58 protein-coding genes, 1 tRNA gene and 1 pseudogene (2 of these 60 cut by a window edge) are annotated in these 56445 nt (G+C 57.1%); 42 read left to right on the top strand and 18 right to left on the bottom strand.

Annotation, left to right across the window (positions count from 1 at the left end):
• Positions 1–39, top strand: the 3' end of a protein-coding gene (locus QZ862_RS04300) for a flagellar protein (RefSeq protein ID WP_296018216.1). Its footprint begins 501 nt before the window's first position; 39 of the gene's 540 nt are visible here — the last part of the coding sequence; its start codon lies off the left edge, out of view; its stop codon occupies positions 37–39.
• 144 nt (positions 40–183) lie between these two features.
• Here the strand turns inward: QZ862_RS04300 and QZ862_RS04295 are convergent, their stop codons facing one another.
• On the bottom strand, positions 184–2106 hold the full coding sequence (locus QZ862_RS04295; RefSeq protein ID WP_296097730.1) for a glycosyltransferase family 41 protein: 1923 nt from the start codon (positions 2104–2106) through the stop codon (positions 184–186).
• A 359-nt stretch (positions 2107–2465) separates the two neighbouring features.
• Here QZ862_RS04295 and QZ862_RS04290 point away from each other — a divergent pair, with 359 nt between their 5' ends.
• The 17 genes from QZ862_RS04290 (at position 2466) to fliQ (ending at position 19182) form a co-directional block, all read left to right on the top strand.
• Positions 2466–3335 carry a flagellin gene (locus tag QZ862_RS04290; RefSeq protein WP_296018220.1) on the top strand — a complete coding sequence of 290 codons (870 nt, stop codon included), beginning with the start codon at positions 2466–2468 and terminating at the stop codon, positions 3333–3335.
• Positions 3336–3612: 277 nt separating this feature from the next.
• The gene (locus tag QZ862_RS04285; RefSeq protein WP_296018222.1) at positions 3613–4485 is read left to right on the top strand and encodes a flagellin; all 873 of its coding nucleotides are present in this window, start codon (positions 3613–3615) and stop codon (positions 4483–4485) included.
• Between the two features lie 303 nt (positions 4486–4788).
• Positions 4789–5664, top strand: coding sequence for a flagellin (locus tag QZ862_RS04280; protein WP_296018223.1), 876 nt, complete (start codon positions 4789–4791; stop codon positions 5662–5664).
• A 293-nt stretch (positions 5665–5957) separates the two neighbouring features.
• Complete coding sequence (locus QZ862_RS04275) at positions 5958–6923, top strand: flagellin (RefSeq protein ID WP_296018225.1); 966 nt, start codon at positions 5958–5960, stop codon at positions 6921–6923.
• Positions 6924–7281: 358 nt separating this feature from the next.
• Positions 7282–7926: a hypothetical protein gene (locus QZ862_RS04270; RefSeq protein ID WP_296097728.1), complete on the top strand. Its 645-nt coding sequence runs from the start codon at positions 7282–7284 to the stop codon at positions 7924–7926.
• Complete coding sequence (locus QZ862_RS04265; RefSeq protein WP_296097727.1) at positions 7919–9289, top strand: MotB family protein; 1371 nt, start codon at positions 7919–7921, stop codon at positions 9287–9289. Before QZ862_RS04270 ends, QZ862_RS04265 begins: the two co-directional genes overlap by 8 nt.
• Before the next feature lie 12 nt (positions 9290–9301).
• Entirely contained in the window at positions 9302–10594 is a 1293-nt protein-coding gene (locus QZ862_RS04260) for a chemotaxis protein (RefSeq protein WP_296097725.1), read from the top strand.
• Position 10595: 1 nt separating this feature from the next.
• Entirely contained in the window at positions 10596–12038 is a 1443-nt protein-coding gene (locus QZ862_RS04255; protein WP_296097723.1) for a flagellar hook-length control protein FliK, read from the top strand.
• Positions 11968–12549: a transglycosylase SLT domain-containing protein gene (locus QZ862_RS04250; RefSeq protein WP_296097721.1), complete on the top strand. Its 582-nt coding sequence runs from the start codon at positions 11968–11970 to the stop codon at positions 12547–12549. Before QZ862_RS04255 ends, QZ862_RS04250 begins: the two co-directional genes overlap by 71 nt.
• A 279-nt stretch (positions 12550–12828) precedes the next feature.
• Entirely contained in the window at positions 12829–13500 is a 672-nt protein-coding gene (locus tag QZ862_RS04245; protein WP_296018236.1) for a winged helix-turn-helix domain-containing protein, read from the top strand.
• Between the two features lie 202 nt (positions 13501–13702).
• Positions 13703–14974, top strand: coding sequence for a flagellar hook protein FlgE (locus tag QZ862_RS04240; RefSeq protein WP_296039102.1), 1272 nt, complete (start codon positions 13703–13705; stop codon positions 14972–14974).
• An 18-nt stretch (positions 14975–14992) separates the two neighbouring features.
• Positions 14993–16435 (top strand): flagellar hook-associated protein FlgK, encoded by a 1443-nt coding sequence (gene flgK / locus QZ862_RS04235; protein WP_296018239.1) that lies wholly within the window; start codon positions 14993–14995, stop codon positions 16433–16435.
• 1 nt (position 16436) lies between these two features.
• A complete protein-coding gene (locus QZ862_RS04230; RefSeq protein WP_296018241.1) occupies positions 16437–17450 on the top strand; it encodes a flagellar hook-associated family protein in 1014 nt (337 codons plus the stop codon).
• Positions 17451–17504: 54 nt separating this feature from the next.
• A complete protein-coding gene (gene flaF / locus QZ862_RS04225) occupies positions 17505–17852 on the top strand; it encodes a flagellar biosynthesis regulator FlaF (RefSeq protein WP_296018244.1) in 348 nt (115 codons plus the stop codon).
• Complete coding sequence (flbT, locus tag QZ862_RS04220; protein ID WP_296018246.1) at positions 17849–18295, top strand: flagellar biosynthesis repressor FlbT; 447 nt, start codon at positions 17849–17851, stop codon at positions 18293–18295. Before flaF ends, flbT begins: the two co-directional genes overlap by 4 nt.
• Positions 18289–18708: a flagellar hook assembly protein FlgD gene (gene flgD, locus QZ862_RS04215; RefSeq protein WP_296039099.1), complete on the top strand. Its 420-nt coding sequence runs from the start codon at positions 18289–18291 to the stop codon at positions 18706–18708. Before flbT ends, flgD begins: the two co-directional genes overlap by 7 nt.
• Positions 18709–18915: 207 nt before the next feature.
• Positions 18916–19182 (top strand): flagellar biosynthesis protein FliQ, encoded by a 267-nt coding sequence (gene fliQ, locus QZ862_RS04210; protein ID WP_296018251.1) that lies wholly within the window; start codon positions 18916–18918, stop codon positions 19180–19182.
• Positions 19183–19412: 230 nt separating this feature from the next.
• Here the strand turns inward: fliQ and QZ862_RS04205 are convergent.
• Positions 19413–19487, bottom strand: a tRNA-Thr gene (locus QZ862_RS04205).
• 141 nt (positions 19488–19628) lie between these two features.
• Between QZ862_RS04205 and QZ862_RS04200 the strand changes: the two genes are divergently transcribed.
• From QZ862_RS04200 to yacG, 9 genes are all read left to right on the top strand, one after another.
• Positions 19629–19886: a hypothetical protein gene (locus tag QZ862_RS04200; protein WP_296097718.1), complete on the top strand. Its 258-nt coding sequence runs from the start codon at positions 19629–19631 to the stop codon at positions 19884–19886.
• Between the two features lie 150 nt (positions 19887–20036).
• Complete coding sequence (murA, locus tag QZ862_RS04195) at positions 20037–21329, top strand: UDP-N-acetylglucosamine 1-carboxyvinyltransferase (protein WP_296097716.1); 1293 nt, start codon at positions 20037–20039, stop codon at positions 21327–21329.
• Positions 21330–21506: 177 nt separating this feature from the next.
• Positions 21507–21944 (top strand): DUF2948 family protein, encoded by a 438-nt coding sequence (locus QZ862_RS04190; protein WP_296097714.1) that lies wholly within the window; start codon positions 21507–21509, stop codon positions 21942–21944.
• A 140-nt stretch (positions 21945–22084) separates the two neighbouring features.
• The gene (gene hisD, locus QZ862_RS04185) at positions 22085–23383 is read left to right on the top strand and encodes a histidinol dehydrogenase (protein ID WP_296097712.1); all 1299 of its coding nucleotides are present in this window, start codon (positions 22085–22087) and stop codon (positions 23381–23383) included.
• 3 nt (positions 23384–23386) lie between these two features.
• Positions 23387–23860 carry a UPF0262 family protein gene (locus tag QZ862_RS04180; RefSeq protein ID WP_296018260.1) on the top strand — a complete coding sequence of 158 codons (474 nt, stop codon included), beginning with the start codon at positions 23387–23389 and terminating at the stop codon, positions 23858–23860.
• Between the two features lie 2 nt (positions 23861–23862).
• Positions 23863–24342: a low molecular weight phosphatase family protein gene (locus QZ862_RS04175; protein ID WP_296080770.1), complete on the top strand. Its 480-nt coding sequence runs from the start codon at positions 23863–23865 to the stop codon at positions 24340–24342.
• 107 nt (positions 24343–24449) lie between these two features.
• The gene (infA, locus tag QZ862_RS04170) at positions 24450–24668 is read left to right on the top strand and encodes a translation initiation factor IF-1 (protein ID WP_027673809.1); all 219 of its coding nucleotides are present in this window, start codon (positions 24450–24452) and stop codon (positions 24666–24668) included.
• 30 nt (positions 24669–24698) lie between these two features.
• A complete protein-coding gene (locus QZ862_RS04165; protein ID WP_296080773.1) occupies positions 24699–25322 on the top strand; it encodes a Maf-like protein in 624 nt (207 codons plus the stop codon).
• A gap of 5 nt (positions 25323–25327) precedes the next feature.
• Positions 25328–25540, top strand: coding sequence for a DNA gyrase inhibitor YacG (gene yacG / locus QZ862_RS04160; protein WP_296018266.1), 213 nt, complete (start codon positions 25328–25330; stop codon positions 25538–25540).
• A 46-nt stretch (positions 25541–25586) separates the two neighbouring features.
• Here the strand turns inward: yacG and QZ862_RS04155 are convergent, their stop codons facing one another.
• The gene (locus QZ862_RS04155; protein WP_296097711.1) at positions 25587–27767 is read right to left on the bottom strand and encodes a DUF1217 domain-containing protein; all 2181 of its coding nucleotides are present in this window, start codon (positions 27765–27767) and stop codon (positions 25587–25589) included.
• A 313-nt stretch (positions 27768–28080) separates the two neighbouring features.
• On the opposite strand from QZ862_RS04155, the gene flhA reads away from it, so the two are divergent.
• Genes flhA through QZ862_RS04125 form a run of 6 tightly spaced genes read left to right on the top strand, consistent with a single transcriptional unit; the run spans position 28081 to position 32848 of the window.
• Positions 28081–30171 carry a flagellar biosynthesis protein FlhA gene (flhA, locus tag QZ862_RS04150; RefSeq protein ID WP_296018268.1) on the top strand — a complete coding sequence of 697 codons (2091 nt, stop codon included), beginning with the start codon at positions 28081–28083 and terminating at the stop codon, positions 30169–30171.
• A complete protein-coding gene (gene fliR, locus QZ862_RS04145) occupies positions 30168–30920 on the top strand; it encodes a flagellar biosynthetic protein FliR (protein ID WP_296018269.1) in 753 nt (250 codons plus the stop codon). The genes flhA and fliR overlap by 4 nt, the downstream gene beginning before the upstream one ends.
• Positions 30921–30925: 5 nt before the next feature.
• On the top strand, positions 30926–31333 hold the full coding sequence (locus tag QZ862_RS04140; RefSeq protein WP_296097709.1) for a hypothetical protein: 408 nt from the start codon (positions 30926–30928) through the stop codon (positions 31331–31333).
• A gap of 41 nt (positions 31334–31374) precedes the next feature.
• On the top strand, positions 31375–31929 hold the full coding sequence (locus tag QZ862_RS04135) for a rod-binding protein (RefSeq protein ID WP_296097706.1): 555 nt from the start codon (positions 31375–31377) through the stop codon (positions 31927–31929).
• Positions 31930–31952: 23 nt separating this feature from the next.
• A complete protein-coding gene (locus tag QZ862_RS04130; protein WP_296018273.1) occupies positions 31953–32318 on the top strand; it encodes a hypothetical protein in 366 nt (121 codons plus the stop codon).
• Positions 32315–32848 carry a hypothetical protein gene (locus QZ862_RS04125; protein ID WP_296097705.1) on the top strand — a complete coding sequence of 178 codons (534 nt, stop codon included), beginning with the start codon at positions 32315–32317 and terminating at the stop codon, positions 32846–32848. The genes QZ862_RS04130 and QZ862_RS04125 overlap by 4 nt, the downstream gene beginning before the upstream one ends.
• Before the next feature lie 225 nt (positions 32849–33073).
• Here the strand turns inward: QZ862_RS04125 and fliP are convergent, their stop codons facing one another.
• From fliP to flgB, 10 genes and pseudogenes are all read right to left on the bottom strand, one after another.
• Positions 33074–33811, bottom strand: a complete 738-nt coding sequence (fliP, locus tag QZ862_RS04120) for a flagellar type III secretion system pore protein FliP (protein ID WP_296018275.1) — start codon at positions 33809–33811, stop codon at positions 33074–33076.
• On the bottom strand, positions 33808–34371 hold the full coding sequence (locus QZ862_RS04115; protein WP_296018277.1) for a flagellar basal body-associated FliL family protein: 564 nt from the start codon (positions 34369–34371) through the stop codon (positions 33808–33810). The genes fliP and QZ862_RS04115 overlap by 4 nt, the downstream gene beginning before the upstream one ends.
• Positions 34372–34450: 79 nt before the next feature.
• Entirely contained in the window at positions 34451–35176 is a 726-nt protein-coding gene (gene flgH, locus QZ862_RS04110; protein ID WP_296018278.1) for a flagellar basal body L-ring protein FlgH, read from the bottom strand.
• The gene (locus QZ862_RS04105; protein WP_296018279.1) at positions 35173–35703 is read right to left on the bottom strand and encodes a MotE family protein; all 531 of its coding nucleotides are present in this window, start codon (positions 35701–35703) and stop codon (positions 35173–35175) included. Before QZ862_RS04105 ends, flgH begins: the two co-directional genes overlap by 4 nt.
• Positions 35700–36737, bottom strand: a pseudogene (locus QZ862_RS04100) (flagellar basal body P-ring protein FlgI); the annotation flags it as partial. The pseudogene QZ862_RS04100 and the gene QZ862_RS04105, both read right to left, overlap by 4 nt.
• An 83-nt stretch (positions 36738–36820) precedes the next feature.
• Complete coding sequence (gene flgA, locus QZ862_RS04095; protein WP_296097703.1) at positions 36821–37309, bottom strand: flagellar basal body P-ring formation chaperone FlgA; 489 nt, start codon at positions 37307–37309, stop codon at positions 36821–36823.
• 17 nt (positions 37310–37326) lie between these two features.
• Entirely contained in the window at positions 37327–38115 is a 789-nt protein-coding gene (gene flgG / locus QZ862_RS04090; RefSeq protein WP_296018281.1) for a flagellar basal-body rod protein FlgG, read from the bottom strand.
• A gap of 18 nt (positions 38116–38133) precedes the next feature.
• The gene (locus tag QZ862_RS04085; RefSeq protein WP_296018284.1) at positions 38134–38481 is read right to left on the bottom strand and encodes a flagellar hook-basal body complex protein FliE; all 348 of its coding nucleotides are present in this window, start codon (positions 38479–38481) and stop codon (positions 38134–38136) included.
• Positions 38481–38897, bottom strand: a complete 417-nt coding sequence (flgC, locus tag QZ862_RS04080; RefSeq protein WP_296018286.1) for a flagellar basal body rod protein FlgC — start codon at positions 38895–38897, stop codon at positions 38481–38483. Before flgC ends, QZ862_RS04085 begins: the two co-directional genes overlap by 1 nt.
• 1 nt (position 38898) lies before the next feature.
• Positions 38899–39288 (bottom strand): flagellar basal body rod protein FlgB, encoded by a 390-nt coding sequence (gene flgB / locus QZ862_RS04075; RefSeq protein ID WP_296018288.1) that lies wholly within the window; start codon positions 39286–39288, stop codon positions 38899–38901.
• A 208-nt stretch (positions 39289–39496) separates the two neighbouring features.
• Here flgB and QZ862_RS04070 point away from each other — a divergent pair, with 208 nt between their 5' ends.
• The 3 genes from QZ862_RS04070 (at position 39497) to QZ862_RS04060 (ending at position 43193) form a co-directional block, all read left to right on the top strand.
• Positions 39497–41254: a hypothetical protein gene (locus QZ862_RS04070; RefSeq protein WP_296097701.1), complete on the top strand. Its 1758-nt coding sequence runs from the start codon at positions 39497–39499 to the stop codon at positions 41252–41254.
• 111 nt (positions 41255–41365) lie between these two features.
• Positions 41366–42265: a bifunctional methylenetetrahydrofolate dehydrogenase/methenyltetrahydrofolate cyclohydrolase FolD gene (gene folD, locus QZ862_RS04065; protein ID WP_296097699.1), complete on the top strand. Its 900-nt coding sequence runs from the start codon at positions 41366–41368 to the stop codon at positions 42263–42265.
• Positions 42266–42464: 199 nt separating this feature from the next.
• Positions 42465–43193, top strand: a complete 729-nt coding sequence (locus tag QZ862_RS04060) for a hypothetical protein (RefSeq protein ID WP_296097697.1) — start codon at positions 42465–42467, stop codon at positions 43191–43193.
• A 100-nt stretch (positions 43194–43293) separates the two neighbouring features.
• On the opposite strand, the gene QZ862_RS04055 is transcribed toward QZ862_RS04060, so the two are convergent.
• The gene (locus QZ862_RS04055; RefSeq protein WP_272865798.1) at positions 43294–44322 is read right to left on the bottom strand and encodes a substrate-binding domain-containing protein; all 1029 of its coding nucleotides are present in this window, start codon (positions 44320–44322) and stop codon (positions 43294–43296) included.
• Between the two features lie 274 nt (positions 44323–44596).
• On the opposite strand from QZ862_RS04055, the gene QZ862_RS04050 reads away from it, so the two are divergent.
• The 6 genes from QZ862_RS04050 to QZ862_RS04025 all read left to right on the top strand — a co-directional run bounded on the left by QZ862_RS04050 (position 44597) and on the right by QZ862_RS04025 (position 51768).
• Positions 44597–45958, top strand: coding sequence for an ABC transporter substrate-binding protein (locus QZ862_RS04050; RefSeq protein ID WP_296097695.1), 1362 nt, complete (start codon positions 44597–44599; stop codon positions 45956–45958).
• A gap of 96 nt (positions 45959–46054) precedes the next feature.
• Positions 46055–47068 (top strand): sugar ABC transporter permease, encoded by a 1014-nt coding sequence (locus QZ862_RS04045; protein ID WP_113260147.1) that lies wholly within the window; start codon positions 46055–46057, stop codon positions 47066–47068.
• 1 nt (position 47069) lies between these two features.
• Entirely contained in the window at positions 47070–48230 is a 1161-nt protein-coding gene (locus QZ862_RS04040) for a carbohydrate ABC transporter permease (RefSeq protein ID WP_296039066.1), read from the top strand.
• Between the two features lie 38 nt (positions 48231–48268).
• Positions 48269–49924, top strand: a complete 1656-nt coding sequence (locus tag QZ862_RS04035) for an alpha-glucosidase family protein (protein WP_296097690.1) — start codon at positions 48269–48271, stop codon at positions 49922–49924.
• 21 nt (positions 49925–49945) lie between these two features.
• Positions 49946–51034 (top strand): sn-glycerol-3-phosphate ABC transporter ATP-binding protein UgpC, encoded by a 1089-nt coding sequence (gene ugpC / locus QZ862_RS04030; protein ID WP_296039062.1) that lies wholly within the window; start codon positions 49946–49948, stop codon positions 51032–51034.
• Positions 51035–51411: 377 nt separating this feature from the next.
• On the top strand, positions 51412–51768 hold the full coding sequence (locus QZ862_RS04025) for a hypothetical protein (RefSeq protein ID WP_296039111.1): 357 nt from the start codon (positions 51412–51414) through the stop codon (positions 51766–51768).
• A 64-nt stretch (positions 51769–51832) separates the two neighbouring features.
• Here the strand turns inward: QZ862_RS04025 and QZ862_RS04020 are convergent, their stop codons facing one another.
• From QZ862_RS04020 to zwf, 4 genes are all read right to left on the bottom strand, one after another.
• Positions 51833–53194, bottom strand: a complete 1362-nt coding sequence (locus QZ862_RS04020; protein WP_296097688.1) for a metallophosphoesterase — start codon at positions 53192–53194, stop codon at positions 51833–51835.
• 190 nt (positions 53195–53384) lie between these two features.
• A complete protein-coding gene (gene edd, locus QZ862_RS04015; protein ID WP_296039059.1) occupies positions 53385–55202 on the bottom strand; it encodes a phosphogluconate dehydratase in 1818 nt (605 codons plus the stop codon).
• Positions 55203–55310: 108 nt separating this feature from the next.
• On the bottom strand, positions 55311–56009 hold the full coding sequence (pgl, locus tag QZ862_RS04010; protein ID WP_296097686.1) for a 6-phosphogluconolactonase: 699 nt from the start codon (positions 56007–56009) through the stop codon (positions 55311–55313).
• A 12-nt stretch (positions 56010–56021) separates the two neighbouring features.
• Positions 56022–56445, bottom strand: partial view of a glucose-6-phosphate dehydrogenase gene (gene zwf, locus QZ862_RS04005; RefSeq protein WP_296097684.1) — the 3' end only. Its footprint extends 1052 nt past the window's final position; 424 of the gene's 1476 nt are visible here — the last part of the coding sequence; the start codon falls outside the window, past its right edge; it ends in the stop codon at positions 56022–56024.

Genomic DNA, 56445 nt, shown 5'->3' with positions numbered 1-56445 from the left:
AAGATCGTGACGTCGGCCGGAGAACTCTACTCCGAATAGAGAGCTATAATACCGTCTCCCTACGCGTGGACCGCGTGGCCTGGCGATGAAGATATTGATCGTAAAGCAGAAAGGCCGCCTCTTCCGAAGCGGCCTTTCTGCTTTGAACTTTGCTCCTCATGGGGGAGCCTTCCTGGATGCTTCTTACCGATCGAGGAAGGGAGTTTCGCGTTTTGGCAGTGCCGGCACATCGAAATGATCCGGCTCGTCGCCCTGCTTGGCCCGTTCCACCATCATTTCATAGGCGGTCTCCAGATGACGGCAGAAGCGTTCAGCGTCGAAGAGCGGCGTGACGAAACGGTTGTCCGCGATACGGTCGCGCACCTCCTTCAGCTTGTCCGGGTTCTGCGCGTAGAATACGGCCTGTCTCACATACTCTTCTTCGTCGCTGGCAATGAGTTCGGGCGTGCCGATGGCATTCAGCAGGCTTTCGCTGACCCGCGAGGCGAAATTCGTGCCCTTGACTGTCAGGACAGGCAAGCCGGACCAAAGCTGTTCGGACGTCGTCGTGTGGCCATTGACCGGGAAGGTGTCGAGACCGAGATCCGCTGCCGTAATACGGTTGAGATGGAGTTCGAAATCCAGCTTGCCCATGAGGAACACGCGCTTGGCAGAAATGCCGCTTTCGGTGAACTTCTTCATGATGTTGACCGCACTCACCTGGCTATTATGCAACACCCAGATCACGCTGTTCGGCGTCTTCTTCAGGATATCGCACCACAGTTCGATGACGCGTGGCGTGATCTTGCGGTTGGCGTTGAAAGAGGCGAAGACGAAGGCATCTTCCGGTAGGCCGACATCCGCACGGCTGACCTGCTTTGCCAACGGACGGTTGAGCGGATCATTCGGTTGATAGGTTTCCGGGAGGCGAACGAACTTTTCATGATAGAAGGGCTTGGAGCTTTCCGGCAGCACATAATGGTCGCCGATGGCGTAATCCAGATCGATATTGACGACCGACCCGGGAAAACCGATCCACGCCACCTGAATGGGTGCAGCGCCCATATTGAGGATAGAGGTCCGGTTGCCGGCCGTATGTCCCTTCAGGTCGACCATGATATCGATGTTGCGTGCGCGCATTTCTGCGTGCGCTTCCTCGTTCGTCATATCGCGAATGGTCACGACGTCGCCCCACAGGCTTCGGTCGGCCTCGTTTGTCTTCAGCAATGCCTCGTCGGAGTGGCAAAAGAGCGTGATTTCGAAACGATCGCGGTCATGCAGTTCCAGAACGCGGCGGATCAACTTCATCGTGGCGTGCTTGTCGAAGAAGTCCGACGATAGGTAACCGACGCGGATCTTCTTGCCCCACTCATGTGGCATTGCCCGACGCCTTGCGGTCATATCGGGGCTGAAGTCTGGCGTGTTGGAGCGCGCCAGCTGGTTGATATACTCGTCTCCGCTCCAGTGTAGATTGAAGAAGGTGCCGTCGAGCGAAACGAAAGACGTATCGCCTGCTGCCACGGCCGCATCGATGATCGGCTGATGTTTCTCGATATTGTCGAACCTGCTGTGTTCGCGGCTAAACACCAGATACATCAGGCGCACGGGATTGTTGTGCGGCAATCTCGACAGGAGAACGCGGGCGGTGTCGATATCGCTTGGATCGAAAAGATCCCAAGTGGTGATCGCGATGCGGGCGCCGAGCTTGATATGCTCGATATTCTCGCTCTTCATCAGGATCGTCTTCAACGTCCGGGCAATGCGGTTTTCGCCACGCTCCAGCAGCAGCGATCCTACGATGTAGGCCACGTCCAGATGTTTGTGGAACCGGTGAATGAGCCGGTTGGAAAGGGCCAGAGCCTTGTCTTTCTCGCCGCATTCGTAAAACAGCTTGATGCTCTCGACCAGGTAGGTTTCGGCATCGAGACCGTTTTGCTGGTAGGCAAGTTCGTAGGACGTGGCGGCCTGTTCCTTCAGTCCAAGCTGAAGCAGCGTTTTCGCCAGCAATGCATAGGTGCGGGCATCCCGGTTCGTGTCCATCAGCCGGTTCAACGTCGTCAGCGCTTCTGTGTAGCGTCCCGTCTTGAAATGCTTGGAAGCGGCCGAATAGCTGATTTCGTTTAACATTGGGTCCGTTGCGTCCTCTTGCTCGACATCTCGGAAGGCACCACCCGGGGTGCTGACCGATCTGCGGCGAATAGAAAATTCAACCGACCCTACAGGATGAACCTTGCTCGAAACGGGAAAGCGTGAGTGCTGCCCCGAGATCCGTTTCAAGCCGTTCACACAACGTTAACTGTAGCCCCCGGAACTGGGCATTCAACGGGTCAAATTAAGAAGTTCGAAATGCTTGGGGGCCATTTTCATCGTCACGTGACGGGTTTGGTGTCCTTCAGAAAATGGACCCGAGTGGCATGATGCCGAACCGTTTACGCCGGTGAAATCCGGCATGTCCCTCTCATGTATTTCGTAAAAAAGGGGCAATCATGTCTAGCATCAACTTCAATGCAAACGCTACAGCTGCACTTCAGACCCTGCGTGACGTCAGCAGCAAACTGAACACTACCCAGAACGCCGTTTCCTCTGGCCTCAAGGTCGGATCTGCCAAGGACAACGTTGCCTACTGGTCGATCTCCACCAGCATGAAGTCGGACAACAAGGCGCTCGGCGCCGCGACTGACGCGCTGGGCGTCGGTGCTGCAAAGGTCGATACGGCTTACGCTGCGATGGACAGCGCCATCGACGTCGTCAACGAAATCAAGGCGAAGCTGGTTACGGCGAGCGAAAGCTCTGTCGACAAGGATCAGGTTAACCTTGAAGTCAAGAAGCTGCAGGAACAGCTCTCGGCTATCGGCCAGGCAGCATCCTTCAACGGCGAAAACTGGATGGTCACGGCCACCAAGACGACGGTTGTCGACGGCTTCATCCGCAAGGACGATGGCACCGTCAAGATCAACACGGCGAACTTCGAGGCTGCAAGCTATGCCATGTTCTCGACGATCGCCGGCGGTGTTGGCAGCGGCGGCATCTTGAGCGCCGTGATGACCATTGCACTCACCAGCGCTGCAACGCAGGGCAAAATCGACGGCTTCCTGACGACTGTCGAAACCGCTCTGAAGAGCCTGACCAAGGGCGCTGCTGCTCTCGGTGCATTGTCCACCCGCATCGACCTGCAGCAAAAGTTCGCGGGCAAGATCAGCGATGCCATGGACGCTGGCATCAGCCGCCTGGTAGACGCAAACATGGAAGAAGAGTCTGCTCGTCTGTCTGCACTGCAGACCCAGCAGCAGCTCGCGGTCCAGTCGCTGTCGATTGCCAATTCCAGCTCGCAGAGCATTCTCTCGCTCTTCCGTTAAGCTCAGCCGTAAAGAGAATATTAAAGAGGCCAGGTCGCAAGACTTGGCCTTTTCTTTTTATTAACCCAAGTTAAAAACGTATTAACTGATTAATTTCTATTTTTACCCTATTTTAATTATATATTATTCCGTTGTTAACCCTAACGTTGTTAGATGAATTCATCAGAACGACGGCTGAAGTGTTAATAGGTTCACTCAGCGAGCATGACGCTGTACGTCGTTTACCGGTAAAACCGGAATGTCCCTTTCTTTTATACTTGCCAGAGGGGCAGTTTTAATGACGAGCATTCTGACCAATTCATCCGCGATGTCCGCACTGCAGACGTTGCGCTCGATCAACTCCAACCTGACCGACACTCAGAATCGCGTTTCCTCCGGCATGCGCGTAGAGCAGGCGTCGGACAACGTTGCCTACTGGTCGATCTCCACCAGCATGAAGTCCGACAACAAGGCCCTCGGCGCTGCGACTGACGCACTGGGCGTTGGTGCTGCAAAAGTCGATACGGCATATGCCGCCATGGACAGCGCTATTGACGTCGTCAACGAAATCAAGGCGAAGCTCGTCACATCGAGTGAAACCTCGGTCGACAAGGAACAGATCCAACTTGAAGTCAAAAAGCTTCAGGAACAGCTCTCGGCAATCGGCCAGGCAGCATCCTTCAACGGCGAAAACTGGATGGTGAACACCACCAACACGACAGTTGTCGACGGCTTCATCCGTGAAAGCGACGGTACCGTTAAGATCAATACGGCAAGCTTCAAGGCTGGCAGCTACGCCATGTTCTCCACCATCGACGGCGGCGTTGGCAGTGGCGGTATCCTTGGCGCTGTCATGACCATCGAACTCACCAGCGTAACCACGCAAGGCAAGATCGACACCTTCCTCGACACCGTCGAGACGGCGCTTGGCAAGATGACCAATGGTGCGGCAGCCCTCGGCGCGCTGAAGACACGTATCGACATGCAGGACAAGTTCTCCAGCAAGCTGTCGGATGCCATCGAATCTGGCGTCAGCCGCCTGGTGGATGCGAACATGGAAGAAGAGTCCGCGCGCCTGTCGGCATTGCAGACCCAGCAGCAGTTGGCGATCCAGTCGCTCTCGATTGCGAACTCCAGCTCGCAGAACATCATGTCGCTGTTCAGAGGCTAATCGCTTCCGTTTTAATGAAAAGCCGCGCGTCAGCGCGGCTTTTTTCGTTTTGGTCAAAAACAAAAATATCCATTATTATCAGATAATTAGGGATAGTTAACGTCGATCTCCCACATTAACGTAGCGTTCATTGAAGTAAAAACTTCCCTACATTTAAACGTTTGTTAACCATAAAGCTGTTTTCTGTGCTCATCGAAACAGCGCACCGAACCCACAGTTCGGTAGGCATGAAGCTATCCGACGCGTTTCCCGGCTTGACCGGAATGTCCCTTCTTCCAGAGATTGCCAAAGGGGCCACTTAAGATGACCAGCATTCTGACCAACACCTCCGCTATGTCCGCATTGGAGACGTTGCGCAACATCAATACCACCCTGTCCAACACGCAGGACCGTGTTTCTTCAGGTTACAAGGTCGCGCAGGCCAAGGACAATGTGGCCTATTGGTCGATCTCAACCACGATGAATTCCGACAATAAGGCCCTGAACGCCGCCTCCGACGCACTTGGCGTGGGCGCAGCGAAGGTTGATACGGCTTATGCGGCCATGGAAAGCGCCATTAGCGCGGTCAACGAAATCAAGGCAAAGCTGGTAACAGCCAGTGAAAAGTCGACGGACAAAGGTCAGATCCAGCTCGAAATCGGCAAGCTTCAGGAGCAGCTTTCGGCCATCGCACAAGGTGCCTCCTTCTCCGGCGAAAACTGGATGGTATCGACCAATACGGAGGCCAGCGTCGTCGACGGCTTCATTCGCGAAGCTGACGGAACGGTCAAGGTGACGACGGCGACATTCAACGTCGAAACCTATGCCCTGTTCGCAACGATCGCCAACAATGTCGGCAGCGGCGGCATTCTCAGCGCCGTCATGACCATTCAGTTGACCAGCATCACCACGCAGGGTCAGATCGACACCTTCATGGACACGGTCGAAACCGCGATCAGCAGAATGACCGACTCTGCCGCCGCACTCGGCGCTCTGCAGATCCGCGTCGATCTCCAGGACAAGTATTCCGCCAAGCTGTCGGATGCGATCGAGGCGGGCGTTAGCCGCCTCGTCGATGCTGATATGGAAGAAGAGTCCGCAAAACTCTCCGCCATCCAGACACAGCAACAGTTGGCAATCCAGTCTCTGTCGATCGCCAATTCCAGCTCGCAGAACCTGATGACCCTGTTCCGCCAGTAAAGTCTTTCGCCAGAACAGAACAAAGGCCGCGTTTTCTGGAAAGCGCGGCCTTTGTTATTGAAGCGGCAAGATCGGTCGAAGGCCACGTCTCCAGCTTCGCACAAGTTTCATCATGGCTTGATGGTCTACTGGGCAATCTTTTGATTCGCCTTGGCTTTTTTAACCGTCTTTACACGCAAGCCGTCAGAGGCTCTGCCTGGAATGCCGCAGCCGGTCCGCTATTTGCCTTGTCATGACGACGGGGTCGATCCGCCAGAAATGGCATGTGTTTTACTCGCCTCGAGACTGCTGACATGACGAAAATCATGACCTCTGGCTATGTGCAGAGCGCTCTTCAAACACTGCTTTTCAGCAATGAAAATCTGGACAAGGTTCAGAAGGTCACCAGCAGCGGGTTGAAAATCGGCGAGGCTGCGGACAATGCCGGGTACTGGTCCACCGCCAAGAACCTGAAGTCCGAGGGTAGCGTTTTAAGCAGCGTCGGCGATGCTTTAAGTCTTGGCGCGTCCAAGGTGGATACTGCCTATGAGGCCGTCTCTTCGTCGATTGAAGTTCTCGACAAGATCATGACGCAGTTGATCACCGCCTATGACCCGAGCACCAATCGCGAGATGATCAATGGGTCGATATCGGCACTCAAGAAGAACCTGGCGTCCGTGGCTCAGGCCGCATCGTTTTCGGGCGACAACTGGCTGTACAACACCGCCCCCCAATTGACCGACACCAAGTCTGTTCCCTTCTCTTACAAAAAGGGTCCTGACGGGTCGATCAGTCTGCAATATCTCAGCATCAAGACATCTGAAACGGTGCTCATCGACACGAACGACCCGGCGCGCGGTCTGTTCAGCAGGGTGATCGATGCATCCCCGCTCAACCCCGACGGTACGGCTGCGTCCCGTGACTACTACCTGATGAGCCCCGATGGAACGACGCCGCCGGGTGGCCAGGAAATCGCGATTTCGGCGGACACGACGAAGGAAGAGCTCGACGACATGGTTGCCGTCGTTGGAGAAATTTCCGCTAAATTGAAGGGTCTCGGTAGCTCCTTCGGCACCATGTCCAACCGTATCGACCAGCAGCAGTCCTTCGTGGGCGCACTTGGCGATTCATTGGACAAGAGCGTCAGCCGTCTGGTCGATGCGGATATGGAAGAAGAATCGACCCGGCTGGCAGCCTATAAATCGCAACGCGATTTGGCGGTAGAAGTCGTTTCGATGGCCAATAGCTTCCGAAAGAGCCTTGCCAGTCTGTTTGGTTGACGCTGCCGCTTTGCGCGTCTGGCCGGAAATACCAGCGCGATAGGCTTAAGCCGGACAATTGAGGAAGGGCAGGGCGGTCAGGTTCAGCCAGCCCATCCGACTTGCCGGTCTATGACTGGGCGCGGCCTCGATGTTTTGTCATCTGCAAGCTGGCCCCGCCAACAATATTGTCGCGCTGCGACACGAAGGCCGGAGAGGTTCATCCTCGCACAAGTTTGGCTCTCTACCCTGCAAGATGAAAAGCTGTCCCTGTTCAGGCCCTTGGTCTTTGCATCGCAGCTGCCAACACCTTGCGCTTACGGCGCAAGGCCTTTCGGATTGATAAAGCCGGATGTCATGTCTGGTGCCAGGTGCGTGGATGAGTGCAGCGCTGACTAAATACTTGAAGGACTTCAGCCAGTTTGTGCCGGCAGAGGAGCCGGTTACGCTTGAGCTCGATATGCCGGCGCTAGCCTTTGAAAGCGAGTGGGCTCCTTCGGTCGAGCCGACCGTCGATCTGGAAGAGGAGAAGCGCAAGGCTTTCGAAGAGGGAGAGCAGGCTGCAAGACAACGTCTCGAGGACGAGCATCAGGCAGAGCTTGAGGCTCTGAAGGCGCGCCATGACGAAGAACTGGAAGCCCAGCGCATCCGCTTCGAAGAAGAAATTGCCGGTCACCTCGCGACCTCGGTCGTCACGATGAAGCAGGCCGTGAACCAGCACGTCGAAGATGCCTGCCTCAAGGTCTTGAGCCACTTCGTGGAGGAGGAACTGGCTCGCAAGACCGCGGCGGAGATTTCCGCCCAGATCATGCAGGACATAAAAGACGGGTATGCGGGAACGATAAGGATCAGCGGGCCGGAGCATCTGCTCTCAAGGCTGCGCAAGGACTTGGACGATGTCGACAACCATATCGACTTCGATACGTCCGACGACATCGATATTCAGGTTCAGATGGATAATTCAGTTTTGATGACGAGATTGTCGGAGTTTTTTCAGAGCTTGAGAGGCCTGTCGGATGAGTGAAAGCGAAAATCACCATCACGGCAAGAACGAAATCATTATCGTCAAGCGGCACAAGGGTGGTCATGACGGCGCGCATGGTGGTGCCTGGAAAATCGCCTTTGCCGACTTCATGACGGCGATGATGGCTTTCTTTCTCGTCATGTGGCTCGTCAATGCGTCGAACGAAAAGACGACGGCTTCGGTCGCAAGCTATTTCAACCCGATCAAGCTGACCGATGAGCAGCCTGCTGCGCGCGGATTGAAACAGCCTGCCAAGAAGGAACAAGGCGAGGAAACGAGCGCGAAGTCCGATACGAAATCGGACAAAACGACCGAGGGAAGCGCTGCGGCAAGCGGGGAGGATTCGACCACCACCGCTGGGCAGAATGTCAATTTCTCCGAGGCGGCTTTCTTCGAAAATCCTTACGCCGTCCTGGCCGAAATCGCTCAAGAAGTCGGGCAGCAAGCCAATGTCAGTGCCAAGGGTGAGGGCGGCGCAAGCGAATCCGGCCCCTCCACCGGTGCGTCGGGCGGCGAGGCTTATCGCGACCCCTTCGACCCGGATTTCTGGAGCAAGCAGATGGACACTGCGCAGCAGAACCCGTCCGTGACGATCCAGGATACCAAGCTGCCGGAAAAGGCACAGAAGCCTGATAGTGAGAAATCCGAGCCGCCGAAGCAGGATGTCGCAGGCATCATTGGCGATCCGGACACGCTGGGCTCTCCCGTCGATGCGAAAGCGGTAAAAGCCGTCCAGGCTTCAGAAGATGAACTGGACCCGGAGGCGGAAAAGCCGCAGGACGTGGCGATGGCGATCCCTCGCCCCACCCCTAAACCTGACCAAGGTCAGAAAGCCGATCCGGCTGCTGGCACGCAAGATGCGCAGTCCACGCCTGCCACGCCGGTGAAGGTCTCCCAGGCCGATGAAAAGGCTGCCGATGAACTGCGCAAGGAAATCGCGCAACAGGTTTCCGGCGTCGCGGGCAAGCTTGCGGAGGGCATTGTCGTGACCCCTGCTGAAGGCGGAACGCTGATTACCATTTCGGAGAAGACAAGTTCGGCGATGTTCGGCGTAGGGTCTGCCGTGCCTCAGCGCGACCTTGTGGTGGCCATGGGCAAGATCGGCGAGGTTTTAAGCAAGCAGAAAGGCGCAGTCGTCATTCGCGGACATACCGACGGTCGGGCTTACAATAGCGGCGGTAAAGACAACTGGACATTGTCGATGGATCGCGCCCATGCAGCCTATTACATGCTGGTGCGCGGCGGGCTGGATGAAGGCCGCATCAAACAATTGTCGGGCTTTGCTGACCGTCGTTTGCAAAGCGCAGATGACCCGCTCAACGGCGCCAATCGCCGTATCGAGATATTGCTTGAGGACGGTTGAGGCCAGCGGATGATGAGAGCCACTCATATTGCTGGATTGTTGATGGGCGTCTCCTGGCTTCTTGCGCCGTGCCATGGGCAGGCGCAGAGCGACCTTCCGCCTGCAAAAATTCTCCGTTCGCTGCAATTCGTGCAGGACTCGGTCGTGATGGGAGATCATTCCGCGCGCGACATGCAGAAGTTTCTGCTCGCGACCTTCGATACGACGTTGCGCACATCGAACATGTCGGTGTTCTCGGACGTAAAGAACGCCGACGCGGCTCTGATCTACATCATGAGCGGCGGCAATCCGGCGACGCTGAACTATCTCGTTGCCAAGGATGTGCAGGGATATTTCGATTCCCGCGTGGTCAACGTCCTGCAAAAGTATTTGAGCGGCCGTGGTGGGATGGTGGACAAGATCGTCGCCGACCTGATCCCGGAATATCGGAACAACCGCATGGGTCCCTATCTCATGCTGATCGCTGGAAATATTGCCTTTTCAAAGGACCCGGCGGGCTCACTGCCCTTCTTCGACGATGCTAGACTGAGCGCTCCCGGCACGATCATCGAGGAAGCGGCTTTGCGCCGCTCGATCATGGCGACGCTACAGTTGAAGCAGCCCGAGAAGGGGCTGCTCTATGTCCGGAAATATGCGCTTCGGTTTCTCCATTCGCCCTACGCCTCGCAGTTTGCCGATCTCTTCGTCAGCTTCGCAATCGATAATTACGGTCCGGTGAGCACCGAGGATATCGGCGACATCGCGGAACTGATGGATGCGGAAAGGGCGCAGGAGATTTATCTGCGCATCGCCCGGCAGGCCTCCCTGCAAGGTCGGATGGAACTTGCCAAATTTGCTGCGGACAGAGCCAACGCGCTGACCGATGAGACCGGAGACACGGCGCGTGAACCCCTCTCAAAGCTCTATTCTGGTTTGACCAGCGTATCGGGTCGAGACGTCGTCAATGCTAGCGATTCTCTTGCCACCATTCCGGCAGATGAACTCTCCCCACGCGACCTTGCCTTGCGCGATGCTGCAAAAGCTGTCGCGGAGCAGATTATGCGGCCGCCGGCTTCACCGAGTATTCAAGCTGAGGGCGGCGGTAGCCCGGTGGCAGCCAATGCCGCGCAAGGCAGCAGCGCCGCCGCCGCCGGTGTGGCCTCTGGCACCAGCGTCGGTGACAAGACTGAAGCCGAGCCCGCTGCAAAGGCACCACAAGAGGCTGCCGTGCATACGGATGATAGCGCTCCACTAAAGACTTTTTTCGACAAGAACCGGGCGCGGTTGAACGAAATCGACTCCATGCTGAAGCAAGAAGGAGGATGACATGAATGTCCTGACCAATCTCGTGCCGGCCAATGCCGACACCGTCAAGCTTGCTGACAAACGTGATCGCGGGGGAGCATCCAAACAGAATGGATCCGGCTTCTCCGATGTGCTTGGCGCCGTTGACGAGCGAGCACAACGACCTGCATCCACGGATCAGGCAGAACCGCGCGCGTCTGGTGCGACATCGAGAGAGCCCGCTCCGTCATCGGCCTCCGGCGACACGGGCGCTCAGAGCCAGGCGCGTCAATCCGATGACAAGGCACCCGTGGCCGCTTCAAATGACGGGCAAGGGCAAGCCCCTACCAACGACGAACAAGCGCCGACGGGCAAGCCCGCTATCCTGCTTAATCTTGTCGACCTGCCTAAGACCACTCAAACTATGCCCGGCGCGCCCGCAGAACAGGCTAGCGCCGACGAGACGGCCGGGTCACTCGCGGATCTGGTGACTTTCATCGAAGCAATGACCAAGGCCGTAGGCAAAGCGGAAGCGCCTGTCGAAGACGAGACGACGGATACCGACAGTGAGAAACCGGCAGATGGTGACGAGGCCGATGTAGCGACAGCGCCCGCGGGCAATGGTCCGGATTTGATGTCGCTTCTTGCCGTGGCGGCAGCGCCGACAAGCGAGCCGGTGAACCCCGTCCAGACAGGTCCTCAGTCCAAGTCTTCCGAGGGCGGGGCTCTGCTGCCGGTTGAGCCGTCCATAGAAGGTGAGGATGCCGTACCGGCAACGGTCGTGCGTGTTTCCAAGGCAGACGTGTCAGCAATCGACCTTCACATAGCGTCTCATGAGGATGGCTCGACCAAGATCGATGCGACGCTCGCATCGACCGCAAATCTCGACGTCGTTCAGGTGCTCGACAGCAGGCGCTTTCTTGCGCTCGCGCCCACAGCCAACACAACCAATATCACGGCGGCCATGACATCTGATCCCGACTGGGCAACGGCCATGGCCGGGCAGACAGCGGGCGCGCCACTGGTGACCAGCACCGGCCAGGTGGTTCATACGCTGAAGATCCAGATGAGCCCGGTCGATCTCGGTCACGTGACAGCGGCCTTGAAGCTCGTTGGCGATGAGCTCAGTGTCCATCTGACCGCGCATACGTTGAAGGGGTACGCCGAGCTTCAAAAAGACGGCTCCGCAATTGTCGATGCATTGAAGTCCCAGGGTTTCAGTGTCGAAAACGTGACCGTTTCGCTGGCAACCGGTACGGACCGCCAGGACAATTCCACCAATAACCGCCAGTCCGGCGATCCTGGCCAGCACGGCGCGCAGCAGGGCAGCCATCGCGGCAATGATGAGAGATCGCAGGCGCAGCCTCAATTCTATCGCCAGGGGCGCTCCAATGGTCCCGAGGAGGCCAACGGCAATGATATCACGGTACAGCCTGAAACACCTCCTCGCGCTGCTGGCGCTCGTCCTGGCCACGTCTACCTGTGAGGCATCACAGCCCGTAGCCGCAGTGGAGTGCGAGCGGCAAATTCATGACGCCGCAAGCCAGTACGGTATTCCCGAAGGAATTCTCTATTCCGTCGGCTTGACGGAAACCGGACGCAAGGGGTCGCTCAGCCCCTACGCAATCAATATCGAAGGCAAGGCCTTTTTCCCAGAGAACCGCGGGGAGGCTTACCGCATGGTTGAGGAGGCCCGACAGCGAGGAGCCAAGCTGATTGATGTCGGCTGCATGCAGATCAACGTCTATTTTCACGGAGCGGAGTTCCGGTCTATTGGCGATATGTTCGAGCCTTCAAAGAACGTCGCTTATGCTGCACGCTTTCTCAAGCAGCTGCACGACAGGCATGAGACCTGGACGATGGCGGTAGCAAGGTACCACGCCGGGCCGAACAACGACCCCGCGCAGCAGCGTTATGTCTGCCGCGTGATCAGTAATCTGGTCGCAACGGGTTATGGTCAATGGACCGCGAATGCCCGCAAATTTTGCCAGGGATAAGCAATCACTGATTGTATTAGCTATGCTGAATTCTGCACGTTTTGAAATGCGGCGAGAATTGGTCAAATTTTATGAGTCAATCCCTGCAATTTTTTCCACAAGCTTTTCCCACGAAAAAATATCCCATTTTTTGAAAAGACATACTATATATAGTTCAAATCGGCACAGTATGGTTAATCAACTATTAATTATTACCTGTATTTTCCTATAATTGTGAGAGATTCGCCCGATTCGTACACCCTAGACGTAGGTTGGCTACACTGATTCGGAGGCGGACGAATGATCGTGGTAGTTGATGAGCGCAAGCTCGTTAAAGAAGGATATACGGCCCTGTTTGGCCGAGAGGGAATTCCCTCGACTGGATTTGATCCAGCAGAATTTGGAGAGTGGGTAAACACCGCAGCGGACTCGGACATTGCTGCGATCGAAGCGTTTCTGATTGGGCAGGCCGAGACCTCTCACGAGTTGCCAAGAACGATCCGTGATCGTTCCCAGGCACCTGTGATTGCTGTCAGCGACCAGCATTCGCTGGACGCGACGCTCGCGCTGTTCGATTGTGGCGTTGACGACGTAGTCAGAAAGCCGGTTCATCCGCGCGAAATCCTCGCACGTGCGGCAGCTATTCGCCGCAGGCTCAATGTCATCACCCAGTTTACCGATGTCGGTCCAATCCGGGTTTTTTCCGACGGCCGTGACCCGGAAGTGAGTGGCGAAGTGTTCCCGCTTCCGCGCCGCGAGCGTCGCATTCTGGAATATCTAATCGCCAATCGTGGTCGCCGCGTTTCCAAGGCGCAGATCTTCAACGCCATTTACGGCATCTTCGACGAAGAGGTCGAAGAGAACGTTGTTGAAAGCCACATCAGCAAGCTGCGCAAGAAGCTGCGCAAGAAGCTCGGCTTCGATCCGATCGACTCCAAGCGGTTCCTCGGATACTGCATCGATTGGTCATGAATGTCATCGCGGGTATAAGAGCCCGCGATTTTGTTTTTACATTTCAATAACATCTTTTGCGAAGACCGGTCCTTGCCGGTCTTTTTCGTTTTCAGGCTGCCGCATGTCCGGCGCAACGAAATTTTCCAGGCTGACAAAAACAGACAGCCTCACGCAAGGCCCGCATCCTAACGTCAGCAAGAACAGGAATAGAGGATTCGACATGAGCCTTTTTGGAACGATGAAAACTGCTGTATCCGGCATGGGCGCTCAGGCCAACAAGCTCGGGACGGTCGGTGACAACATCGCGAACGCCAGCACCACTGGCTACAAGAGTGCGTCGACATCCTTTTCGACGCTGGTGCTGGGCTCCGGTGGCGGTAATTACAATTCAGGTGGCGTCATGACCAACGTCAATTACTCCATCTCGCAGAATGGACCACTGCAGTCGACCCAATCAGCGACCGACATCGCCATTCAGGGCGACGGCTTCTTCGTCGTACAGGATACGGCAGGAAACACGTTCCTGACGCGGGCCGGTTCCTTCAAGCCAGACGATGAAGGCTTTCTGGTCAATGATGGTGGCTTCAAGCTGCTCGGCTACAAATACACCGGTACGACGCCGACCACCGTGATCAATAGTTACGACGGGCTGGTCCCGGTCAATATTTCAGCCGATGGCATGACGGCTACGGCCTCTACATCCGGTGCTCTGACCGGCAACCTGACAGATTCCGCGCCGATCGTGGCAGCAGCCAACCTGCCGAGCACGAACTCATCCACTGTCAATGTCGATCAGGTCAGCACCTTGAAGACCTCGGTGACGGGTTACGATCCTCTTGGCAATGCAGTGAAGTACGATTTCTACTTCTCCAAAACCGGAGATGGCGAATGGGAAGTATCTGTCTACGACTCGGCGTTTGCATCGGCCACTGGCGGCTTCCCTTACTCGCAGCCAGCGTTGACCACTGAAACCATGAGCTACGACGATCTCGGCAAGCTGACGAACGATCCCGCAACGATCCTGATCGACGACACGAATAACAGCACTTCGATCACCGTCGATCTTTCCGGCATGTCGCAACTCGGCGCGGAAAAGTCGACGATCTCCAAGGGCTCGGTCAACGGTAACCCGGCCGAGGAAGTTCAGTCCGTTTCCATCAATGCAGACGGAACGGTCTACGCGACCTATGCCAAATCCTCGCCCCGCCCGCTGTTTCAGATCCCGCTGGCCGATGTGGCAAGCCCGAACAATCTGAAGGTACTCTCCGGCAACGTCTTCCAGACTACTGCCGACTCTGGCGTCGTAACGCTTGGATTTGCCGGTCAGACCGGGTTTGGAACGATCGCCTCCAAGCAGTTGGAGCAGTCGAACGTCGATATCGCCAACGAACTGACTGAAATGATCCAGGCTCAGCGCAGCTACACGGCAAATTCCAAGGTCTTCCAGACGGGTTCCGATCTGATGGACGTACTCATCAATCTGGTAAGATAACGTTTAGAGGACGAGTGAATGTCGCTTGGTTCGGCACTGAATACGGCTAAGGCCACTCTGAGCAATACGTCGCTCCAGAGCGCCGTCGTTTCGAATAATATTTCGAATGCAAGCTCTTCGGATTACAATCGCCGGGCGGCAGTCACCAGCACAAGCTTGTCAACCGGTGCCATCACCGTCAAGATCGAGCGAGTTGAAGACACCGCTCTTCTCAAGCAGAACCTTTCTGCCTCTTCCGACGATGCCGGTAAGCAAAAGTTCCTGGATGGAATGAAGTCGCTGAGCGTCGTTCTAGGCGGAGAAGAATATACGGCAGCACCCTCTACCTATCTGGCAGCGCTACAGAACGCCTTGCAGACCTATGCAGCCTCGCCAAGCGACGTGACGCTGGCGTCCGCTGTCGTCAGCGCGTCGACGGACGTTGCCAATGCCCTCAATACGTCGACCAACTCGGTCCAGCAGTTGCGCGCCGATGCCGATAGCGACATTCAAAACACCGTCGCCAAGCTCAATCAACTGCTGTCCGATTTCGAACAGGCAAACGATTCGGTCAAATACGCAACGTCGGTTGGACGCGATCCGAACAACGCGCTCGACAAGCGCGAAGGCCTGCTGAAGGAAATCTCCGGTATCATCGGTATTTCGACGGCTGTCCGTTCGGGCAACGACATTGCGATCTACACGTCCGATGGCACGACGCTGTTTGAGACCACACCTCGAAAAATATCCTTCGAGCCTCGCGCCGCCTATGACGCATCCACCACCGGCTCCTCGATCTTCATCGACGGCGTGGCGGTCAAGCCTGGTTCGGGAAGCAATACCACGGCGAAGGGCAGACTTCCGGCCCTGCTTCAATTGCGTGACGAGGTTTATCCGAGCTATCAGTCGCAACTGGATGAAATCGCCCGTGGACTGATGAAGACCTTTGCCGAAGATGACGGCGCGGGCAATCCTGTCGCCGGTCTCTTCACTACCCGCGACGCATCGACAGTGGATTTCGAGACGCCCCAGGTTATCCCGGGCCTCGCCGGATTGATCTCCGTGGCTCCCAATGCGGTCGCAGCGCCGACAAAACTGCGCGACGGCAGCATTGCCGGAACGAGCCCGAACACGGCAGGATCGAGCGGTTATTCGGATCTTCTCTACAAATACACCGCGGGTCTCAACACGCAGATGGATTTCGATCCAGCTGTCGGCCTCTCCACCAATACGACGCTTCTCAGCTTTGCGACGGACTCTGTCGGCTTCATCGAGGAATATCGCAGCAACGCCACGTCGGCAGCCGATAACACCTCCGTCATGCTGACCAAATCGAAGGAAGCCTATTCCAACGCAACCGGCGTCAATCTCGATGAGGAGCTTATTCAGCTTCTCGATATCGAGCAGTCCTACAAGGCAGCCGCAAAGCTCATGTCGACGGTAGACGATCTTCTGAAGACACTGTTGGAGGCAGCGAACTAATATGAAAACAACGGCGATCTCCTCACAAACCGTCAGCACGGCCATGCAATTGACGGTGACCAACGCTCAGGCCGAAATCAGCAAGCTGCAGAAGGAAGCCGTTACCGGCACCTATTCTGATGCCGGCGTGGTACTTGGGACGCGCACCTCGACGAGTCTCGATTACACCCGCGAAAGCAAGCGGCTTCAGTCGATCGTCGATTCGAACTCGGTCGCACAGCAGCGCATGGATGCATCGCAACTTGCGATGAAGAACATGTCGGATTCGGCACAGACCCTGCTCAATTCGGTTATCGCGCTCAGCGGCAACACGGACTCCAGCAGCCTTGGAGTGGCGGCGACGACTGCGAACTCGGTGCTGGAGAATTTCACCAGCTATGCGAACACCGCCGTCAACGGGGAGTACCTGTTCTCGGGCATCAATACCGACGCGCAGACGTTGAACGATAGCTTCATCGCCGATATCGGCAGCGATCTGAAAACGGCGTTCGACACTCGCTTTCCGGATCCGTCTGCGGCCTCGCCAACCGATGTCGCGAGCTTCTTGCAGGACTATCAGGACAATTTCGACTGGTCGTCCTGGACCAATGCGTCCGATACCACGATGAGCAGCCGCATTAGCACTTCGGAAACCGTATCGACATCCACCAGCGCCAACGCTGACGGTTTCAAGAACCTGGTGCTCGCCAGTGTGATATCCTCTCAGCTGGTCAATCATGGTTTGGGCGCGAGCGCGCTGTCAGTGGTGAATGAAACCACGACCAAGCTTGCAGGCGCCGCCATTGCCAACATCGATACTCAGCGTGCCAAGATCGGCTTGTCTCAGGAGCGAGTGGAAAAGGCGAACACCTATATGAGTGCGCAAAAGACCATCATCGACACTCAGCTTTCCGATCTTGTGGGCATCGACACCTATGAAGCATCGACGCGGCTCACCACGCTTTTGAACCAGGTCGAGACGTCTTACAAAATCACTTCGAAAATTCAGGGGCTTAGCCTCGTGAACTTCATTTAACAGGAACTATTCCGCCGATGACGGGCGGCGCATTGGGCCATGAAGGAAAAATAAATGTTCCAGTTTTCATATGCGGAGATCATGGAGGATGACCCCCATATTGCCCGCGACCGGGAAAGACAGGTCCTTGAGCGATCTATCGAACTCTTGGAGATTGCCAAGCAGCAGGACAGATATGGCAAGGACGGCATTGAGGCCATTTTCTACACAAGGCGGGTTTGGACACGTTTCATTGACGATCTCCGGCAACCCGAGAATGAACTGCCGGTCGAACTGAAAGCCAACCTTATTTCCATCGCCATGTGGATTCTCAAGGAATGCGAGCAGATACGCAAGCGTAACTCTACGAACTACCAGGGCATTATCGACGTCACCACCATCATCAAGGATGGACTAAAATGAAAAGTACACTGCGGATTTCCTTGAAGTCTGGGGAAAAAATCTTCATTAACGGCGCCGTACTTCGGGTCGATAGAAAAGTGTCCCTGGAATTCCTCAACGATGTGACGTTTCTTCTTGAAAACCATGTCCTTCAACTTGAGGATACGACCACACCTCTGCGGCAGCTGTACTTCATCGTGCAGATGATGCTGATCAATCCGGAAGGCAAGGAGCAGTCGCTGACACTCTTCCGCAAGTCGATCACCATGCTGCTCGCCACCTTCAAGAACGAAGAAATTCGTTCCGAATTGAAACGGATCGATGCCACGGTTTCGTCCGGCCGTCCTTTTGACGCGCTGAAGACCATTCGCGGTCTCTACGCCAAGGAAGAAAGCATTCTCAACAGCCATGAGATCACGCCTGCGGCGGTGAGCGAACTGCGAAGGGAAATCGCGCCATGGTAGACCCAGTCACCAGTTCTGCATCGACAGCGACCACTGCAACATCCGCATCGAAGACGGATGCCAAGAAGGCGACGCTCGATTACGACAACTTCCTGAAGCTTCTCATCACCCAGATGAAGAACCAGGACCCTACCGATCCTATGGATCCGAGCCAGCAGGTTGCGCAGCTTGCGACCTTCTCGCAGGTAGAGCAGTCCATCAAGATGAATACCAATCTGGAGAGCCTGATTTCAGCCTCGTCTCTCTCAAACGCCTCATCCTACATCGGCAAGACGATCACCAGCGCCGATGGCAAAACGAGCGGCATCGTTAAGTCTGTAGAAGTCACGTCCGAAGGGCTAACGGCCAACACGACGACGGGCGCGACGATTGCGATCGGACAAGGCATCAAAATCTCCCAGACGGCAGCTTAACGCCTTCCGTCGAATCACATAGTATCTCTAATGGCAGCTTTCGGCAGCCATTAGAGCGAAACGTGTCCGTTAGGACCCGTAAAGCACGCTTTAATTTTTGAATTGATGCATCGTGCTGCGCGGAGTCAAACCCGATCTTGGCCCGAGGCTCACACCCATATAATTCAAGCTCGGCATGATTTGGCGGAGCGGAATGAGCGGACCGAGATGAACGAGGCAGACGCTCTCGATATTATGCAAAATGCGATCTGGACGGTGCTGATCGCATCGGGGCCTGCGGTCCTTGCTGCCATGGCGGTCGGTATCATCATCGCTTTTATCCAGGCGCTGACGCAGATTCAGGAAATGACGTTGACGTTCGTTCCTAAGATCATCGCGGTCATGGTCGCCATCGGCTTCACAGCGCCCTTCGTCGGCGCGCAAATCGCACTCTTCACCAATCTCGTCTTTTCCCGCGTTCAGTCCGGCTTCTGATCTGGGGCGTGTTGCGATCCTTCGGGTCCGCCCATGGCCACCTGTCTGTTCTATCGGATGTCGTGTCCAAACCGCACGTGCCGGATAGGGCACGCGTCAAATATGTTACCCACCATGATACCGTTGTTTTCCAATGACGATCACGGGATCGGTGCGACCATCATCGATGGACGCGAGGTTCAACTGCGACCAAAGCTGATGAAAACAATGCAAATTTACATGAGAATGAATGGTGCTGCGAAAGAGGATTGAACTCTCGACCTCTCCCTTACCAAGGGAGTGCTCTACCACTGAGCTACCGCAGCATCTGTCGCCGAAGCGCCGCCTCGACATCAAGTGGGCGCCTATTGCCATAGGTTTTTGACGAGCGCAAGCGTCAAAGTGCGACTTCACCATACCTTTCTGAAAAAAGACAGGGCCACTGTTGAAAGGCGGGAAATTCGTTTATGACACCGCCTATGGATGAAGATCAGGACGAAACCCCGCAACAGCCGCTTCTATCCGGGCAGAGCGGACCGGGCGAGAAGGCGAAACAGCGAGAAGCGGAGCGCAAGGCACGCGCGGCAAAAAAGCTGCGTGAAAATCTTGCGCGGCGCAAACAGCAGCTGCGTGCGCGTCGCGCCGGCAATGAAGACGACACGATCGGTCTTCCTGCCGTAAAAACGAACGAATCGTCCGGACAAGAACAAGCCGGGGACAATTGAACCGGACAGGGATTTCATCTTCCGCTTGAACTCGCTCGTGAGGTCGGCGGCACCATGTATTTTCAGCTGAGCTGCCGAAATGGCAGGCCGGCGCCAACACATGCCTTACCGGCATTTAGGAAAGGCGAGCGCATCGCTCGTAAGGGACGAATGGATCGTATCAGAATCACAGGCGGGAACGAGCTGAACGGCATCATCCCGATTTCCGGAGCAAAGAATGCTGCATTGCCATTGATGATCGCATCGCTGCTGACCAGCGATACGCTGACATTGGAAAATGTGCCGCATCTGGCTGACGTCGAGCAGCTGATCCGCATTCTCGGCAACCACGGCGTCGATATTTCCGTCAATGGCCGCCGCGAAAGCCAGGGCGAGAGCTATTCCCGCACGGTGCATTTTACCTGCCGCACGATCGTCGATACGACCGCTCCTTACGAACTTGTCTCCAAGATGCGCGCCAGCTTCTGGGTGATCGGCCCACTTCTCGCCCGCGAAGGCAGGGCACGAGTCTCGCTGCCAGGCGGTTGCGCTATCGGCACGCGCCCTGTGGATCTCTTCATCGAAGGCTTGGAAGCGCTCGGCGCCATAATGGAAATCGACGGCGGTTACATCAATGCGACCGCACCCGCTGGCGGTTTGATCGGTGCCACCTACACCTTCCCCAAGGTTTCTGTCGGTGCGACCCATGTTATGCTCATGGCTGCGACGCTCGCACGTGGCACGACGGTCATTCATAACGCAGCCCGCGAACCCGAGGTCGTCGACCTTGCCCAGTGCCTCTCGGCCATGGGTGCAAAAATAGAAGGTGCAGGCACGTCGACCATCACCATCGAAGGCGTGACCTCACTCTCCGGTGCGCGCCACCGCGTTCTTCCCGACCGCATCGAAACCGGCACCTACGCCATGGCAGTCGCCATGACAGGTGGCGACGTCGTGCTTGAAGGCACGCGCGCTTCGCTGCTCGACAACGCCATCGAGACGCTTCGGCTTGCCGGTGCCACGATCACGGAAACGCAGACCGGCCTTCGCGTGGTGCGCAACGGCAACGGCATTCGTCCGGTCGATGTCGTGACCGAACCATTCCCCGGCTTCCCGACGGATTTGCAGGCGCAGTTCATGGCCCTGATGACCAGGGCCGACGGCGTATCACACATCACCGAAACGATTTTCGAAAATCGCTTCATGCACGTGCAGGAACTGGCCCGCCTCGGCGCCAAGATTTCGCTCTCGGGGCAGATGGCGCGCATTGAAGGCGTGTCGCGTCTGCGCGGCGCACCGGTGATGGCGACCGACCTGCGCGCATCCGTTTCGCTGGTCATTGCCGGACTTGTTGCCGAAGGCGAAACCATGGTGTCGCGCGTCTATCACCTGGACCGCGGTTTCGAGCGTCTCGAAGAAAAACTGAACCGCTGCGGCGCGAAAGTCGAGCGCGTTAGCGACTGATCCTTCATCGCCGATCCTTAACGAGGGGCCGTGTGCGTTGAAGAACCGGCCCCGACTGCCTATCTCAAGATCAACCACTTGAACGATGACGCAAACGACCCGTGTGGTGCGCGTCGTACTTCGCATATGTTGAACGCGAGAGCGCGGACCTGTCCGCGAGATGAGGACCAAGAAACGATGAGCGGCCTTAAACTCATGGCGCTGGATGGCGAGGATCTCGCCATTATTTCCACTCACATGCAGGACAGTGTCTTCAAGTTGAAGGACGTGTCTTTCGATCCCCGTCCCGGCCAGCTCGTTCTGTCAGCCAACCGTTTCGTTTGGGAGCATGGCGGCAAAAAGAACCATCCGCCGGAGCGGTGCCGGTCTGCGCTGGTTCTGAAGCGTGTTGCGTCAGTCCGCTCCAGCGGCATCAACCGCAACGACAAGGAACAGGTCCATTCGCTTCTTGCCATCCGTTTCATCCAGAAGGGCGATGGACCCGACGGCACAATTGAGCTCACGCTCTCCGGAGGCGGGGCTATCGCGCTCGATGTGGAATGTATCGAGGCGCAGTTGACCGATCTGAGCGGTGCCTGGGAAACCGAGTCTAGACCCGTCCATCCGGCGGACTAATTAGAAGCGGTGAGGCGGGCGGGGAATTGCCTTGCCCGCATGTTTCGATTTATGCCACATACCCATGTGCCGTCTGCTTTCGAGGCGGCTGATAGTTGCGCCTCGCCGGCTCCGGGAGGCTTCAAAAAGGGTGAAGTGAAGTGGCAATCTGGCTGGAGCAATCGTCTTCTGATTTCGAACGGGATTTCGCTGCGTTCCTGACGACGAAACGTGAGGTTTCGGAGGATGTGAACGCTGTCGTGCGAGACATTATCGACGATATTCGCAAGCGCGGCGACGAGGCTCTGGCGCATTACTCTTTGAAGTTCGATGGGCTGGATTTTTCAAAAGCCGCCATGCGTGTCACGGAAGCGGAAATCGATGCGGCGGTGAGCGCGGTCGATTCTGAGGTTCTGGATGCGCTCAAGCTTGCGGCGCAGCGGATCGAGAAACATCACGCACGGCAGATGCCGAAAGACGATATCTATGAAGACGATATCGGCGTCGGCCTCGGCTCCAGATGGACCGCCATCGAAGCCGTTGGTCTGTACGTTCCAGGGGGCACTGCAAGCTATCCAAGCTCTGTGCTGATGAATGCGGTGCCGGCGAAGGTCGCGGGCGTCGAGCGTATCGTCATGGTCGTTCCGGCAAACGCCGGAAAGATCAATCTGGCTGTGCTCGCAGCGGCGCGTATCGCCGGTGTCGAGGAGATCTACCGCATAGGCGGTGCGCAGGCTATCGCAGCCCTGGCCTACGGCACTGAGACCATCGCCCCCGTTGCCAAAATCGTTGGACCGGGCAATGCTTATGTCGCGGCCGCCAAACGCCAAGTGTTCGGCACGGTGGGCATCGACATGATTGCAGGCCCGTCTGAAGTGCTGGTGATTGCCGACAGGCATAATGACCCGGACTGGCTGGCGGCCGATCTTCTGGCGCAGGCCGAACATGATCCGGGTGCGCAATCCATTCTCATCACCGATGATGCAGACCTAGGCCGCGCTGTCGAAAAAGCTGTAGAGAGACAGCTGAAACAGCTCTCGCGTTCTGAAACTGCGACCGCAAGCTGGCGCGACTTCGGTGCGATCATTCTGGTCGATGATCTCTCCAAATCTGTTCCGCTGGCCAACCGTATCGCGGCCGAGCATCTCGAGCTGGCGGTGGATGACCCGGAGACACTGATGGCGGGCGTTCGCAACGCGGGTGCGATCTTCGTTGGTCGTCATACGCCCGAGGTCATCGGCGATTATGTCGGCGGATCGAACCACGTTCTGCCGACGGCGCGGTCGGCCCGTTTCTCCTCCGGACTTTCTGTTCTGGATTTCGTCAAGCGCACCTCCATCCTGCGGCTTGGACCCGATCAGTTGCGCCAGCTCGCACCTGCTGCCATCACGCTTGCCAATTCGGAAGGGTTGGACGCGCATGCGCGGTCGGTCTCCATTCGTCTAAATCCGGAAGGGTAGGAGATGGCGGCAGGCGACTTCAGACTCTGCGACGTCGTGCTGGACGAAAGCATCGGCCGGTCGACGCCTGACGTGGAACACGAACGCGCCGTTGCCATCTTCGATCTAATTGAGGAAAACTCCTTCGAGCCCCTCGGTCATGAGGGCGGACCTTATCGGCTCAATATTTCGCTGGTGGAAGCAAAGCTCGTCTTCTCCATCACGACGCAGGAACAGCAAGATGTGGCCACACACATTCTGTCGCTGACACCCTTCCGTCGGATCATCAAAGACTACTTTCTGATCTGCGAAAGCTATTACGAGGCGATCCGCTCATCCACGCCAAGCCAGATCGAGGCGATCGACATGGGACGGCGCGGCATTCACAATGATGGATCGCAGACCCTGATGGACCGTTTGGCGGGAAAGATAAAGGTGGATTTCGATACTGCCCGTCGTCTCTTTACCCTCGTCTGTGTTCTTTATTGGCGGGGTTAGGCATGGATGGTTCGGGCGCTCCAGACTTGAAAGAAAAGGCCCCACGCGCCATATTGTTTATGTGTGGGATGAATTCCATCCGCTCTCCCATGGCGGAAGTCCTTGCCAAACAGCTCGTTGCGCCCGGAATTTATATCCAGTCCGCTGGAGTGAGGGCTGGCGAACGTGACCCCTTCGTCGATGCGGTTCTCGATGAATCCGGACTGACGCTCGGCAAGCACAAGCCACGCACGATGGATGAGATCGAAGATGACTTCTTCGATTTGATCATAACCCTGACACCCGAGGCCCATCACGCCGCACTCGAATTGACGCGCTACAATGCGCTCGATGTCGTCTATTGGCCGACGATGGATCCGACGGTAGAGACGGGCTCTAGAGAACAGAGGCTGGAAGCCTATCGCGAGGTTCGCGATCACCTGAAAAAGCTCATTTCGGAGCGTCTGCCGCAACGCGCGCAGCCATTTTCGGAAACGCTTTGAAGCAGACGACAATTTAGGTTCACAAATGTGCGGCGATTGTGTAGTTTCCGCGCAATTTTCCCGGGCAGTTTTCGCCCGGCATCATCAACAGGAAGAAACAAACCTATATGACAAAAGAAGAAGTCCTTGAATTCCCGGGCGTCGTGACCGAACTCCTGCCCAATGCGACGTTCCGTGTGAAGCTGGAAAACGAGCATGAGATCATCGCTCACACGGCAGGACGCATGCGCAAGAACCGTATTCGCGTTCTCGCTGGCGACAAGGTTCTGGTCGAAATGACACCTTACGACCTGACAAAAGGCCGCATCACCTACCGTTTCAAGTAATCGCCCGACAGATCGGACGGCTGGCAGAGCATGACAGACCCAAAACATAAGCTGATTCTGGCTTCCGGATCGCCACGCCGTCTTGAGCTTCTTCATCAGGTTGGTATTGAGCCTTCGCGGCTGATGCCGATGGACATCGACGAAACCCCAGCGCGTCTCGAACATCCCCGCACGCTCTGCAGGCGCTTGTCGCTGCAGAAGGCGCAGGCCGCTTACAAGGCGGTCAAAGGCGAGCTGGCCTGGCGGGATGCCTATATTCTGGGATCGGACACGGTCGTCGCCGTTGGACGCAGGATTGTCGGCAAGGCGGAATATATCGAAGACGCCTCGGCAGCCTTGCACCTTCTCTCCGGCAGAAGCCATTGGGTCTATACCGGAATCTGCCTGATCACGCCCAGTGGCAGGGTTCGCCAGAAGGTGGCCGAAACCAAGGTCCGTTTCAAGCGTTTGTCGCAGTCCGAAATTGAAAACTATATCGCGTCGGGCCAGTGGCGCGGCAAGGCCGGAGCCTATGGGATACAGGGTATTGCTGGCTGTTTCGTTCAGAAACTCACCGGCTCCTACACCAATGTGGTTGGCCTGCCGCTCTACGAAACGGCCTCACTTCTGGCCGGTGAAGGCTTCGAGGTGACGTCTGGCTGGCAGGAAGGCTGAAAGCCATGTCCCAATCCAAAGTCACGCCGCTGAGAAAGGCGCAGCCTTGCCCTGAATGCGGAAAGCCCTCATCGCGGGAAGATTATCCCTTCTGCTCGGATCGCTGCCGCTCTCTCGATCTCGCGCGCTGGCTGAATGGCGCCTACGCCATTCCTGTTGCCGATGATGAAGAGCATGCTGAAAATCGCCGCCGTAGCGATTCCGATAGCGAGTATTGATCCGGGCTTCTGCTCGGAAACAGAACTCCCCTGAAATTACGCAGCTTTAACCCGATCTCAACTGGGCAACGGCAAGCAGCGTATCCGCACTGATTGTCGCCGATCGTCCCATAAGGGTCAGGGCCGGGGATTGGGTGCTGCTGTTTTGCGTGTCATAAAGCGCGGTGAAGCGCTTTACCAGCTTGTCGACATATTCAGGGTCGCTCAGCTTATTCACGTCGATATATTTTTTAACGAGGTCGGCCTGCTTGGCAACATCCATGTTGGCGATGGAGGAGGGCAGGTTATAGGTCGTCTTGAAGAACGCGAAGAGTGCTGTGTCGCCGATAATACCGTAGGGGCTGGAAACCTCTGGCGCCTTGCGCTTGAAGTAGAGCGCGAGGCGAACGCCGTCATTCTGTTGGCCCTGCTGAACTTCCAATGTCTGTTGAAGATACTGGTTGGTCGTTTCCAGAATGGCGCCGCGCTGCTGAACGCCTTTCATCGTGCTTTCGTCCAGTTTCCCCTTGTCGCTGAAGTTGAAGGAGGCAACGATTTCCGCGAATTTGTTGCTGCTCTGCGTGTTGACGAAGCTCTTCGGATCGGAGAGATCCGACTTGAACATCCTGCGAAGATCTGCGGTCGAAACCTCCTTCGGATCAAGCCCATTGGCTTCCAAGACGAACTTGGTCAGGCGCGTGTCTTTGAGCAAATCGTCTGCTGTTTTGATGCTGGCAATAGTCGAGGTGTAATAGGCAATCTCTTTATCGGCGGCCTTTGAGGCAGTCTCTTTGGCAGCATCACTCAAGCCTCTGAGCTTGAGCGCTTTGTAGTCGGTGGTCACCTGGGTGACCATTCGCTCGGACTGGGCCGTCAGCGGCGCTTCCGCCTCGCCGGTGGAGGTGAAGTTGAAAGCCTTGACCAGTTCCACATATCGGTCGTCACCCAGCCGGTTGACGTAGCTTTTCCGGTCGTTGACGTCGCTTGAGAGAATTTTCTTGAGCTCGGACTTCGACACTTCATCCGGATTGATGCCAAACGCCCTCAGTGCAACATCCCAGATTTCGGTCACTGCATTGTTGTTCTTGTCGTCATCCTTCGCATTGGAAACGAAGAAATCATCGACTTTCGTGACTTTCGCGATGCGGTTCTCGTAGTTGGTCACCGCGTCGGCGATCTTCTTGTCCGAGTCCTTGGTGAACGCCTTCACATATTGCGTCGCCAGGCTGCTCGCCTGCGCCGCTGTCTGGGGAGTGCTGCCAGCGGCAAGAGAACCGTCGCTTTGAAACTCGAAGGCAGAGAGCAACTTGGTGTTGCCATAGGTGGTGGCAAAGTTCTGGCTGTACATCAGGCTTGCAACGCTGCTCGCCATAATGGCAGGGTTAAGGTCGAAGGCCGTCTTGACGTAAGCGACGAGACGGCTGTCCTTGACCAGATCCTGCGCACTTTGGACCTGGGAAATATGCTTGTCCCAGTACCGTTGGTTGGCTTCCAGCAAGGTCTTGGAAGGATAGGTCGACATGCTGGCGACGTAGTCGAGCTTTAGATCTTCCGTCTGATCGCTTGTCTGCGCCTGGCCGTTTATGGTTCCGTCGGCATTGAAGTTGAACAGACCCGTGAGCTTCTTCCAGGCGGGGTTCGACGCCGTGTTGGCAACGCTTTGGGGATCGTTAAGATCGCTCGTCAAGACCTGTTTCAGATACGCCTTCGATGTGTAGGTTGAATCAAGCCCGACGGCGTCAAGCACATAGGCGCGCAGCCGCGTATTGTTGACAAGATCGTCAACGCTCGTCACCGTACCGATGCGCGAGGCGAAATAGGCCGACTCTGTCTTGATGTTCGTTTCTTCGGCAGTGAAAGAAGCCTTGTAAGCTTCGGTCGTGCTATCCGCCTGCGCCGTGTTTTGCGCTACCTTGGTTTCGCCCTTGAAGTTGAAGGCCTGGGCAAACTGAAGATAGCGCTTGTCGGTCAGCGTATTGGCAAAACTCTTGCTGTCGCTGAGATCGCTTTCCAGCACTTTGCGCATGAAAGCCTTGCCATAGGTCATCTCCTCGAGACCGTATGCCTTCATCGCATAGGAATAGAGCCGGTAGTCGCCAAGCAGATCGTCGACGGTCTTTACCTTGCCGATATTGGCTTCGTAATATTCGGTGTCACGCTTGACGGACGCCTGACTCTCCACCTTGGACAGAGATGCCTTCATGTCCCGGTTAATGGTGAGATAGCTGTTATATGTCGACACAACCATGACAAGCCTTAGTTCGTTGAAGACCGTTCATGGTCTACGGATACGCGGTCATGGCGCAAATACTACACGCCACCATATTACAAGATGACGGTTGACCAAAGCTAAAAATTCTTTTTTCGCCCGTAAAACCCGGAAAATGCGGGCTTTTTGATCTCTTCTGGCCACTGTTCCTTTATGATGCCTGCCTCCACTCTCGCGCAAGCTTGAGGCGCTATTGCTCGGTCGTTGATCTGCGTCCAACAGGTTGGCAAGCCTTTTCATGATGGGAAGGTTTTGGATCGCCTGCCGGTTCTCATGATGAGATGGAGTTAGAATGGCTACCCCGCCCAGCGTAATGCCACTTCCGAAAGTCGCCCCGCGCGGACGCGACATTGGGTTTGCAGCGGGCATCGTTGCCATCTTGTGCATTCTGTTCCTGCCGATCCCACCCTTCATGATCGATATGGGACTGGCATTCTCCATCGCCTTTTCCGTTCTGATCCTGATGGTGTCACTGTGGATTCACCGTCCGCTTGATTTCTCCTCATTCCCGACGATCCTGCTGATCGCCACCATGATCCGCCTGGCGCTCAACATCGCGACGACGCGTGTGATCCTGTCGCATGGTCACCAGGGCCACGACGCTGCAGGTGGCGTGATTGCAGGCTTTTCGAGCCTGGTCATGTCCGGTGACTTCGTCATCGGTCTGATTGTCTTCCTTATCCTGATCGTGGTGAACTTCATCGTCATCACCAAGGGTGCCACGCGTATCGCAGAAGTCGGCGCCCGCTTCACCCTGGACGCCATTCCCGGCAAGCAGATGTCGATCGATGCGGATTTGTCGGCAGGTATCATCAACGAGAAGGAAGCACAGCTTCGCCGTCGTGAGCTGGAAGAGGAAAGCTCCTTCTACGGTGCGATGGACGGTGCGTCGAAATTCGTTCGCGGCGACGCCATCGCCGGTCTGCTCATCACCATGATCAACGTCTGTGGCGGCATCATCATCGGCGTCTTCCGCCACGGTATGCCGGTTGGCGAAGCGGCTGACGTCTTCGTCAAGCTTTCCGTTGGTGACGGTATCGTCACGCAGGTGCCTGCTCTGATCGTTTCGCTGGCGGCTGGCCTTATCGTCACCCGTGGCGGCACCCTCGGCTCCACCGATACAGCCGTCATCAACCAGCTGAGCGGTTATCCGAAGGCACTGTCCGTTGCCTCCGGACTGATGTTCATTCTCTCTCTTGTGCCGGGTCTTCCCTTCCTGCCCTTCGTTTCCCTCGGTGCAGGCCTCGCGCTTGGCGCGTGGTTCATTCCTCGCCAGATGCAGCGCGATAAGGACGTCGCTCAGGCCGAAGAAGACCAGAAGGTGGCCGACGCCAACCAGGCTGAAAGCGAAACGGTCAAGAGCGTCTTGCGCACCACGGAGATCGAGCTTGCACTTGGCAAGCAGGTGTCACCGCGACTTCTTGGCGCGCATCAGGAACTCGGTTTCCGCGTGGGCAAGATGCGCAAGAAGTTCGCTGCGCAGTACGGTTTCGTCGTGCCGGAAATCAAGGTCACCGACGATATCGCCATTCCCGACAAATCCTACCAGATCCGCATCCATGGAACGACGGTCGCAGCCAATACGCTGCGCGTCGGTGAAGTGCTCGTCATTACCGGCAAGGGCCGGCGTCCTTCGGTTCCTGGAGACGATGTCAGAGAACCCGCTTTCGGCATGCCAGCCGTCTCGGTTCTGGAGCATTTCGTCGACGATCTGAGACGCGAAGGCTTCCACCCGATCGACAATATTTCTGCTCTGTTGACGCATGTCAGCGAGGTCATCCGCAACAACCTTCCGATGCTGCTGTCCTACAAGGACGTCAAGGTGCTGATCGACCGGCTCGATCCGGAATACAAGAAGCTGGCCGACGAGATCTGCTCATCTCACATGTCCTATTCAGGCCTGCAGGCCATTCTGAAACTTCTTTTGGCCGAGCGGGTGTCCATCCGCAACCTGCATCTCATTCTCGAAGCCGTCGCCGAACTGGCACCGCACCTGCGCAAGACCGAACAGATCGTCGAGCACGTGCGCATCCGCATGGCCCAGCAGATCTGCGGCGACTTGTCCGACAATGGCGTCCTGCGGGTCTTGCGTCTTGGTACGAAGTGGGACGTGATCTTCCAGCAGGCGCTCAAACGCGATCCGAAGGGCGATGTCGTCGAGTTCGATATCGATCCGCGCCAGGTCGAAGAGTTCAGCAACGAGGCGACGAAAGTAATCCGTGAATATATGGATGTCGGACTGCCATTCGTGCTTGTCACACTGCCTGAAACACGCGCATATGTGAGAATGATTACGGAACGACTCTTCAGCACCTTGCCCGTGTTGTCGCATGTCGAACTGGCGAAGGGCACGGAAATCAAGATACTCGGCTCTATTTCATGATTTCGGATCCACAAGGAACCATCATGGCGCTGTTCCTGGCCTTTTGCCGGATCGGCGCCTGTCTTATGGCGATGCCTGGATTTTCTTCAGCCCGGCTTCCTGTACAGATCAGATTGTTCCTTGCCTTGACCCTGTCGCTCGCGCTCCTGCCATTGCTGTGGGATGTGATCTATCCAGTGACGCAGGGCAATATCGTCGCCTTCTTCAAGGCAATGGTCTTTGAAACACTCGTTGGAGCGATGTTCGGACTGATTGCCCACCTCTATCTCCTTGGCATGCAGTTTGCCGCAACCGTCATGGGTACGGCAATAGCGTTTACCGGTCCACCGGCGCAGGACGTGCTGGAGGATACCTCGGAAAGCCAGCTTGCCAGCATGCTGACTTTCGGCGTCTTGCTGCTGCTGTTCATTCTCGATTTTCACCACGTGATCTTCAAGGCGCTGGTGGAGTCCTATACCTCTATCCCGCTTGGCGGACCCGTGACGGCGCAGCGCATGTTGATTAGCCTCACCGATACGCTCGCGGCCTCCATGAACGTTGCTATCCGGGTTGCGAGCCCCTTCATCCTGTACGGCTTCCTGTTCAACGTGGCGATTGGTCTGATCAACAAGCTAGCGCCACAGATACCGGTCTACTTCATCTCCACGCCCTATGTTCTGGCAGGCGGCTTGCTGCTTCTCTACTTCGGTATCGCCGCGGTGGTGAACCAGTTCGTCAACGGTTTCTTCCTCGTTTTTGCGAATATGTGAGTGACATGGCGGATCTATCGAAATCGAAGAAGCTCGACAGATTGGTAAAGGTTCAGGGGCACCTGAAGAAGATGGTCGAGAACGAATTGGCCATCACCACCCGCGAGCGGACCGAGCTTGCCGAACGGATCGAGGAGCTCACCGGCTATCTGATTACCTATGATCCGCTTCATCAGGATATGCTCAAACATTATGTGATGCGGCACAGTCGTCTGATGGCCCGCGATGTCCGTCTGGAGGCCATTCAGCAGGTTCAGGAAAACCAGCTGCTGAAGGAAACCAAGAAAGGCGAGAAGCTGGAGGACAAACGCGACAGCGCCCGCGAAGATGAGGCGAGGGAGCGTGACGACAACAGCATCTACGAACTTGTCGATCTGCAGATCAGCCTGAAGTCCAGCCTCCAGCAAGGTTAGGCGTTTATCGTCATCCGATCAAAACGTGAAAGGATGACGACGTGGCGATTTCTCCTCCAAGCGATCTTGTGCTTGATGTGGTCAATGCGGCCGACCCTATGCAGGTCTCCGCTGCGCGCGAAAAGCTGCGGGCGGTTAGTGCGACGAAGGAAGCTTTGGTGCTGACGGCAAGCAATGCCGGTTTTGCATCCGCCATCAATAGCTTCGAAACGCCTGAAAGCAAGGCGGGCCTCTCTCGGGTTCATGCGTCGAGCGATCATGAGAAAATCCCCGAAACCTACCGGAAGTTCGAAGCAAGCGTACTCAACACCTTCATCCAGAACATGATGCCGTCCGAAACCGAGGAAGTCTACGGCAAGGGCGTGGCCGGCGACTTCTGGAAAGGCATGATGTCCGAGCAGATGGCAGACGCCATGTCCAAGAAGGGCGGCATCGGCATTGCCGAACAAGTCTACTCGCAGGCGCTCCAGCGCCAGCGCAACGCAGCCCCCGTGTCGGCCGGCAATGAGGACGACAAGAAGATCGCGATGAGCATGGTCACTGAGTTTCAGCGCCGCATCTTCTCTGACACCGACACCAAGAAAACCCAAAGCTGAGCAAGGCGGAGAGCTGAAGCAAGATGGAAATTGTCAATAACGACTACAGAATTCAGGCTGTTCTTGGCCGTCTCGAAACGGTCATCGACAACGAGAATGCCCGGATCGGTAAAGAGCCTGATTTCGATTTCAAACTGTCTAATGCCCATAAGAGCCGCTGCCTGTATGAATTGACCATGCTGATCCGCGATGTCGACGGGCCAAAGATCGCCGACGCTCATCGACAGCAAATCCTGGACATCAAGGCCAAGCTTGCCATCAATACACGTCGGGTCGAGGCCAGCCTCAAGGCTGTCAAGGCAGTCGTCGATCTGCTCAAGGACGCCCAGAAAAAGGCCGAGGATGACGGCACCTACTCGCTGCAACAATTCGCTCGTGAGGCGCAATGATTAAGCTGATTGCCACGGGGGTCTGGGTTCTTATCCTGACCCTTGGCGGGGTCTTTGCTGCTGCCAAGTTCGGCCAACCGCCGGCTGAGGATCATAAGGCCGATGCGCCGCCGCCTCCGCAGTATGTTCAGGGCGATCTGCTGACGCTGCCGGTGGTCAACGGCGGCAAAGTGTCCGGTTATTTTCTGGTGCGCTCCACGCTACTGGTCGATTCCGTCATGATGAAACAGATCAACGTTCCGATGCCGGCTTACATGACGGACGAGTTCTACGGCCTTCTTATCGGCGACAAGGTCCTCGACGTGAAGGATGCGGGCAAGTTCGATGTGGCAGCCTTCAAAACGAAGATCAAGGATGGCATCAACGCGCGGATGGAAAAGCCGCTCGTTCAGGACGTGCTGATCCAGCAGATGGACTTCATCTCCAAGGAAATCATCGATTCCAAGGACCCGACGCGCAAGCCGCAGAAGATCGTGATCAATACCGATCCAGAGCCGCCGAAACCGGCAGTGGCCAGCCCATCACACTGACCGCATCACCCCGCAAAGACACGGGGGGAATGTCCGGACCGACGATTCCAGTTGCAAGTTTCCCACGCGGCAACATCGGTCCGGATGTCGGAATTACTTCAAGAAGCGACCATGCCAGGATGCTCTGTCGCGGGAAGCGTCGTTTTCGCAGTCTATCACGCGAAAGGCCGTCAAAATGTCGGCAAGCTCGGCGCTACGCGCCTGTTCCACTGGGGCGAAAAAGCTTCAGTAAAACGATCTTACCAGTGAGCCGACGAGCAGATTCCAGCCATCGATCAGCACGAAGAACAGGATTTTGAACGGCAGCGAGATGGATGTTGGCGGCAGCATCATCATGCCCATGGCCATGGTGATGGTCGCGACCACCATGTCGATGACGAGGAACGGCAAGATCACCAGAAAGCCGATTTCAAAGCCGCGCCGGATCTCGGACAGCATGAAGGCCGGGACGAGAATGCGGTATTGCGGCTGCGTGCCATTCATCGTTTCCTGGCCGCGCTCGCTTGCCAAATCGACGAAAAGAGCCAGATCTTTCGGTCGCGTGTTGGCCAGCATGAAGGTGCGGAAAGGTTCTGCCGCCCTCTCGATCGCCTGCGCTTCGGTGATCTGGTTCTGCATCATCGGCTGGATTCCATCGTTCCACGAGCGCTCGAAGGTCGGCGCCATGACGTAGAAGGTCATGAACATCGCCATGCTCGTCAGGATCATGTTGGATGGCGTCGTTCCAAGCCCCATGCCCGAGCGCAGAATGGAAAAGGCGATGATGAACCGGGGGAAGCTTGTGACCATGATCAGGATGCCGGGCGCGATCGAAAGGATCGTCAGCAATCCGAAGGTACGAATGATCCATGCCGCAGCAGAGCCGTCGACAGGCAGATTTAACAAATCAGCCGGTGACTGCTGCGCAAAAGCAATCCCTGGGACCAGGGCGAAAGCAATCAGGCAGATGAGGGTGCGAATCATTCTATCACGAAGGTTTTGAATAAAACCTTGGATACGCGCCCTTTCGATCTGAGGTCAACAATCTCTGTCAGGTCATCCCTAAGATATTGGAAGCCGCGTGGGCCCTGAATTTGCTGGAGGGGCACTGTTCTGACATAGGCCATGAGTTCCTGGTGCAGTTCCTGCACCAGTGCGGGATCGGACGGGCCGTTGAATTGCAGGGCAAGTTCGAGCCTCACCCAGTTCTCCGCCGGATATCCCAGGTTGGTAATGATGGGATCGAGGTTTACCAGGCTTGGACCTGCCGCTGCGCCATGTCCCTCACCCTTGGGTGCTTCTCCATGCGCCTCTGCCTTCGGTGCCTCATGCCCGCCGGCTGCGGCAGTCTCTGCGGGCGCCTCAGGCGCGGGTGCCGGGACCGCAGTTGCCGTCGAGGCAGGTGGAGCCGGCACGAAAAGCATCTTGCCGACGAACCAGCCGCCGCCCAGCCCGAGAAGAGACAGAACCGCGACCGCGCCAATAACCGGAATAGGCGAGCTTTTCTTGGGTGCCGGTCCTTCAAGTGCCAACTGGTCGGTCATGGGTCTGTTGCCTGTCTATGATTTGCAGCTGGCCGAGCCGCGCCCTAACTGCCCTGTAGTACGAGATTTCGCGCGATCGTCAGATCGGCGAGAAGAGGTCGACGACCTGCTGTCCGACCGGCGGCTGCTGAACTTCCATCAGCCTGCCGCGGCCGCCGTAGGAGATGCGTGCTTCGGCGATCTTTTCGTAGGACACGGTGTTTTCCGAATTGACGTCCTGCGGTCTGACGATGCCTGCGACGTTGAGGATGCGGATCTCGTGATTGACGCGCACTTCCTGCGAACCGCTTATTAACAGGTTGCCGTTTTCCAGAATGCCTGTCACGACCGCCGCCACGAGAAGCGTCAGCTTTTCTGCGCGGTTTATCGAGCCCTTGCCGTTGGCTTCGCTGTCGTTGTCGAAGCTTAGAGACGAGTCCGCTTGTGGCTTCCAGCCGAGGATCTCCGCGTCTGCCTTCCAGCCGGTTTTTCTATTATTCTTCCGGCTGCGGTCAGTCTGGTTATCGAATGACGCCTTGTCGTTGATCTGAATGTTGACGGTCAGGATGTCGCCGATATTGAGCGCTCGCGAGTCCTTGAAGAGCGCCGCCTTGCTGTCGCTCCAAAGAGAATAGCCGCTGGCCGCATGCAGCGGCTGTTTCGGATAAGCCGACAATTGCGGGGCCTGACTGAACTGCAGGCCGCTACCAATCGGGCTCATGGCCGGCGCATTGCCGATTTCTCTCAGTGTCTGGTTCTTCGTGACGCTCTCGCATCCGGTCAGGATGCTCGCGGCTGAAAGGGCGAGGATGAGCGCTTTTTTCATGACGGATCTCTTGATGTGTTTTTATCGGTCGCACTGGCCATGATCGAAGCGACAGTCGCCGCTTTCTTCGCGTCCATTTCGCTGAGGATCAGCCCGGACTGGCGTGCCGGCAGTTTCATGATGATGGCAGCGGCAATACCGGGGTTCAGTTCTTGCAGCTGAGGTGCAGCTGCATCCGGCTTCATCGTCTTGTAGACATTGACGAGATTGGCCTCTGCCTGCTGGAGGAAATCGTTGCGGCGCTTCAGCCAATCTTCATACTCGGCCTTGCGTGCCTCAAGGGTGGCAACGCGCGCATCGATATCCTGCTGGAGCTTCTCAAGATCCTGCTTTTGCATCAGATAACGCTGGTCGCGCGCCTGATCGATAATGTTGGTGCAGTATTGCTGAATTTCCTGCCCGCTGGTTTCGCCCGTGGTGACACGCACCTGCTCCTGGGCTCGTGCCGAAGGCAGCGCGCCTGCAACAACGAAAAGGGCGAGAAGAACGCGCTTCGGCGTGAATATTTTGGAGGCGGTAACCGTCATTGCAATACCAACTCTGCCTGAAGCGCGCCTGCGGACTTAATGCCTTGAAGAATGGCGATGATGCCGTCCGGCTTGACGCCCATATTGTTCAAACCGGCCACCAGCGACCGAAGGCTCGGACCTTCGAGAATGGCGACGGGGCCGCCGCTTTTGTCGGCCTGGATATCCGTCTGCGGCTGCACGGCTGTCTGACCGCGTGAGAAGGGGGCGGGTTGAATAACCTGTGGTGATTCAGTCACTTGGACCGTCAGCGTACCGTAGCTCACCGCCACCTTCGAAACGCGAACGTCCGCGCCGATGATGATGGTTCCCGTGCGCTCGTTGATGACGACCTTGGCCGGCGTATCGGTCTCGACTGCGAGGTTTTCGATGCTTGCCATCAGACGAGTCAGATCCGCCGTTCGTGGCTTCTGGATATAGACGACCTGTGAATCGCGCGCTTCTGCGATCGGCTCGCCGAAGGATGTACGGGCATAGGAGTTGATGGTGTCGGCAACGCGGATGGACGTCGAAAAATCCGGGTTCCTTAATTGCAGTACGAGATTGACGGAATCCTTGAATTGCGACGGCAGCTCGCGTTCGATAATCGCGCCACTTGGGACGCGACCTGCGGTCGTGACGCCCTGTGTGAGCTGCGCTGCCTGCCCTTCGGCGTTGAAACCGGACACGATCACTGAGCCTTGCGCGACAGCGTAGATCTGGCCGTCGGCACCGGACATGGAGGTCATGATCAGAGTGCCGCCACGCAGGGACGAAGCATCGCCAAGAGAACTGACGCTGACATCCAGCCTGCTGCCGGGGCTGGCAAAGGGCGGCAGATTGGCCGTGACCATGACAGCTGCGACATTCTTGGAGGTGGTCTGGTTGCCCTGCATCGAAATGCCGAGATTTTGCAGCATGGCGCGCATGGACTGTTCGGTGAAGGGCGAGGAACGCATGCTGTCGCCGGACCCCTGAAGGCCGACGACAAGACCATAGCCGATCAACTGGTTTTCACGCCCGGCCTGCAAGGATGCGATATCCTTCACCCGCGCCACCGTCTGGGCTACGCCCTCGGATGCAGCCGCAAGGAAAGTCATGGTCGCAATTGCCGCGACGAGAAAACCTTGACGAAAACTCATTGCTGGAGGACCTCCACGGTTCCGTCGCGCATTGCCGTGCCGTTGATCGTCACGCCGGTGTCCTTGTTTCGGACACGCACCACATCGCCCGCCATTGCATCTTCGATGGCAACGCCGGATGCTGACAGGTTCATGCCGTTCTTGCTGTAGGTGATGCGGACCGTTGCGCCTCGTTCCACTGCATAAGGATCGCGCAGGTCGCCGATAGGAATGGTGCGTCCCGCGACAAGCGTCCTCTTGGACACTTTTCCGACGACGTCCTTGACCGATTCCGAGTAGCCCGGCGCGATGTTGGGATTGGTGACGGGAACCTCCGTCACCAGGCCGTGGGTAATGACTTCGCCAGAAAAAATCGTGGCTGTGGGGACGACAGCGAATTTCTGCTGCGACATTGCAAGCCCCGGTGCGGACATCGACACAGCCAATGCCATCACGAAAACTGCTATGCGACCTTGAACAGGCATGATTTTCGGGCGGAACTTCATGTTACCCTACCTTCTCGTTACTTCAGGTTCTGGCTGACGATCTGAGCCATCTGATCGGCGGTGGTGATCACCTTTGAGTTCATTTCGTAAGCGCGCTGGGCGGAAATCATGTCAGTGATTTCCTTGACGGAATCGACGTTGGAGCCTTCGAGGTAGTTCTGCTTCACGTAGCCGAAGCCGACCGACTGAGGGGTGGCATCGACAGCTGCGCCTGAGGCGTCCGTCTGCGCAAAGAGGTTGTCGCCAAGCGGGCGCAGGCCCGCTTCGTTGGCGAAGTTGCTCATGCTCAGCTGGCCGACTTCGGTCATCTGTGTGGCCGTGCCGATACGAACCGAAACGATGCCGTCCGCACTGATCTTGGTTTCGGTCGCGTCCGTCGGAATGGTGATCGCCGGCAATACCGGATATCCGTCCGTCGTTACCAGACGTCCGGTGGAGTCCATGTTGAAGGCGCCAGCACGGGTGTAGAGCGTGGCATTGTCGGGACCCTGCACGCGGAACCAGCCCTTGCCGATGATAGCGACGTCGAGGTCGTTACCGGTTTGGGAAACAGGGCCCTGGATGTGAAGCTTGCGGACAGCCGATGTCTGGACGCCGAGACCGATATTGGCGCCTTCCGGCACCATCGCCTGGTTTGCGCGGTTCATCACGCCCTGCGCACGTTCCGTTTGGTACAGCAGGTCGGTAAATTCGGCACGGCCGCGCTTGAAGCCGGTGGTGTTGATGTTCGCGATGTTGTTCGCGATGACCTCAAGGTTCGTCTGCTGGGCATCCATGCCCGTCGCTGCGATTGCTAAAGCTCTCATTTCTTAGGTCCTCACGGGTCAAATCTGCATTTTAACGACATCGAGATAGGCCGAAACGAGCCTGTCTCGCAGTGCTACGGCCGTCTTGAGGGTCTGGTCAGCCTGCATCACGGCATCGACGACCTCGCGCGTGCTGGCCTTGCCCTGTAGGCCGGCAAAAGACATAGCTTCGCTGGTCTTCAACGAGTCCATCGCGTCCTGTGCGACACCGCCCAACACGCTGGCGAAAGTCGGGCCGACAGTCGCGGTAGCGGCTGTGGACACGGCTGCGCCAGCAAAGGAGGTCAGTCCGCTCGCCACACCCTTGAGGCTGTCCATGGCGGAGTTGCTGGTCAGCGATTTCACGTTGTTGATGGAGTCGATCATCACGTAGCCTTCAATAGGTCTATGGTTGAGGTAATCAGATCGCGGGCCTGCTTGATGACCTGGAGATTGGCTTCATAGCCGCGGTTTGCTTCGCGAAGATCGGCCATTTCGATCAGCATGTTGACGTTCGGCAGCTTCACCATGCCCTTGTTGTCCGCAGCCGGGCTGTCCGGGTCGTATTCCTCGGTGAAGTTGGATTTGTCGAAGCCGAGCTTCTTGACCTGAACGAGATTGGTTCCGGTTGTGCGATCCAGTTCATTGGCGAACGTGATCGTCTTGCGGCGATAGGGGTCGGCACCTGGCGTGTCGCCCGTCGTTCGCGAGTTGGCAATGTTTTCAGAAACGATGCGTAGGCGCGTGGCCTGCACGTCCATGCCGCTTCCTGCAATTTTCAACGACGAGGATAAAGAGTCCATCTTACTTGCCCACCGCAGTCATCATCATGGTGTGGAAGGAGCGCACGAGCTGGGTGTTCAGCTCGAACTGCCGCTTGATCTCGCCCGTCTTGGCCATTTCCGTCGACAGCGAAACGGTATTTCCCGATTCCTGGACGCCGATTTCACTGGCGAGCGGCGCGTCCTTCAGGCCGATCTTGCCTGCACCCGTAACAGCCAGCTCCATATGGGCGGGGTTGGTGCGGGCCATCTGCATTCCGACCGACTTCAGTTCGGATTCGAAAGGCGCGACTTCCTTTGCGCGATACTGCGGCGTGTTGGCATTGGCAATGTTGGTAGCGACGACTTCCTGACGGATTGAAAGCCACTCGGCTTGCCGGGAAGCCAGCGCAAACAGCTGAATCGGCTGCATGACAATTCTCCGTGTTTAACCTGCCATTGGTCTAGAGACACAATCTTGCGCGGGACTTACGGAGGACGACGATGCTATCGGCGGGAAGCGGCATCGTCTGGTTTTAGCCGATCATTAACCATTTGTTTGCCATGGCCGTTTAGGTTTCGTTGATAGTTCCGTCAGATGAACGGTCCCACAGCCCTGCGGGTTTGCGATGGTTTTGCACTTGAAAAGACGTGTCGGTTCGGCCTCCGGGCAGCCAGAGGCAGGCAGGTGGCGCCGTGCCGCCCTTTCGTCGTGCTTCGTTCTGACCCTGGCTGCCACAGGCGCCGTCTTGCCATCGCTACTTGTTCCCGCTTCACCCGCAGCATATGTCTCTCATGCTGTGGTGAAGATCTCCGCTCCTGGCGCAGATACGGTCGATACCGACCGCCTTGCCGCCTCCGTGCAGCAGAGCATTCTATCCCCGCTTTCGCTCACACTCGCCATTTCGGACTTGAAGCTAAAGCCGGGCGATGTGATGGGTGTTGCCGAAGAGGGGAGGATCGCGATGCTTGCGAAGCTTCTTCTGGGGGATGTGCAGCAGCAAATTCCAGTGAACGCCATTGAAGAGGCGTTGCGCAGTTCGGTGAAAATCACCGCGTCTTCGAAGAGCAGTATTGACATCGACGCCATGGCTGCAACGCCCCAGGCTGCAAGGCGTATTGTCGATTACCTCGCAGGCCAGGTGGCCAAGACCACCGGCGGCGAACAGGCGAGCCCGGAATTGCAGGCGGTTGAAAAGGCGCGTGCCGCACTCGATACCGCCGAAGGCGCGTTGACGGGGTTTCAGATGCGCAACGGCAACGACATCGTTTCCCGTATTCAGAACCTGCAGCAGTCGCTTCACGAAGCCGATGCGACGATCGCGGCTCTTGGGCAGAAGGAGCATGATCTCGCGCAGGCCGTCACGAAAGTTTCGTCTATGAAGACGGACGATGTGCTGACAAAGGCGCTGCCGCCACTTGCTCCTTTCGATGCCCTCGCTTCGGTAAGGGACAACTACACGACGGCGAAACTTGCGCTTGACGACGTCAATGTCGATCACGGTCCTAAGCACCCCCGCACCATTGCAGCGCAAGGCGCAGTCGATGCCGCTCGGTCTGCCGCGATGCCCGCATTGCGCCGGGCTCTGGAAAGCGTCAAAGGCGAATTGAAGGAGGTTTCTGCCAGCCTCAACGCTCAGACGCGCCAGAAAACCGCTATTGAGGATGATTTGCGCGCCATGGGTGCCGCACCCGCTGAACTCGCAAAGCTGGAGAAGGCTTTGGACAGCGCCAGGCGCGATTATCTGGTTGCCAGCCAGAAGGCCGGTCCGTTTGCTGCCCCCGCCACCTCCTCCGTAATTGCTAAACCGGCGTCGCCCGGCGTACTCCGGGATCAGAGCTCCGGCATCATGAACGGCGTCATGGCCGCTGGCGGCGCGCTGTCGGGCATGCTGCTGGCACTTTTCCTGATGAGCTTCCGTCGCTCGGAGGCAGAAGCGCAGCATGAGATCGCCACGCAGGAGGTCGTTTCCAACACCGTTATCATCGACGACGCCTCGGCAAACGCCGAAACTGCTCGCGATCAGCACTTCCAGATCGAACCCGATATTTTCCATGATATCGTCGCAGATGACATCGAGCTTCACTCTGACGACCGGGCCTATGATCTTGAGCCGGACGAAGAGCCCGATGACGGCCTCCACGACAAGCCAGCCAACGATATTCCGCTCGATGAGCGTGTACGCCAGGTTCTTATGGCCAACCGCGTTCGGATGGAGAAAAAAGTGGAGCAGGGCGATGGATCCTGGCTGCCGCCTTTGCTCGCCGCAGCCTTGGAAGGCAAGGCTGAGCATATAGGGGCCGAGACGGAAGAGGTGCGTGCCCTGCGGCGGGAAATCGCCGCGCTGAGGCAAAGAGTGAACGGCTTTGCCGAAGACGACATGCGGCGTCGCGCCTGATCCACTGATTTCTCCTTGCAATCTATAGCGTCGCGCAGCATTAGGGTTTCGCTCTAGGCAGGGTTCGCGGGCGAGCCGATTCCCGCCGTGATGTTCTCAGGAGGCAGTCATATGGTTGTTGTGATCGACGGCAAGGCCAAAGCGGCATCGGTGACGGATGCTGTGAAAGACGCGGCGGAGCGGCTGGAGCGTGAAACCGGCAAGAAGCCCGGTCTGGCTGTGGTTATCGTCGGTGACGACCCTGCAAGCCACGCCTACGTGAACTCCAAGAGCAAGATGGCAAAGCAGTGCGGCTTCAACTCTCTTCAGCACACGCTGCCGGAAGAAACGACACAGCAGGAGCTTGCTACCCTGGTCGCAACGCTGAATGCGGACGCATCGATACACGGCATTCTCGTTCAGTTACCGCTTCCAAAGCACCTCGATTCCGATCCGATCATCCAGTCGATCCTGCCGGAAAAGGATGTCGATGGTCTGAGCGTCTTGAATGCCGGAAAGCTCGCTGTCGGCGATCTGAAGACAGGCCTGCTCTCCTGCACCCCGGCCGGTGCCATGCTTCTGGTTCGCAGCATCCATGGCGATGATCTGTCCGGCCTGAACGCCGTGGTGATCGGTCGTTCCAACCTGTTCGGCAAGCCGATGGGTCAATTGCTGCTCAACGCCAACGCAACGGTGACGATGGCGCATTCGCGCACTAAGGATCTGGCCTCCGTCTGCAAGTCCGCCGACATTCTTGTTGCCGCCGTCGGTCGCGCGCAAATGGTGAAGGCCGATTGGGTCAAGCCCGGCGCGACCGTCATCGATGTCGGCATCAACCGCATTCCCGCACCCGAAAAGGGCGAGGGCAAGTCGAGGCTCGTCGGCGATGTGGCGTTCGAAGAGGCAAGTGCGGTCGCCGCGGCCATCACGCCTGTCCCCGGCGGCGTTGGTCCGATGACGATTGCCATGCTGATGGCCAACACGGTGATTGCTGCGCACAGAGCGCTCGGCAAAGACGCGCCGACGTTCTGAGTTCAAAACCGAAAATATAAAAACATTCGGACACAAGACCGGATAGGTTTGTGCTGAATGCTGTTCTGCAAGAATGGTTTTAGCTCCGAAGAATGGCGGCAGATTTTGCTTGCCATGCTCCATCAGTCGTTTGTGTTTGTCACCGACGCGGCGTAACCTGAAGATCGGCCACGCATGCCGTTTCTATAAGGACGCCGAAATGATTTCAGAAACCTTCGCAATCATCCGCAAGAATTTCCTATTTTACTTCGTTACAGTTTCTCTCATCATTGCTGCAATTATTCTGGATGATCATTTTTCTCACACATCGAGTCAGACCACGGGTTTCATCTGGATTTTGCTTTCACGATGGACGCAGGTATCCATGCTATACAATCGAAGATTTAAAGATCAGGGTCGACAATATTATTCACTGTCAAAAGATCTTGGTTTCTTCGGTAAAAATATTCTCATTATTCTATTGGCCACCGTCTCAGCCATCGCGACGGCGGTCTACTTCGGAAGCAATCAGGGCAATTTTACCGGTTTGGTGTTGATTTACGGTATTCTGTTTTCGTTGATCGTGTCTTCTGTTCTCTACGCTTTGATCGGCACGTGGCTACCTGCTGGGCTTTACGGATCTGCAACTCGCTTTGGTGACGCGCTTAGACGTGGATCTCGCACTTTCGCAAAGACCTTCGCCAGAATTTTCATCGCGATGGCGATTCCGGCCGCAATCTCTTTTATCGTCACCGCATTGATGTTCGCTCGCGGTGATTCCGGGAGCATCTTCGTCGCTGGAGTGATTAATTTCCCCTCTTTGGTAATTGCTATCTGCCTAAGCACGTTGGAGGCCGTGAGCGTCACTTACGTATCGGTTGTGCTAACGCGGGAATATATGCGCGCGGAGGGTTTGTCAGTGATGCCGACACTCGAGGCTGCGACGTAAAGTTGGGCTCGCCGGCCATAGGGGCTTGGGTTTTAACTGAGGCGGTCAGCTGCAGTTTGCATCAAATTACTGAGGCCACTAAGACAGCCGGGGGGTAGATCTAACGAGGAGCGGGCCCGGTCGAGGCGCGCACCACCAGTTCCGCTTTCCACAACTCGTGAAACGGCTCGTTTTGCCCGGTCTTGATCTGGGCGATCAGCCGTTCGGCGACGCGCATGCCTGCTGCTCTAAGAGAGGACCGTGTTGTGGTCAGCGGCACGGAAAAGTTGACCGGCTTCAAGAGTGGCAGCACGTCGTCATGGGCGATGAGGGAAATATCCCGCCCGGGGCGCAGGCCCCGCTGGTTCAGCGAGCGGATGGCGCCGAGCGCAAGTGCGGTGGAGGCACAGAGAACGGCGGTCGGCTGCTGCGGCTGGTCGAGCAGCCGCTCCATCATCAGGAACCCGGCCTCGTCGGTCATCACGCTGTGGCTGACCTTGTCAGGATCGAGTGAATGGCCCTGAGCGGCCAATGCCGCTTCCACACCGCGGTAGCGACGGAAGGTAAAGTCGTAACCCTCCGGCCCATTGATCAGCGCGATATTTTCATGGCCGAGTTGGAGCAGCAGCGATGCGGCGTCATGAAAGGCGCCCTCATTGTCGACGTCGAGAAAGGGATAGTCCGGCTCGATTCCCCAGGAGCGGCCGTGCACCATGAAGGGGATCGACAGGCTCTTCATCATCGCGATGCGACGATCGTTCTTTTTCATATAGGCGAGATAGATGCCGTCCACCGTGCCATTGGCGGCGAGATCCTGCAACGCTTCGTCCTCGTCACGCGGATCGGTCGGCATGATAACGAGGTGAAACCCGTTTCTCGCCGAGACCTCCCCAAGCCCGTTGAGGAACTCCCCGAAGTGAACGTCGGATTGATGTTCTGCACCCGTGGGCATCACGAGACCGATGGAGCCGACCTTGCCGGTCGCCAGCCGCTGCGCTGCCGCGTTGGGTCGATAACCGTTCTGGCGCGCTGCCTCGATGATCTTCCGGCGCGTTTCGGCATTGACTTCGGGATAACCGTTCAGGGCGCGGCTGATCGTCGTCTGAGAGATGCCAAGCAACTGCGATAGTTGTTTCAGATTCATGCCCAGCCTCCCTCTGCTGCTCAAGCCCGCGGACTCTGGAAAGGGACAGCTCCTCCACCGTCTCCAAACCGCTTTGAAGGCTAGCAAGTGTTGAAGCGCTAGACAATTCAAAAAACTCTGCTGCAGCGCAAATACAGTCTTCCGCGCAGCAAAAGAGGACCAAATTTGGGATGATCATCAACCCTCTTGACTCTGAGCAATTCTCAATGAGATGAATAGGCAGCCAAAGCGCTTTGAAAAGATACGCCGAAGCCGATTAATGTGATGGGAGGTAGATCACATGAAAAAATTATTTTTGACGACCGTTGCCGTAGCCACGCTTCTGTCGGGCGCATCCTTTGCTGCCGATCTCAAATTCAAGCCGGGTGAAGACAGCAAGTTCAACTGGAAGAGCTACGAAGCCTTCAAGGCCGCCAATTCCAGCCTGAAGGGCGAAACGCTGACCATCTTCGGACCGTGGCGCGGCGAAGACGAAGCCCTGTTCCAGTCCGTGCTGGCCTATTTCGCCGATGCGACCGGCGTCAATGTCCGTTATTCGTCTTCGGAAAATTACGAGCAGCAGATCGTCATCGACACGCAGGCCGGCTCGCCGCCAAACGTCGCGATCCTGCCGCAGCCTGGCCTTCTGGCTGACCTCGCCGCCAAGGGACTTCTCACTCCGCTCGGTGACGAGACGGCAAATTGGGTGAAGGAAAATTACGGCGCGGGCCAGTCCTGGGTCGATCTTGGCATGTACAAGAACAAGGACGGCAACAAGGCCTATTTCGCCTTCCCGTTCAAGGCCGACGTCAAGTCGCTGGTCTGGTACGTTCCTGAGAACTTCGAGGAAGCCGGTTACAAGGTGCCGGAGACCATGGAAGATCTCGTCAAGCTCAGCGACCAGATCGTCGCCGATGGCGGCACGCCATGGTGCATCGGTCTCGGCTCTGGTGGCGCGACCGGCTGGCCGGCAACCGATTGGGTGGAAGACTTCATGCTGCGCACGCAGCCGCTCGATGTCTACCAGAAGTGGACGACGAATGAGGTGAAGTTCAACGATCCGCGCGTCGTTGCCGCCATCGAGGAATTCGGCAAGTTCGCCAAGAACGACAAGTATGTTTCGGGCGGTGTTGCCGCTGTTGCCTCTACCGACTTCCGTGACAGCCCGAAGGGCCTCTTCGACATTCCACCGAAGTGCTACCTGCACCGTCAGGCTTCCTTCATCCCATCCTTCTTCCCAGAGGGAACGAAGGTCGGAACGGATGTTGACTTTTTCTACATGCCGACCTTCGCCTCCAAGGCCGATCTCGGCAAGCCGGTTCTCGGTGCTGGAACGCTCTTTACCATCACCAAGGACTCCAAGGCTGCGCGTGCTCTCGTAGAGTTCCTCAAGACGCCGATCGCCCATGAAGTCTGGATGGCGCAGTCTGGCTTCCTCACACCATTCAAGGGTGTGAACACGGATGCCTATGCCAATGATCAGGTTAAGCGTCAGGGCGAAATTCTGACGACGGCCACTACCTTTGGCTTCGATGGTTCCGACCTCATGCCTGGCAAGATCGGCGCTGGCGCGTTCTGGACCGGTATGGTCGATTTCGTCGGCGGCAAGTCTGCCGAGCAGGTCGCCAACGATATCCAGAAGGCCTGGGACGGCTTGAAGTAATCCTCAGATCCAGCCCGGCAGTCATCGCTGCCGGGCTGTCATCGATAGAACGGCGCGGGAAACGCGCCGAATATAAGTAAGATCGGGGAGGGAATGATGATCACGCAAATCGTATCCGCGCTGGGTGTCGTTATCGTCGGCGTCTTTGCCTGCGCCGCCTATTACTGGCTGTCGGACAAGGCGTTGCAATTTATCTTTCCGGTGCGGGACGGCGATGTCATTCACGCGTCGCGCAATCTCAACCGGCGCGCGGCCGTTCGTCCCTGGCTCTTTGTCGGGCCGGCCCTGCTGCTGCTTGCCGTCTATCTTGTCTACCCGGTCGTTGCGACCTTCATCCTGTCTTTCTACGATCGGACAGGAGCCAATTACGTCGGTCTCGCCAATTACGTCTGGGCCTTCTACGACGCCGGTTTCCGCCAGTCGATCTTCAACAACATTCTCTGGCTTGCCGTGGTCCCCGCCGCCTGCACCTTCCTCGGTCTCGTTATCGCTGTGATGACTGACCGGATCTGGTGGGGTAACATTGCAAAGTCCATCGTCTTCATGCCGATGGCGATTTCCTTCGTCGGCGCCTCCGTCATCTGGAAATTCATATATGAGTATCGCGGCGAGGGGCAAACGCAGATCGGCCTGCTGAACGCGCTCGTCGAGTTCTTCGGCGGCAATCCGCAGGTGTGGATTTCCATGCCCTTCTGGAACAACTTCTTCCTGATGGTCATCCTGATCTGGATCCAGACCGGCTTCGCCATGGTCATCCTGTCGGCGGCCCTTCGCGGAATCCCTGAAGAAACCATCGAAGCCGCCGTCATCGACGGTGCCAATGGCTGGCAGATTTTCTGGAAGATCATGGTGCCGCAGATATGGGGAACCATCGCTGTTGTTTGGACCACCATCACCATCCTCGTCCTCAAGGTTTTCGATATTGTTCTGACGATGACCAATGGCCAGTGGAACACCATGGTTCTTGCCAATCTCATGTTCGACTGGATGTTCCGCGGCGGTGGAGATAGCGGGCGAAGTGCCGTTATCGCGCTTGTCATCATGGCAGCCGTCACGCCGATCATGATCTGGAACATCCGCCAGGCGAACCGCGAGATGGAGGGCCGCTGATATGACCATCGCAACCCGTCTGCGCCGCATCGGCCTGCCCCGTCTTATCGTCCATGCCAGCGTCCTCTTCATCGTTTTGCTCTGGCTCTTGCCGACGCTCGGCATTCTGGTCAGCTCGCTGCGCGACAAGGATCAGATCGTCGTCTCCGGCTGGTGGACGGCCTTCTCCAGTTCCAATCAAACGCAAGCGTTGCGTCTTGCTGATCCATCCACACAGACCCAGCAGGGAGACCGCTTCGTCATTGCCGGAAACGTCTTCGGTGAAGGCAAGAGCGGCCATGTCTCCGCCTTCGGCGTGCGTGTTCAGGAACCGGCAGCCTTCAAGGCCGGTACGTCTGCCGATCTCGGTGATGGCGAGACGCTCCAGCTCAACGAGGACGGTAGCTATCAATATAGCAAAAATGCCAGCTTCGAAGGATCGCGCGCAAAACGCGTCTATGTCGTCGTTTCCACGCCGCCGATCTTCACGCTCGACAATTATCGCACCGTGCTCCTCTCCGAAGGGATCGGTCAGTCCTTCGTCAACTCTCTGACAGTCGCCATTCCCGCAACCATCATTCCGATATTGATTGCGGCGTTCGCGGCCTACGCGCTCTCTTGGATGCGCTTCAGTGGCCGCTCGTTGATGATTGCGCTTGTGGTTGGTTTGATCGTCGTGCCGTTGCAGATGTCGCTCATTCCGCTGCTCCAGCTCTATAACTGGATCGGCAACGTCTTTGGCGTGCCGTCCAAGACCTATGCCGGCATCTGGTTGGCACACACAGCCTTTGGTCTGCCGCTCGCCATCTATCTGCTGCGCAATTATATCTCCGGTCTGCCGAAGGAAATCATCGAGAGCGCTCGCGTCGATGGCGCCAGCGATTTCGAAATTTTCGTCAAGATCGTCTTGCCGCTGTCCTTCCCGGCGCTCGCCTCCTTTGCCATCTTCCAGTTTCTCTGGACCTGGAACGACCTGCTCGTCGCCATGGTGTTCCTCGGCACACAGAAGGATGAACTGGTGCTGACTGGTGCGTTGAACGCGCTGCTCGGCTCGCGTGGCGGCAACTGGGAAATTCTTACCGCGTCGGCCTTCGTCACCATTATCGTGCCGCTCTGCGTCTTCTTTGCGCTCCAACGTTACCTTGTGCGCGGCCTCTTGGCTGGCTCCGTCAAGGGAGGCTGATCGAACCCATGAATGCTTTCAATCAACAGGACAATGCCATGACCGCGACCGTTTCTTCCGCTCTCACTCCCGACAAGGATTGGTGGCGCGGCGCTGTGATCTACCAGATTTATCCGCGCTCCTATCAGGACTCCAACGGCGATGGCATCGGAGACCTGAAGGGCATCACCTCCAGACTGGAACACATTGCCAATCTCGGCGCGGATGCCATCTGGATCTCGCCCTTCTTCACTTCGCCCATGCGGGACTTCGGCTACGACGTCTCGAACTACGTCGATGTTGATCCGATGTTTGGCACGTTGGCGGATTTCGATGGCCTGATTACTGAGGCACATCGCCTTGGTATCCGCGTGATGATCGATCTGGTTCTGTCTCACACCTCCGACCAGCATCCCTGGTTCGTGGAAAGCCGGTCCAGCCGCAGCAATCCGCGGGCGGATTGGTATGTTTGGAGCGATGGCAAGCCGGACGGCACGCCGCCCAACAACTGGCTGTCGATCTTCGGTGGTTCCGGTTGGCAGTGGGACCCGACCCGCATGCAATATTACATGCACAATTTCCTGACCTCGCAGCCGGACCTCAATCTGCATAATCCGGAAGTTCAGGAAGAGCTGTTGAACATCACCCGCTTCTGGCTGAAGCGCGGCGTCGATGGCTTCCGCCTCGATACGATCAACTTCTACTTCCACGACAAGGAACTGCGCGACAACCCTGCACTTGCGCCAGAACGCCGCAATGCTTCGACCGCGCCTGCCGTGAACCCTTATAATTTCCAGGAACATATCTACGACAAGAACCGCCCGGAAAACCTGGAATTCCTCAAGCGCTTCCGCGCCGTTCTGGACGAGTTCCAGGATATCGCCGCTGTCGGCGAAGTCGGTGACAGCCAGCGCGGTCTTGAAATCGTCGGCGAATACACGTCGGGCGATGACAAGATGCAGATGTGCTACGCGTTCGAATTCCTGGCACCGGATGCGCTAACCCCGGCCCGCGTTGCAGAAGTCCAGGCAGCCTTTGCCAAGGCGGCTCCTGAAGGCTGGGCCTGCTGGGCTTTCTCCAACCACGATGTCGTGCGCCATGTGACCCGCTGGGGTGATGCGGTCGAGGACAAGGATGCTTTCGCCAAGGTGCTGTCGGCTCTGCTGATGACGCAACGCGGCTCTGTCTGCATCTATGAGGGAGAAGAGCTTGGCCTTACGGAAGCCGACATCGCCTTCGAAGATCTGCAGGATCCCTACGGCATTCAGTTCTGGCCGGAATTCAAGGGCCGCGATGGCTGCCGCACGCCAATGGTCTGGGATGCCGGCCACGCGCAGGCAGGCTTCTCCACCTCCGACAAGACATGGCTTCCTATCCCGACGGAACACAAGATGCGCGCAGTCAGCGCGCAGCAGGGCAACGAAGGCTCTGTTCTGGAGCACTATCGCCGCTTCCTGGCGTTCCGCAAGCAGCACCCTGCCTTTGCAAAGGGCAAGATCGAATTCCAGGACGCGGATGCGACTGTCTCGAGCTATACCCGCACGCTTGGCAACGAAACCGTGCTTTGCCTCTTCAACCTCTCCGCAGTCGCAGCAACGGCAAACCTACCGGACGGTGAGTGGGATGTCTTGGAAGGCCACGGCTTTTCGGCTGAACGGAATGGGACGACCGTAGAACTTCCGGCATGGGGCGCGTTTTTCGCCCGGCACGCGTAACAGGATAGGGAGGAGCACCGCATGACTGGACTTATTCTCAAGGGCATCCGTAAATCCTATGGTGAGGTCAAGGTCCTGCATGGGATCGACCTCGATATCAAGCAGGGCGAGTTCATTGTCTTCGTCGGTCCGTCCGGCTGCGGCAAGTCCACGCTTTTGCGCATGATCGCCGGTCTGGAGGAAATCACTGGCGGCGAAATGTATATCGACGGCCAGTTGGTGAATGAGATCCCGCCGTCACGGCGCGGCATCGCCATGGTGTTCCAGTCCTACGCGCTCTATCCGCACATGACGGTCTACGACAACATGGCCTTCGGCATGAAGATCGCAAAGGAAAGCAAGCAGGAGATTGATCGCCGTGTTCGCGCTGCCGCCGAAATCTTGCAGTTGACGCAATATCTGGAGCGTCTTCCGAAAGCACTCTCCGGTGGCCAGCGTCAACGTGTTGCCATCGGTCGCGCTATCTGCCGTAACCCCAAAGTCTTTCTCTTCGACGAGCCGCTCTCGAACCTCGATGCCGCACTTCGCGTTGCGACCCGCATCGAGATCGCCAAGCTCAGCGAAAAGATGGCCGACACCACCATGATTTACGTGACTCACGATCAGGTGGAAGCCATGACGCTGGCAGATCGGATCGTGGTGTTGAACGGCGGTCGCGTGGAGCAGGTGGGTGAACCGCTGGAGCTTTACGAAAACCCCGCCAACCTCTTCGTCGCGCGCTTCATCGGCTCGCCGGCCATGAATATCATTGCCGCTACAGTAGAAAGTGCCGGTGAGACGACCATGCTCAAACTTGCCGACGGCAAGCCGCTTGCCGTTCACATCCCGACCACGCAAAGCGAACAGGGCAAGGCGGCATCCTTCGGCGTGCGTCCCGAAGACCTGTCAATTGCGACCGGCGACGACTATCTCTTCGAGGGCAAGGTTTCCATCGTAGAAGCTCTGGGTGAAGTGACACTGCTCTACCTGGAGGCCCCGTCAGGTGAGGAGCCGATCATCGTCAAAATTCCTGGCATAGCGCCTGTGAAGAAAGGCGAAACATTGCGCTTCTCTGCGCCGTCCGAAAAGCTACATCTTTTCGATGCACTCGGTAAAACATATCGGCGATAGTTCGCCGATATCTGCCCTACTGGTTTCAAAGACGTTTCTGCGCCAAGAAGCGGAAGTCGCTTTAGGTGTATATCTCGTTTGCAGAGGGCTGACTTGCAAACGATACGCTCCAATATGAAACCTATTTCGGCATCGTCCATTTTGCTTGCTCTTCTGGAGAAGCCTACGTCGGGAAACGAGGCTTTTCCAGTCGCAAGGCGGTTTGAAATAGTGACCTTTACGAGGGAGGTCTGGCTGTCACCCCGTCGTCGTCATTTGAGAGAAAATTAAACTCTTCTGTTTTAGGATTCTTCGGCAAAGACTTGGAAAGGAACGTCGCGTTGAACGTGCGGGCAAATCTCGGTAAGCCGACCTACTTGAGCAAGGAAGAATCTTTCATGTACGACCGGGAAGGTCGGTTCAAGATGGAAGATACGATGAACGCGGCGCGCATCGAATATACCGAGAAAGCCGTCATGAACATGGCGTCCCGCCGTTGCGACGTCGTCAGGATTTCCCGGTCCGAAGCCGTTCTCGCATTTATCACGCAGTGTAGCTTGCCTGCTGAGTTTTATCTGGACATCCCAGACGCCCGCATCAACAAGATCGGCTGCGTGTTGATGAAGACAAATGCCAACAACACTGTGCAGGTTCGCTTCCTTCGCCTTCTCAATCAGAAGGAAATGGATCGCATCTTCGTCTTCAGCACCCATCCCGCCCATCGTGACCGGACGTTGGATCTGCGATCCTTTTGATCTGTGGCCTGCCAGAGACTTTCCGGCAAACGAAACTCGGATCCTGCGTGAGATCTTGCCTTCCTTACGCGAGCCCTTCAAGCATCGTTTGTTTGAGTTTCACATTCTCGACCTCGCTGAAAACAAGATCGTCACGACCGAAATAGGACTTCTGGTTGATGGCTGACCAATCGTTGCAGACGAGCTTGTAACGCTCTTTCGTTGCGGGCTTATCCGGCATCGCGTAAAGATAGTCGCCGGTGCGTTTGGCGAGTGGAATATCGCCATCCTGGTTGCAACGGCTCAGAATCCGGTCCAGCACTTCGCCATCGACCTCCGTCACCAGCAAATTGCCCTCGAAGCGCAGGCACGCGTTGAAATCGTAGCGGCGAATGTCGCCTTTTGGCAGGCCAGCACCGAAGGAGGTGTGGCCCACGAATCCTACATCCGCTCTCGCCTTTGCGGCAATAAGCTCGGCCACGCGACGCCCTGCCTCATCCACAGTCATCGCTTCTACCGTTTTGGCCACAACCTCCCGTTCTTCTGGTGTCAGATGTTGAGCAAGCGTTTTTTCGATTTGCGCGCCAAGGGCAGGGGAGGCCGCTGCGTTGCGATCGACCGCTATGGTCTCGATGGCTGCAGCTTGGCCGGGCGCTTCGATGGTTGCAACTGCCATTGAGGTGCACCACGATCCGATGTGAATGTAGCGCGTGGCACCGACCTCATGCAGGAAGTTCAGGTGGTCATGGCCGCCCACGACCAGCGTGCCATCTGGCAGCACAGGCAGGATGTCACGGTCCGCCACCACACCGGCATGACTCATGACGATGTTGATGGCATCCGGCCTGACGATCTCGGGAAGGTTGGCCTTTGCCCATTCCACTGGCTGGGGAATGGTCAGCGCCTCGCGCGTCGCCTTTGGATAGGTGTTGATGGCGTTGGTGGCGAGCCCGGCCACAACGACCTTTTGTCCACCAATCTCGAATGTCTTGCTCGCCGGCGCGTAAGGAGCACCGCTCCGCTTGTCTATGATGTTGGAAAGGACGGTAACTCCCAGCCCTTCAGCGCGGCTGACGAAATGGGCGAGGTCGGTATCGATATCCGGCTCGTGGTTGCCGATATTCACAACGGTCGGGGCGAGTTTCGCGAGGGCTGCGAGGAAGCTCCACTCGATCTCACCTTGCGACCGCATCGCCACCGTATTACCGCTTTCGAACAGATCGCCATTCAGGAGAATGATGTGCGGGCTTTTGTCCCCGGAAATGCGCGTCTCGATGGCTGCCAGAAGCTGGCCCATGCGCTCATAGGCGGAGTGCAGGTCGGAGATGACGATGGCACGCAGCGGAGCCTTCTGATCGGCGGAGGCCGGCAAACGCATGAGCGGCAGCATGGCAGTTCCGGCCATGAGCTTCAGCGCATTACGGCGCGTGCGTGAGAAAAACGTCATACTGCCCCCATCAATTCAGGCTGCGGCACCGCCCCCGCGGCTGGCTGCACACGCCCTATAGGGCGACTATCACAGACGCATGACAGCAGAGGCGCGAGCCTTCACGTCAATAGGGAAGAACTGGAGAGGGGATGTCAAGGCGTGGCGCCAGAGCATGGCGGATGCTCTGGCTGGTGGATGACTGGGCAGATCAGTGAAAGACGCTCGCGCCCTGATCTGCCGGACCGGCGTTGCGGCGGAAGGGAGCAAAAAGCTCACGGCCCATGCCCCACTCATTGGCAGAGAGATCGGCCTGTGCTGGCTCGCGCTTGGAAAGCTCTGCCGCCGAAACCAGAACCTCCAATGTGCCCGATACGGCATCGAGACGAATAATGTCTCCATCGCGGATGAGCGAGATCGGCCCGCCATCGCATGCTTCCGGTGTGACGTGAATGGCGGCGGGCACCTTGCCAGATGCTCCCGACATGCGTCCATCTGTGACGAGCGCCACCTTGAAGCCGCGATCCTGAAGCACACCGAGCGGCGGGGTCAGCCGGTGCAATTCCGGCATTCCGTTGGCCTTCGGTCCCTGGAAACGCACGACGGCGATGAAGTCGCGGTTCAGCTTGCCGTCCTTGAAGGCGTCCTGCAACTCCTGCTGATCGTGAAAGACGATGGCAGGAGCTTCGATAATATGACGCTCCGGCTTGACGGCGGAAATCTTGATGACGGACTTACCCAGATTGCCGGTCAGCATCTTCAAACCGCCCGTCGGCTGGAAGGGTGTTTCGATACGCGAAAGAACTTTCGGATCGTGGCTCTCTTCCGGCGACGCTTCACGCTGAATGCTGCCGTTTTCGCCAAGCTTGGCATCGATCGTATAGGCTTCAAGCCCGTGACCGAAAACCGTGCGCACATCATCATGCACGAAGCCCTGCTTCAGCAGTTGCTTGATCAGGAAGCCCATGCCGCCAGCGGCATGGAAATGGTTCACATCCGCAAGACCGTTCGGATAGACCCGCGCCAGAAGCGGCACGATGTCGGAGAGGTCGGAGATATCCTGCCAGGTCAGAACGATGCCCGCGGCCCGCGCCATGGCGATCAGGTGCATGGTGTGGTTGGTGGAGCCGCCTGTTGCATGCAGGCCGACCACGCCGTTCACGACCGAGCGCTCATCGATCATCTCCCCCGCAGGCGTGAATTCGTTGCCCTGCGCGGTAATCGCCAGCGCCCGCTTCACGGCTTCCTTAGTCAACGCGTCTCGCAGCGGCGTATTCGGATTGATGAAGGAGGAGCCGGGCATATGGAAACCCATGATCTCCATCAGCATCTGGTTGGAATTTGCGGTGCCGTAGAAGGTGCAGGTGCCGGGGCCGTGATAGGACTTGGACTCGGCCTCCAGCAGTTCGGCGCGACCGACCTTGCCTTCCGCATAGAGTTGGCGAATGCGCGACTTCTCGTCATTCGGAAGGCCGGTCGTCATCGGGCCGGCCGGAATGAAGACGGCTGGCAGATGGCCAAACGTCAGTGCTGCGATCACCAGGCCTGGCACGATCTTGTCGCAGACGCCGAGATAGACGGCGGCATCGAACATGTTGTGCGACAGGCCGATGCCGGCTGCCATGGCGATGGCGTCACGGGAAAACAGCGAGAGCTCCATGCCGGGCTGGCCCTGCGTGACCCCGTCACACATGGCGGGGACTGCACCCGCCACCTGCGCAATGCCGCCTGCGTCCTTGGCCGCATCACGGATGATCTGTGGGAAAACCTCGTAAGGCTGATGGGCCGAAAGCATGTCGTTATAGGCGGTGACGATGCCGAGATTGGGAACCCGGTCGCCGGCAAGAATGTCCTTGTCGGCGGGGGAACAGACGGCAAAGCCATGAGCGAGGTTACCGCAGGAAAGGGTGGAGCGATGAACGCCCTTGGAGACCTGGAGACGAAGCCGCTCGAGATAGATCTCGCGATAAGGTTTCGAACGTTCAACGATACGGTCGGTAATTGCCTGAACGCGTGAGTCGGCAGCCATGGGCTTCATCCTGTCCTTCTGTGGAGCGTCGGCCACAGGTTTGGGAGAGCGGGCCGACGATCTTGTTTCATTGAAATACTGGCAGCGACGCCGCACGAATGCGGATCGTTACGGCGCCCAGTAGATGTTGAGTGTCGAATCCGCCCTGTTCAGCACGGATCGTATCGGCATCTCGTCCTCATCCAGATCGGACTTGGCCTTCGCAAGCGTTTCCTTTTTCGCCGCACCTTCAATGTGCAGAACGAGGAAACGCGCATCGTGGAGAGCCGAGAGGTTGAAGGTCAGTCTTTCCTCACCGGCGTTTTCCGCAGCCATGGTCAGGACGGTGCGAGGCTCGTCGAGATCGAGCGCTTCTTCCAGATTGTCACCGCCGGGAAAGAAGGACGCGGTGTGTCCATCGTTGCCCATGCCCAGGATCACGATATCGAAAGGATCGCAAATGTCTGCGGTCTTCGCTGTCGCCAGGGTTGCTGCGTCTTCAGGTGAAGCGGCAGACTGATAGAGTGGAACGAAATAGGCGGCCTTGGCTTCGTTTTGAAGAAGGTTGTCTGCGACCAGCTTGTGGTTCGAGCGATCATTGTCGGCAGGCACGAAACGCTCATCCACCAACGTGATGCTGACGCGGGGCCATTCCAGCTGTTGCTTTGACAGCGTCTGGAAGAAGAGCTTCGGTGTAGAGCCGCCCGAAACTGCCATGCTGGCAGTCCCGCGCTCGTCGATCGCGGCCTTCAGCTGAGAAACGACATCGCTGGCGAGTTTTTCCGCCAGTTCAGTCCCGTTGGTGAAGACGTGCATGTTCGGTTCCATCCGCGTTTCCACTCAATCGGCCTCATGCCAGGTACGTCCGTCGCGCTCGATCAGCGCAATCGCGCCGCTCGGTCCCCAGGTGCCCGACGTATAACCCTGGACGCCCTGATTGACGGCTTCCCAGCTTTTCAGGATCGGATCGACCCAGTTCCACGCCGCTTCCACTTCGTCGCGGCGCATGAAGAGCGTCTGGTTCGAGCGGATAGTATCCATCAACAGACGCTCATAGGCATCCGGGTTACGCACGTTGAAGGCTTGCGCAAAGCTCATATCGAGCGACACCTGGCGAAGGCGCATACCGCCCGGACCCGGGTCCTTGATGAGCAGGGACTGTTTAACGCCTTCGTCCGGCTGCAGGCGGATCACCAGCGTGTTGGCTTCGATCTTGCCAGCGGCGTCGTCGAAGATCGAGTGCGGGATCTGCTTGAACGTGACC

It is taken from the genome of uncultured Agrobacterium sp. (assembly GCA_913777615.1).
Lineage (GTDB): Bacteria > Pseudomonadota > Alphaproteobacteria > Rhizobiales > Rhizobiaceae > Agrobacterium.
The sequence above is the reverse complement of the archived record's forward strand: the minus strand, read 5'-3'. Positions and strand labels throughout refer to the sequence as shown.

Bases quoted from the DNA above. Each gene is read 5' to 3' on its own strand.
- QZ862_RS04295 (WP_296097730.1), bottom strand. From the start codon at position 2,106: ATGTTAAACGAAATCAGCTATTCGGCCGCTTCCAAGCATTTCAAGACG.
- QZ862_RS04290 (WP_296018220.1), top strand. From the start codon at position 2,466: ATGTCTAGCATCAACTTCAATGCAAACGCTACAGCTGCACTTCAGACC.
- QZ862_RS04285 (WP_296018222.1), top strand. From the start codon at position 3,613: ATGACGAGCATTCTGACCAATTCATCCGCGATGTCCGCACTGCAGACG.
- QZ862_RS04280 (WP_296018223.1), top strand. From the start codon at position 4,789: ATGACCAGCATTCTGACCAACACCTCCGCTATGTCCGCATTGGAGACG.
- QZ862_RS04275 (WP_296018225.1), top strand. From the start codon at position 5,958: ATGACGAAAATCATGACCTCTGGCTATGTGCAGAGCGCTCTTCAAACA.
- QZ862_RS04270 (WP_296097728.1), top strand. From the start codon at position 7,282: ATGAGTGCAGCGCTGACTAAATACTTGAAGGACTTCAGCCAGTTTGTG.
- QZ862_RS04265 (WP_296097727.1), top strand. From the start codon at position 7,919: ATGAGTGAAAGCGAAAATCACCATCACGGCAAGAACGAAATCATTATC.
- QZ862_RS04260 (WP_296097725.1), top strand. From the start codon at position 9,302: ATGAGAGCCACTCATATTGCTGGATTGTTGATGGGCGTCTCCTGGCTT.
- QZ862_RS04255 (WP_296097723.1), top strand. From the start codon at position 10,596: ATGAATGTCCTGACCAATCTCGTGCCGGCCAATGCCGACACCGTCAAG.
- QZ862_RS04250 (WP_296097721.1), top strand. From the start codon at position 11,968: ATGATATCACGGTACAGCCTGAAACACCTCCTCGCGCTGCTGGCGCTC.
- QZ862_RS04245 (WP_296018236.1), top strand. From the start codon at position 12,829: ATGATCGTGGTAGTTGATGAGCGCAAGCTCGTTAAAGAAGGATATACG.
- QZ862_RS04240 (WP_296039102.1), top strand. From the start codon at position 13,703: ATGAGCCTTTTTGGAACGATGAAAACTGCTGTATCCGGCATGGGCGCT.
- flgK (WP_296018239.1), top strand. From the start codon at position 14,993: ATGTCGCTTGGTTCGGCACTGAATACGGCTAAGGCCACTCTGAGCAAT.
- QZ862_RS04230 (WP_296018241.1), top strand. From the start codon at position 16,437: ATGAAAACAACGGCGATCTCCTCACAAACCGTCAGCACGGCCATGCAA.
- flaF (WP_296018244.1), top strand. From the start codon at position 17,505: ATGTTCCAGTTTTCATATGCGGAGATCATGGAGGATGACCCCCATATT.
- flbT (WP_296018246.1), top strand. From the start codon at position 17,849: ATGAAAAGTACACTGCGGATTTCCTTGAAGTCTGGGGAAAAAATCTTC.
- flgD (WP_296039099.1), top strand. From the start codon at position 18,289: ATGGTAGACCCAGTCACCAGTTCTGCATCGACAGCGACCACTGCAACA.
- fliQ (WP_296018251.1), top strand. From the start codon at position 18,916: ATGAACGAGGCAGACGCTCTCGATATTATGCAAAATGCGATCTGGACG.
- QZ862_RS04200 (WP_296097718.1), top strand. From the start codon at position 19,629: ATGACACCGCCTATGGATGAAGATCAGGACGAAACCCCGCAACAGCCG.
- murA (WP_296097716.1), top strand. From the start codon at position 20,037: ATGGATCGTATCAGAATCACAGGCGGGAACGAGCTGAACGGCATCATC.
- QZ862_RS04190 (WP_296097714.1), top strand. From the start codon at position 21,507: ATGAGCGGCCTTAAACTCATGGCGCTGGATGGCGAGGATCTCGCCATT.
- QZ862_RS04180 (WP_296018260.1), top strand. From the start codon at position 23,387: ATGGCGGCAGGCGACTTCAGACTCTGCGACGTCGTGCTGGACGAAAGC.
- QZ862_RS04175 (WP_296080770.1), top strand. From the start codon at position 23,863: ATGGATGGTTCGGGCGCTCCAGACTTGAAAGAAAAGGCCCCACGCGCC.
- infA (WP_027673809.1), top strand. From the start codon at position 24,450: ATGACAAAAGAAGAAGTCCTTGAATTCCCGGGCGTCGTGACCGAACTC.
- QZ862_RS04165 (WP_296080773.1), top strand. From the start codon at position 24,699: ATGACAGACCCAAAACATAAGCTGATTCTGGCTTCCGGATCGCCACGC.
- yacG (WP_296018266.1), top strand. From the start codon at position 25,328: ATGTCCCAATCCAAAGTCACGCCGCTGAGAAAGGCGCAGCCTTGCCCT.
- QZ862_RS04155 (WP_296097711.1), bottom strand. From the start codon at position 27,767: ATGGTTGTGTCGACATATAACAGCTATCTCACCATTAACCGGGACATG.
- flhA (WP_296018268.1), top strand. From the start codon at position 28,081: ATGGCTACCCCGCCCAGCGTAATGCCACTTCCGAAAGTCGCCCCGCGC.
- fliR (WP_296018269.1), top strand. From the start codon at position 30,168: ATGATTTCGGATCCACAAGGAACCATCATGGCGCTGTTCCTGGCCTTT.
- QZ862_RS04140 (WP_296097709.1), top strand. From the start codon at position 30,926: ATGGCGGATCTATCGAAATCGAAGAAGCTCGACAGATTGGTAAAGGTT.
- QZ862_RS04130 (WP_296018273.1), top strand. From the start codon at position 31,953: ATGGAAATTGTCAATAACGACTACAGAATTCAGGCTGTTCTTGGCCGT.
- QZ862_RS04125 (WP_296097705.1), top strand. From the start codon at position 32,315: ATGATTAAGCTGATTGCCACGGGGGTCTGGGTTCTTATCCTGACCCTT.
- fliP (WP_296018275.1), bottom strand. From the start codon at position 33,811: ATGATTCGCACCCTCATCTGCCTGATTGCTTTCGCCCTGGTCCCAGGG.
- QZ862_RS04115 (WP_296018277.1), bottom strand. From the start codon at position 34,371: ATGACCGACCAGTTGGCACTTGAAGGACCGGCACCCAAGAAAAGCTCG.
- flgH (WP_296018278.1), bottom strand. From the start codon at position 35,176: ATGAAAAAAGCGCTCATCCTCGCCCTTTCAGCCGCGAGCATCCTGACC.
- QZ862_RS04105 (WP_296018279.1), bottom strand. From the start codon at position 35,703: ATGACGGTTACCGCCTCCAAAATATTCACGCCGAAGCGCGTTCTTCTC.
- flgA (WP_296097703.1), bottom strand. From the start codon at position 37,309: ATGAAGTTCCGCCCGAAAATCATGCCTGTTCAAGGTCGCATAGCAGTT.
- flgG (WP_296018281.1), bottom strand. From the start codon at position 38,115: ATGAGAGCTTTAGCAATCGCAGCGACGGGCATGGATGCCCAGCAGACG.
- QZ862_RS04085 (WP_296018284.1), bottom strand. From the start codon at position 38,481: ATGATCGACTCCATCAACAACGTGAAATCGCTGACCAGCAACTCCGCC.
- flgC (WP_296018286.1), bottom strand. From the start codon at position 38,897: ATGGACTCTTTATCCTCGTCGTTGAAAATTGCAGGAAGCGGCATGGAC.
- flgB (WP_296018288.1), bottom strand. From the start codon at position 39,288: ATGCAGCCGATTCAGCTGTTTGCGCTGGCTTCCCGGCAAGCCGAGTGG.
- folD (WP_296097699.1), top strand. From the start codon at position 41,366: ATGGTTGTTGTGATCGACGGCAAGGCCAAAGCGGCATCGGTGACGGAT.
- QZ862_RS04060 (WP_296097697.1), top strand. From the start codon at position 42,465: ATGATTTCAGAAACCTTCGCAATCATCCGCAAGAATTTCCTATTTTAC.
- QZ862_RS04050 (WP_296097695.1), top strand. From the start codon at position 44,597: ATGAAAAAATTATTTTTGACGACCGTTGCCGTAGCCACGCTTCTGTCG.
- QZ862_RS04045 (WP_113260147.1), top strand. From the start codon at position 46,055: ATGATCACGCAAATCGTATCCGCGCTGGGTGTCGTTATCGTCGGCGTC.
- QZ862_RS04040 (WP_296039066.1), top strand. From the start codon at position 47,070: ATGACCATCGCAACCCGTCTGCGCCGCATCGGCCTGCCCCGTCTTATC.
- QZ862_RS04035 (WP_296097690.1), top strand. From the start codon at position 48,269: ATGACCGCGACCGTTTCTTCCGCTCTCACTCCCGACAAGGATTGGTGG.
- ugpC (WP_296039062.1), top strand. From the start codon at position 49,946: ATGACTGGACTTATTCTCAAGGGCATCCGTAAATCCTATGGTGAGGTC.
- QZ862_RS04025 (WP_296039111.1), top strand. From the start codon at position 51,412: ATGTACGACCGGGAAGGTCGGTTCAAGATGGAAGATACGATGAACGCG.
- QZ862_RS04020 (WP_296097688.1), bottom strand. From the start codon at position 53,194: ATGACGTTTTTCTCACGCACGCGCCGTAATGCGCTGAAGCTCATGGCC.
- edd (WP_296039059.1), bottom strand. From the start codon at position 55,202: ATGGCTGCCGACTCACGCGTTCAGGCAATTACCGACCGTATCGTTGAA.
- pgl (WP_296097686.1), bottom strand. From the start codon at position 56,009: ATGGAACCGAACATGCACGTCTTCACCAACGGGACTGAACTGGCGGAA.